This window comes from Ancylobacter sp. FA202, from assembly GCF_000380205.1.
Classification (GTDB): domain Bacteria; phylum Pseudomonadota; class Alphaproteobacteria; order Rhizobiales; family Xanthobacteraceae; genus Ancylobacter.
In genome coordinates this window covers 114,181-170,127 of record NZ_KB904819.1, presented here as the reverse complement: position 1 = coordinate 170,127, position 55,947 = coordinate 114,181, and the positions used below count along the sequence as shown (strand labels likewise).

At 66.6% G+C, this 55,947-nt stretch carries 54 protein-coding genes (2 of these 54 cut by a window edge); 36 read left to right on the top strand and 18 right to left on the bottom strand.

Annotated features, from left to right (window positions below; genetic code table 11):
* A protein-coding gene (locus tag A3M1_RS0124280; protein WP_026221502.1) for an aldo/keto reductase crosses the window boundary here: on the top strand, nt 1–370 show its end. The gene continues 665 nt to the left of window position 1, outside the view; only the last 370 of its 1,035 coding nucleotides appear in the window; the start codon falls outside the window, past its left edge; its stop codon occupies nt 368–370.
* 15 nt (nt 371–385) lie between these two features.
* Nucleotides 386–1,555 (top strand): MFS transporter, encoded by a 1,170-nt coding sequence (locus A3M1_RS0124275; protein WP_018391592.1) that lies wholly within the window; start codon nt 386–388, stop codon nt 1,553–1,555.
* 276 nt (nt 1,556–1,831) lie between these two features.
* Here the strand turns inward: A3M1_RS0124275 and A3M1_RS26805 are convergent, their stop codons facing one another.
* On the bottom strand, nt 1,832–2,068 hold the full coding sequence (locus A3M1_RS26805) for a hypothetical protein (RefSeq protein ID WP_198291197.1): 237 nt from the start codon (nt 2,066–2,068) through the stop codon (nt 1,832–1,834).
* Between A3M1_RS26805 and A3M1_RS0124270 the strand changes: the two genes are divergently transcribed.
* On the top strand, nt 1,971–3,710 hold the full coding sequence (locus tag A3M1_RS0124270) for a sigma 54-interacting transcriptional regulator (RefSeq protein WP_018391591.1): 1,740 nt from the start codon (nt 1,971–1,973) through the stop codon (nt 3,708–3,710). The genes A3M1_RS26805 and A3M1_RS0124270 overlap by 98 nt on opposite strands.
* Here the strand turns inward: A3M1_RS0124270 and A3M1_RS0124265 are convergent.
* Nucleotides 3,693–4,397 carry a phosphoenolpyruvate hydrolase family protein gene (locus A3M1_RS0124265; protein ID WP_018391590.1) on the bottom strand — a complete coding sequence of 235 codons (705 nt, stop codon included), beginning with the start codon at nt 4,395–4,397 and terminating at the stop codon, nt 3,693–3,695. The genes A3M1_RS0124270 and A3M1_RS0124265 overlap by 18 nt on opposite strands.
* A gap of 252 nt (nt 4,398–4,649) precedes the next feature.
* Here A3M1_RS0124265 and A3M1_RS0124260 point away from each other — a divergent pair, with 252 nt between their 5' ends.
* The 9 genes from A3M1_RS0124260 to A3M1_RS27250 all read left to right on the top strand — a co-directional run bounded on the left by A3M1_RS0124260 (nt 4,650) and on the right by A3M1_RS27250 (nt 13,147).
* Complete coding sequence (locus A3M1_RS0124260) at nt 4,650–5,537, top strand: branched-chain amino acid ABC transporter permease (RefSeq protein WP_018391589.1); 888 nt, start codon at nt 4,650–4,652, stop codon at nt 5,535–5,537.
* A complete protein-coding gene (locus A3M1_RS0124255; protein WP_018391588.1) occupies nt 5,534–6,556 on the top strand; it encodes a branched-chain amino acid ABC transporter permease in 1,023 nt (340 codons plus the stop codon). Before A3M1_RS0124260 ends, A3M1_RS0124255 begins: the two co-directional genes overlap by 4 nt.
* 14 nt (nt 6,557–6,570) lie before the next feature.
* Complete coding sequence (locus A3M1_RS0124250) at nt 6,571–7,833, top strand: ABC transporter substrate-binding protein (RefSeq protein WP_018391587.1); 1,263 nt, start codon at nt 6,571–6,573, stop codon at nt 7,831–7,833.
* Nucleotides 7,834–7,838: 5 nt separating this feature from the next.
* Nucleotides 7,839–8,615, top strand: coding sequence for an ABC transporter ATP-binding protein (locus A3M1_RS0124245; RefSeq protein ID WP_026221500.1), 777 nt, complete (start codon nt 7,839–7,841; stop codon nt 8,613–8,615).
* Entirely contained in the window at nt 8,605–9,339 is a 735-nt protein-coding gene (locus A3M1_RS0124240) for an ABC transporter ATP-binding protein (protein WP_018391585.1), read from the top strand. The genes A3M1_RS0124245 and A3M1_RS0124240 overlap by 11 nt, the downstream gene beginning before the upstream one ends.
* A gap of 35 nt (nt 9,340–9,374) precedes the next feature.
* On the top strand, nt 9,375–10,574 hold the full coding sequence (locus A3M1_RS0124235) for a Tm-1-like ATP-binding domain-containing protein (RefSeq protein WP_018391584.1): 1,200 nt from the start codon (nt 9,375–9,377) through the stop codon (nt 10,572–10,574).
* A 15-nt stretch (nt 10,575–10,589) separates the two neighbouring features.
* Complete coding sequence (locus A3M1_RS0124230; RefSeq protein WP_018391583.1) at nt 10,590–11,420, top strand: phosphoenolpyruvate hydrolase family protein; 831 nt, start codon at nt 10,590–10,592, stop codon at nt 11,418–11,420.
* Nucleotides 11,421–11,452: 32 nt separating this feature from the next.
* Entirely contained in the window at nt 11,453–12,379 is a 927-nt protein-coding gene (locus A3M1_RS0124225) for an SRPBCC family protein (RefSeq protein WP_018391582.1), read from the top strand.
* 357 nt (nt 12,380–12,736) lie between these two features.
* Nucleotides 12,737–13,147, top strand: a complete 411-nt coding sequence (locus tag A3M1_RS27250) for a hypothetical protein (protein ID WP_371258795.1) — start codon at nt 12,737–12,739, stop codon at nt 13,145–13,147.
* A 43-nt stretch (nt 13,148–13,190) separates the two neighbouring features.
* On the opposite strand, the gene mazF is transcribed toward A3M1_RS27250, so the two are convergent.
* Nucleotides 13,191–13,523 carry an endoribonuclease MazF gene (gene mazF, locus A3M1_RS26255; protein ID WP_081621876.1) on the bottom strand — a complete coding sequence of 111 codons (333 nt, stop codon included), beginning with the start codon at nt 13,521–13,523 and terminating at the stop codon, nt 13,191–13,193.
* Nucleotide 13,524: 1 nt separating this feature from the next.
* On the bottom strand, nt 13,525–13,767 hold the full coding sequence (locus tag A3M1_RS0124215) for an AbrB/MazE/SpoVT family DNA-binding domain-containing protein (RefSeq protein ID WP_026221499.1): 243 nt from the start codon (nt 13,765–13,767) through the stop codon (nt 13,525–13,527).
* Nucleotides 13,768–14,273: 506 nt separating this feature from the next.
* Here A3M1_RS0124215 and A3M1_RS0124205 point away from each other — a divergent pair.
* From A3M1_RS0124205 to A3M1_RS0124190, 4 genes are all read left to right on the top strand, one after another.
* On the top strand, nt 14,274–15,815 hold the full coding sequence (locus A3M1_RS0124205) for an MFS transporter (protein ID WP_018391578.1): 1,542 nt from the start codon (nt 14,274–14,276) through the stop codon (nt 15,813–15,815).
* The gene (locus A3M1_RS25410) at nt 15,815–17,092 is read left to right on the top strand and encodes a glycosyltransferase (protein WP_018391577.1); all 1,278 of its coding nucleotides are present in this window, start codon (nt 15,815–15,817) and stop codon (nt 17,090–17,092) included. Before A3M1_RS0124205 ends, A3M1_RS25410 begins: the two co-directional genes overlap by 1 nt.
* Before the next feature lie 25 nt (nt 17,093–17,117).
* Nucleotides 17,118–20,588, top strand: coding sequence for a cytochrome P450 (locus A3M1_RS25405; RefSeq protein ID WP_018391576.1), 3,471 nt, complete (start codon nt 17,118–17,120; stop codon nt 20,586–20,588).
* A gap of 271 nt (nt 20,589–20,859) precedes the next feature.
* A complete protein-coding gene (locus tag A3M1_RS0124190) occupies nt 20,860–21,390 on the top strand; it encodes an AAA family ATPase (protein WP_018391575.1) in 531 nt (176 codons plus the stop codon).
* A gap of 295 nt (nt 21,391–21,685) precedes the next feature.
* Here A3M1_RS0124190 and A3M1_RS0124185 read toward each other — a convergent pair whose 3' ends face one another.
* On the bottom strand, nt 21,686–22,573 hold the full coding sequence (locus A3M1_RS0124185) for a LysR family transcriptional regulator (RefSeq protein ID WP_018391574.1): 888 nt from the start codon (nt 22,571–22,573) through the stop codon (nt 21,686–21,688).
* Between the two features lie 108 nt (nt 22,574–22,681).
* Between A3M1_RS0124185 and A3M1_RS0124180 the strand changes: the two genes are divergently transcribed.
* The gene (locus tag A3M1_RS0124180) at nt 22,682–23,020 is read left to right on the top strand and encodes a hypothetical protein (protein ID WP_018391573.1); all 339 of its coding nucleotides are present in this window, start codon (nt 22,682–22,684) and stop codon (nt 23,018–23,020) included.
* The gene (locus A3M1_RS0124175; protein ID WP_018391572.1) at nt 23,017–24,186 is read left to right on the top strand and encodes an MFS transporter; all 1,170 of its coding nucleotides are present in this window, start codon (nt 23,017–23,019) and stop codon (nt 24,184–24,186) included. The genes A3M1_RS0124180 and A3M1_RS0124175 overlap by 4 nt, the downstream gene beginning before the upstream one ends.
* Nucleotides 24,187–24,572: 386 nt before the next feature.
* On the opposite strand, the gene A3M1_RS0124170 is transcribed toward A3M1_RS0124175, so the two are convergent.
* The 3 genes from A3M1_RS0124170 to A3M1_RS0124160 are packed head-to-tail and all read right to left on the bottom strand — an operon-like array spanning nt 24,573 to nt 26,308.
* On the bottom strand, nt 24,573–25,409 hold the full coding sequence (locus tag A3M1_RS0124170; protein ID WP_026221498.1) for an MBL fold metallo-hydrolase: 837 nt from the start codon (nt 25,407–25,409) through the stop codon (nt 24,573–24,575).
* A gap of 21 nt (nt 25,410–25,430) precedes the next feature.
* The gene (locus A3M1_RS0124165) at nt 25,431–25,757 is read right to left on the bottom strand and encodes a hypothetical protein (protein WP_018391570.1); all 327 of its coding nucleotides are present in this window, start codon (nt 25,755–25,757) and stop codon (nt 25,431–25,433) included.
* Nucleotides 25,758–25,762: 5 nt separating this feature from the next.
* Nucleotides 25,763–26,308 (bottom strand): hypothetical protein, encoded by a 546-nt coding sequence (locus A3M1_RS0124160; protein WP_018391569.1) that lies wholly within the window; start codon nt 26,306–26,308, stop codon nt 25,763–25,765.
* Between the two features lie 164 nt (nt 26,309–26,472).
* On the opposite strand from A3M1_RS0124160, the gene A3M1_RS0124155 reads away from it, so the two are divergent.
* The 4 genes from A3M1_RS0124155 (at nt 26,473) to minE (ending at nt 29,539) form a co-directional block, all read left to right on the top strand.
* A complete protein-coding gene (locus tag A3M1_RS0124155; RefSeq protein ID WP_018391568.1) occupies nt 26,473–27,372 on the top strand; it encodes a LysR substrate-binding domain-containing protein in 900 nt (299 codons plus the stop codon).
* A 371-nt stretch (nt 27,373–27,743) separates the two neighbouring features.
* Nucleotides 27,744–28,442: a septum site-determining protein MinC gene (minC, locus tag A3M1_RS0124150; protein ID WP_018391567.1), complete on the top strand. Its 699-nt coding sequence runs from the start codon at nt 27,744–27,746 to the stop codon at nt 28,440–28,442.
* Between the two features lie 15 nt (nt 28,443–28,457).
* Nucleotides 28,458–29,270, top strand: coding sequence for a septum site-determining protein MinD (gene minD, locus A3M1_RS0124145; protein WP_018391566.1), 813 nt, complete (start codon nt 28,458–28,460; stop codon nt 29,268–29,270).
* Nucleotides 29,267–29,539, top strand: coding sequence for a cell division topological specificity factor MinE (gene minE / locus A3M1_RS25400; protein WP_018391565.1), 273 nt, complete (start codon nt 29,267–29,269; stop codon nt 29,537–29,539). Before minD ends, minE begins: the two co-directional genes overlap by 4 nt.
* Nucleotides 29,540–29,734: 195 nt before the next feature.
* Here the strand turns inward: minE and A3M1_RS0124135 are convergent, their stop codons facing one another.
* The 4 genes from A3M1_RS0124135 to A3M1_RS25390 form a co-directional block, all read right to left on the bottom strand.
* Nucleotides 29,735–33,301, bottom strand: coding sequence for a TonB-dependent receptor domain-containing protein (locus A3M1_RS0124135; protein WP_018391564.1), 3,567 nt, complete (start codon nt 33,299–33,301; stop codon nt 29,735–29,737).
* A gap of 122 nt (nt 33,302–33,423) precedes the next feature.
* On the bottom strand, nt 33,424–34,458 hold the full coding sequence (locus tag A3M1_RS25395) for a FecR family protein (RefSeq protein WP_157626334.1): 1,035 nt from the start codon (nt 34,456–34,458) through the stop codon (nt 33,424–33,426).
* Nucleotides 34,425–34,955: an RNA polymerase sigma factor gene (locus A3M1_RS0124125; RefSeq protein WP_018391562.1), complete on the bottom strand. Its 531-nt coding sequence runs from the start codon at nt 34,953–34,955 to the stop codon at nt 34,425–34,427. Before A3M1_RS0124125 ends, A3M1_RS25395 begins: the two co-directional genes overlap by 34 nt.
* Before the next feature lie 271 nt (nt 34,956–35,226).
* The gene (locus A3M1_RS25390) at nt 35,227–36,111 is read right to left on the bottom strand and encodes a MurR/RpiR family transcriptional regulator (RefSeq protein WP_018391561.1); all 885 of its coding nucleotides are present in this window, start codon (nt 36,109–36,111) and stop codon (nt 35,227–35,229) included.
* A 181-nt stretch (nt 36,112–36,292) separates the two neighbouring features.
* Between A3M1_RS25390 and A3M1_RS0124115 the strand changes: the two genes are divergently transcribed.
* Nucleotides 36,293–37,585, top strand: a complete 1,293-nt coding sequence (locus tag A3M1_RS0124115) for a glutamine synthetase family protein (protein WP_018391560.1) — start codon at nt 36,293–36,295, stop codon at nt 37,583–37,585.
* A gap of 39 nt (nt 37,586–37,624) precedes the next feature.
* Here A3M1_RS0124115 and A3M1_RS0124110 read toward each other — a convergent pair whose 3' ends face one another.
* Genes A3M1_RS0124110 through A3M1_RS0124095 form a run of 4 tightly spaced genes read right to left on the bottom strand, consistent with a single transcriptional unit; the run spans nt 37,625 to nt 41,346 of the window.
* The gene (locus A3M1_RS0124110; protein ID WP_018391559.1) at nt 37,625–38,959 is read right to left on the bottom strand and encodes an aspartate aminotransferase family protein; all 1,335 of its coding nucleotides are present in this window, start codon (nt 38,957–38,959) and stop codon (nt 37,625–37,627) included.
* Nucleotides 38,960–39,005: 46 nt separating this feature from the next.
* Nucleotides 39,006–39,791 carry an N-formylglutamate amidohydrolase gene (locus tag A3M1_RS0124105; RefSeq protein WP_018391558.1) on the bottom strand — a complete coding sequence of 262 codons (786 nt, stop codon included), beginning with the start codon at nt 39,789–39,791 and terminating at the stop codon, nt 39,006–39,008.
* Nucleotides 39,788–40,444 (bottom strand): cysteine hydrolase family protein, encoded by a 657-nt coding sequence (locus tag A3M1_RS0124100; protein ID WP_018391557.1) that lies wholly within the window; start codon nt 40,442–40,444, stop codon nt 39,788–39,790. The genes A3M1_RS0124105 and A3M1_RS0124100 overlap by 4 nt, the downstream gene beginning before the upstream one ends.
* 17 nt (nt 40,445–40,461) lie before the next feature.
* Nucleotides 40,462–41,346, bottom strand: a complete 885-nt coding sequence (locus A3M1_RS0124095) for a MurR/RpiR family transcriptional regulator (protein ID WP_018391556.1) — start codon at nt 41,344–41,346, stop codon at nt 40,462–40,464.
* 147 nt (nt 41,347–41,493) lie between these two features.
* On the opposite strand from A3M1_RS0124095, the gene A3M1_RS0124090 reads away from it, so the two are divergent.
* From A3M1_RS0124090 to A3M1_RS0124070, 5 genes are read left to right on the top strand one after another with little or no spacing between them, the layout of a single operon-like run.
* Complete coding sequence (locus tag A3M1_RS0124090; RefSeq protein ID WP_157626333.1) at nt 41,494–43,380, top strand: ATP-binding cassette domain-containing protein; 1,887 nt, start codon at nt 41,494–41,496, stop codon at nt 43,378–43,380.
* A complete protein-coding gene (locus tag A3M1_RS0124085; RefSeq protein WP_018391554.1) occupies nt 43,373–44,548 on the top strand; it encodes an ABC transporter substrate-binding protein in 1,176 nt (391 codons plus the stop codon). Before A3M1_RS0124090 ends, A3M1_RS0124085 begins: the two co-directional genes overlap by 8 nt.
* Before the next feature lie 4 nt (nt 44,549–44,552).
* Nucleotides 44,553–45,257 (top strand): ABC transporter ATP-binding protein, encoded by a 705-nt coding sequence (locus A3M1_RS0124080; RefSeq protein WP_018391553.1) that lies wholly within the window; start codon nt 44,553–44,555, stop codon nt 45,255–45,257.
* A gap of 36 nt (nt 45,258–45,293) precedes the next feature.
* Nucleotides 45,294–46,175 (top strand): branched-chain amino acid ABC transporter permease, encoded by an 882-nt coding sequence (locus tag A3M1_RS0124075; protein WP_018391552.1) that lies wholly within the window; start codon nt 45,294–45,296, stop codon nt 46,173–46,175.
* 19 nt (nt 46,176–46,194) lie between these two features.
* A complete protein-coding gene (locus A3M1_RS0124070) occupies nt 46,195–46,827 on the top strand; it encodes an FMN-binding negative transcriptional regulator (RefSeq protein WP_018391551.1) in 633 nt (210 codons plus the stop codon).
* Nucleotides 46,828–46,913: 86 nt separating this feature from the next.
* Here A3M1_RS0124070 and A3M1_RS0124065 read toward each other — a convergent pair whose 3' ends face one another.
* The gene (locus A3M1_RS0124065) at nt 46,914–48,038 is read right to left on the bottom strand and encodes an ornithine cyclodeaminase (RefSeq protein WP_018391550.1); all 1,125 of its coding nucleotides are present in this window, start codon (nt 48,036–48,038) and stop codon (nt 46,914–46,916) included.
* 1 nt (nt 48,039) lies between these two features.
* A complete protein-coding gene (gene rocF, locus A3M1_RS0124060) occupies nt 48,040–48,957 on the bottom strand; it encodes an arginase (protein ID WP_026221495.1) in 918 nt (305 codons plus the stop codon).
* A 128-nt stretch (nt 48,958–49,085) separates the two neighbouring features.
* On the opposite strand from rocF, the gene A3M1_RS0124055 reads away from it, so the two are divergent.
* From A3M1_RS0124055 to A3M1_RS0124020, 8 genes are all read left to right on the top strand, one after another.
* Nucleotides 49,086–49,529: an Lrp/AsnC family transcriptional regulator gene (locus A3M1_RS0124055; protein WP_018391548.1), complete on the top strand. Its 444-nt coding sequence runs from the start codon at nt 49,086–49,088 to the stop codon at nt 49,527–49,529.
* 515 nt (nt 49,530–50,044) lie between these two features.
* Complete coding sequence (locus tag A3M1_RS0124050; RefSeq protein WP_018391547.1) at nt 50,045–50,680, top strand: response regulator transcription factor; 636 nt, start codon at nt 50,045–50,047, stop codon at nt 50,678–50,680.
* Entirely contained in the window at nt 50,680–52,002 is a 1,323-nt protein-coding gene (locus A3M1_RS0124045) for a histidine kinase (RefSeq protein ID WP_018391546.1), read from the top strand. Before A3M1_RS0124050 ends, A3M1_RS0124045 begins: the two co-directional genes overlap by 1 nt.
* A gap of 104 nt (nt 52,003–52,106) precedes the next feature.
* Complete coding sequence (locus A3M1_RS0124040) at nt 52,107–53,057, top strand: MoxR family ATPase (protein ID WP_018391545.1); 951 nt, start codon at nt 52,107–52,109, stop codon at nt 53,055–53,057.
* A gap of 140 nt (nt 53,058–53,197) precedes the next feature.
* A complete protein-coding gene (locus tag A3M1_RS0124035; protein WP_018391544.1) occupies nt 53,198–53,890 on the top strand; it encodes a DUF58 domain-containing protein in 693 nt (230 codons plus the stop codon).
* Entirely contained in the window at nt 53,877–54,218 is a 342-nt protein-coding gene (locus tag A3M1_RS0124030) for a hypothetical protein (RefSeq protein ID WP_018391543.1), read from the top strand. Before A3M1_RS0124035 ends, A3M1_RS0124030 begins: the two co-directional genes overlap by 14 nt.
* Entirely contained in the window at nt 54,215–55,156 is a 942-nt protein-coding gene (locus A3M1_RS0124025) for a VWA domain-containing protein (protein WP_018391542.1), read from the top strand. The genes A3M1_RS0124030 and A3M1_RS0124025 overlap by 4 nt, the downstream gene beginning before the upstream one ends.
* Nucleotides 55,153–55,947, top strand: partial view of a vWA domain-containing protein gene (locus A3M1_RS0124020; RefSeq protein WP_018391541.1) — the 5' portion only. 90 nt of this gene lie beyond the right edge of the window; the window shows 795 of its 885 coding nt (coding positions 1–795); its start codon is at nt 55,153–55,155; the stop codon falls past the right edge of the window. The genes A3M1_RS0124025 and A3M1_RS0124020 overlap by 4 nt, the downstream gene beginning before the upstream one ends.

Genomic DNA, 55,947 nt, shown 5'->3' with positions numbered 1-55,947 from the left:
CAAGATCCGCCGCGATGTGCCGATTCCCGACGGCAGCCGCCTGCACGAGACCGCCGCCTTTGCCCCGCCGGTGGAGGACGCACATCTCTACCGCGTCGTCGATGCGCTGGAGGCAATCGCCGGGGAAACCGGAAAGACCGTGCCACAGATCGCGATCAACTGGCTGCTGCAACGCCCGACGGTCGCCTCCGTCATCATCGGCGCGCGCAACGAGGAGCAATTGCGCCAGAACCTCGGCGCGGTCGGCTGGTCGCTCACGCCGGCGCAGATGGCCGCGCTGGATGCCGCCAGCGATGTGCTGCCGCCCTATCCCCACACGCCCTATCGCCAGCAGGAAGGGTTCGCCCGCCTGAACCCGCCGCTCGTCTGAACCGGAATCCGCGTCATGAAACTGAATCCTCCGCTTCTCGCGCTGGCCGCCGGCGCCTTCGGCATCGGCGTGACCGAGTTCGCGCCCATGGGGCTGCTGCCGGTGATCGCCAGCGATCTCGGCGTCTCCATCCCGAGCGCCGGCCTGCTGATCAGCGCCTATGCGATCGGCGTCATGCTGGGGGCGCCGCTGATGACGCTCACCACCGGCCGGGTGCCGCGCCGCACCCTGCTGATCGGCCTTATGGCGATCTTCACCCTCGGCAACCTCATGGCGGCGCTGTCGAACAGCTATGAGATGCTGCTCGTGGCGCGGCTGATCACCTCGCTCAACCATGGCGCCTTCTTCGGTGTCGGCTCCATCGTCGCGGCGAGCCTGGTGCCGGCAAACCGGCGCGCCGGGGCGGTGGCCGCGATGTTCATGGGCCTCACCATCGCCAATGTCGTCGGCGTGCCGCTGGCGACCTGGGCCGGCGACCTCATCGGCTGGCGCTCCGCCTTCTGGGGCATTGCGGGGCTCGGTCTCGTCGCCATGACGTCGCTGCGCCTGACGCTGCCCGATATGCCCGCCGAGGCCGGCGGCGACATGGTTTCCGAGCTGAAGGTGCTTGGCCGCGCCCCGGTGCTGCTGGCGCTCGCGCTCACCGTGCTGAGTTCCACCGCCATGTTCACCGTCTTCACCTATATCGCGCCGATCCTGCAGCAGGAGACGCAGGCTTCCATCGGCTTCGTCACCGCGATGCTGGTGACCTATGGCGTCGGCCTCACCGTCGGCAACTGGCTGGGCGGCCGGTTCGCCGACCGCTCGGTGGACCGGACGCTGATCGTCACACTGGCCTCGCTGACCGTGCTGCTGGTGGCCTTCGCGGCGGTGATGCCCCTGGCGGTGCCGACCGTGGTGGTGATCTTCCTGTGGGGCGTGGCGAGCTTCGCGCTGGTGCCGCCGCTGCAGATGCGGGTGATGGAAGCCGCCTCGGATGCGCCGAACCTCGCCTCATCGGTGAATATTGGGGCGTTCAACCTGGGCAACGCCATCGGCGCGGCGCTGGGGGGCGCGGCGATCAGTGGCGGGCTGGGCTATCCGGCGGTCTCGCTCGCCGGCGCCGCGGCGGCCGCTTCCGGTCTCGCACTGATACTGCTGATGGTCTGGCGCCGCCCACCGGTCATCGTCTGCGGCCTGCGCTGAGCAGAACGGTGCGATCAGGGCAACGAGCCGGTGGTGACGCGGATCGAGGGGCTTCTCAAACGCCTCGTTAAGGCAGGCAACCGCGCCGGCATCCTCACCGCGTCGGGTCAGATGCCGGCCTGCTGGCGCGGAGAGCCTCGACTTCGTCCTGCTTGCGGTTCACGCTATACGCGCAGGCCCATCGATTTGCGGGCACGTCAGGCCGGCAAGAAACCGCAGAAGAGTCCTGCTACCAAATGTTGGCAGATGCGGCTTAAGCTCTGGCATCTCCCTTGTTTAAAGAGCTGCCATCGTGCGATCGCCCTCATCCAATACGCGGCTCTCCTCAGCACCTGGTGCCGCCGGCTGGCTTGCAGCGAACGACGGCAAATCCGGAAGCAAGCCTTTTCTCATCGGGGCGGCCATCGGCACCGGCATGATTGCCAAAGCCGCGGAACGTGGAGGCGCCGATTTTCTCCTCGCGCTGAACGCCGGCAGGGTGCGGGTCATGGGAGCGCCGTCGATCACCTGCATGCTGCCGATCCACGATGCCAACGAGATGGTGCGTGCCTTCGCCACCGCCGAGATCCTGGACAAGGTTGCCATTCCCGTGGTGTTCGGCGCATCGGCCTTCGATCCGCGGACGGATCTTGTCGGGCTCGTGGAGCGCGTGGCGGAGGATGGCTTTGCCGGCATGGCCAATTTTCCAACCGCCATCCATCTCGATCCATTGCTCCAGGCAGGTCTCGCCCGGCTCGGCCTCGGCTTCGACCGTGAAGTGGAGATGCTGAGACTGGCAAAAAAAGCCGGGCTCGTCGCGGTGGGCTATGTGCGCTCCGCCGAGCAGGCCGAACTGATGGTGGATGCCGGGGTCGATGTCATCTGCCTCAATTTCGGCTGGAACAGCGGCGGCCGCGAGAGCCTGCCCAGCACGGTCAGTCTCGACGAGGCGGCGGCCGACGCCACAATGATCTTCGAGCGGGTGCGGCGCCGACGCGCGGGCGTGCTTTGCGTTGTCGAGGGCGGGCCGATCGACACGCCGGAAAACGCCGCGACGGTCTGCCAGGCCGGGCAGGCCGACGGCTATATCGGCGGATCGACCATTGACCGGCTGCCGCTGGAAGCGGCGGTCTCGGGGGCGACCTCCGAATATAAATCGGTCAACGTGCTCAGCCGCCGCCTCGAAGCGATCCAGGACGCGGTGCTCGGCCAGGGCCGGCGCTACGGGCTGATCGGCCGCTCGCCACCCTTGCGCGAGGTGGTCCAACTGATCGACCGCTTCGCCGCCACCGACATGACGATCCTCGTCCAGGGGCCGAACGGGGTCGGCAAGGAACTGGTCGCGCAGGCACTGCACGCCGGAAGCCGCAGGGCAGGGCGCCCTATGGTCGCCGTCAACTGCGCAGCGCTGCCACGCGACCTGCTCGAAAGCGAACTCTTCGGCTATGAAAAAGGCGCCTTCACCGGCGCGGTGAAGACCCGCATCGGCCGCTTCGAGGAGGCCGACGGTTCTACGCTGTTTCTCGACGAGATCGGCGATCTCGAACCGCAATTGCAGGCCAAGCTGCTGCGCGTTCTGGAGGCTGGCATGGTCGACCGGCTGGGCTCCAACCAGCCGCGGCGCATCAATGTGCGCATCATCTGCGCCACCAATCGTGACCTGACGGCAATGGTGGCGCAGGGCACCTTCCGCGAGGATCTCTATTACCGGCTCAACAAAATGGAAATCCGCGTGCCCTCGCTGGCCGAGCGCATCGAGGACATTCCGCTGCTGGTCGAGCATTTCCTGCAATCGGTGGTGCCGGCGGTGAACGAGAATGTGCAGTCAGTGGACGGCCCGGCGCTGCGGGCGCTGATGGCCCATGGATGGCCGGGCAATATTCGCGAGCTGAGGAACGTGCTGGAGCGCGCGGCGATATTGTGCGACGGCAACCGGATCGGCATCGCACAGCTTCCGCGCTTTGCGGATGCGGGCCGACCGGCGGAGCCGAGAGACAGGCCCGCGTTCGGTTCGGCGGAGCCGGCCGCATCCCGCGAACCGGGCGTGCAGAGCGAGCGCGAGTGGATTCTCGACGCGCTGCGCCGTCATCGCTTCCGGCGCGGCGCGGCGGCGCAGGAACTCGGCCTTGCCCGCAAGACGCTCTACAACAAGATGCGGCTATACGGTCTCAGCTGACATCGTCGTGCTTCCCCGATGCGAGGCGGGAACGGCCCAGTCCAGCACATCCTCAACCTGCCCGGCGACCGGCGCCAACCGCTCGCCGAAGCCGGGATGCCGGTACAGGATCAGGCGCGGAGCCTGCGGCATCGCCGCGATACGTCCGATCGTGGCGACGAGGCCCTCGACGAGCCGCAGGTCGAGCGCCGCCTCCCCGGTCGGCGTGCCGGGATGGAACAGCAGCGTGGTGACGCCCGCCTCGACCGCCCGCGCCGCCTGATCGTAGGAGGCGACGGTCGCCATCACCTCCAGCCCCGCCTGCCGGGCTTCGCCCAGCGCCGTTAGCTCGGCGCCGGGATCGATGCCGGCCGCGGCGAGCGCCTGCCGGTAGACGCCGGGCGGGATGAGGTTGGTCGTCGGCAGGTTCACGACGCCATTTACACCATGGGCATGCAGGCGCTCGAACAGCCGACGCCCCCGCAGGAACGGGTCGCAGAGGAACACAGCGGCAACCAGCTTTCGCGGTGGCCGGGGCGGCAGCGGGGACAGGGCCGCAAGCAATTGCTCGTTCACCGATCCGATCGGCATCATGCCGACAATGTCTGCCGCCTCGGGCGAAAGGCCGGCCAGATACGGCGCGAGCACGACCAGATGGGCGCTCGCGGCGGCCGCGGCGGCCAGATCGGCGACGATCACACCCTGCATGGTCAGCTCCCGGGTCAAATTGGGTAGATCGAAGACCGCAGGAACATAATTACTCGTTTTTACTCAGGACGCGAGTCAGAAACCGCCCGAAATCGCAGCAATTGCCTGCGTGCCGGGCTGGCACGCCTCTTGCGATCCCTGAACGCCAAGCGAGCGCCCACCTCAAGGGCGCCGCATATCAGGGAGTAAGCCCATGGATCGCGGGACGCGCGTCGCGCCCGGCCGACCCTCCGTGCGCGGATGGTCGTGCCGATGATCGACCTTCTGGCCGGCTTCAATTTGAGGCTGTTTCTCACCGTCACCCTGAACGGGCTGACGCTGGCAGCGCTGTATTTCATCGTCGCCAGCGGCTTCAGCCTGATCTTCGGCCTGATGCGGGTGGTGAACATGGCGCATGGCTCGCTGTACCTGCTCGGCGGCTATGTCGGCTATGAGGTGTCGGTGCTCTCCGGCTCCTGGCTGCTGGCTCTGGTCGCCGGCGCCGGTGCGGCGGCACTAGCCGGCGCGCTGCTGCAGAAGGGCATCTTCGGCTGGATGCAGGGACAGGATTTGCGCCAGACGCTGGCCGCCATCGGCGTCTCCATCGTGCTGGCAGACCTGATGCTGGCGCAGTGGGGCGGCACCGCCTACCAGCTCGACCTGCCCGCCATGTTCCGCAGCTTCGTGCCGCTGCCGGTGGTGAACCGCTATCCCGTGCCGCGCCTGATGCTGATCGGCCTCGCCGTGCTGATTGGCATCGGCCTGTGGGCGATGCTCAACCGCACCCGGCTCGGCCTGCTGATCCGCGCGGGCGTCGATGACCGCCGCATGCTGGAGGCGCTCGGCGTCGACGTGCCCCGCGTCTTTCTTGGTGTCTTCGCCATCGGCGCCGGTCTTGCTGGCCTTGCCGGCGTCATCGGCGGCTCGGTGCTGTCGATCTCGCCGGGGGAGGATGCGCGCTACCTGCTCTCCTCGCTGATCGTGGTGATCGTCGGGGGCATGGGCTCGCTGTCCGGCGCCGCCATCGGGGCGCTGCTGGTGGCGCTGGCCGAGACCTATGGGCTCGCCTACACGCCCACCTATGGCGTGGTCTACACCTTCGTCATCATGGTGGCGGTGCTCGCCGTGCGGCCGCAGGGCCTGATGGGGAAGCCGGCATGAGGGCGACACGTCTCCTGCGTGGCGCGCTCCTGCTGGCGCTCATCGCCTTTCCCTTCCTCGCCAACGATTTCTGGGTGCAGCAGATCGGCGGCCGCACGCTGGGGCTCGGCACCGTCGCGCTCAGCCTGGTCTTCCTGGCGGCCTATGGCGGCATGCTCTCGCTCGGCCAGATGGCGCTGGCGGGGGTGGCCGGCTACGCGGTGGCCTATTTCACCGCGCCGGTGGCGGGTGTCGGCATGCTCCTGCCGTGGCCGGCGGCGCTCGCCCTTGCCCTTGGCGCCTCGACGCTGGCCGGCCTGCTGGTCGGGCTGATCGCGGTGCGCACCAGCGGCATCTACACGCTGATGCTCACCCTCGCCATCGCCATGGGCTTCTACTACCTCGCCCTGCAGAACTACGCGCTGTTCAACGGCTTCACCGGCTTCACGCAGGTGGCGGCGCCCGATGTCGCCGGCATGTCCTTCGCCGATCCGCGCGCCTTCTACTGGCTCTGCCTCGGCGCGGCGCTGGGTTGCTACGCGCTGGTGACCTATCTCGCCACCACGCCATTCGGGCTCGCCATGCAGGCCGCGCGCGACAATCCGCGCCGGCTGGCGGCACTCGGCTATCACGTCGCCAGCCTGCGCGTGGCGGCCTTCGGCGTCGCCGGGCTGATCGCCGGCATCGGCGGCGTGCTCAGCCTGTGGCTGAACGGCTCGATCTCGCCCGGCTCCATCGCGCTGGTGCCAACCATCGACGTACTGATGGCCGCCGTGCTCGGCGGTCTCGGCCACCCCGTAGGGGCCTATGTCGGCGCGCTGCTCTTCGTCATCGTACAGAACTTCGCCATCGATTTCATCGACCGCGAACGCTTCAACACCCTCATCGGACTGATCTTTCTCGCAGTCGTGCTGTTCTCGCCCGACGGCGTCATCGGTCTCGTCCGCCGCGCACGCCAGCTTTGTGCGCCAACACCCAAGAAGACCGGACCGGCGATCGAAGCTGGCACCGCGTCCGACGCCAGCAACGATAAAACATGAAACGGAGGAACCTCATGCCGACCCATTTCACCCGCCGCCTCGCCCTTCTGGGCAGCCTTGCCGGCGCACTCACGGCCGCCACCCTGACCCCGACCCTTGCCCAGGAAACCATCCGCATCGGCGGGCTGACCACGCTCGAAGGACCCTTCGCCGAGCCGGGCAAGGACTCGTTCCGCGGCATGGAACTGGCCTTCGAGGAAGTCGGCTACATGGTGGCCGGCAAGAAGATCGAGTTCATCAAGGCCTCGTCCAACGGAAATCCCGACGTCGCGCTACAGTCGGTGCGCCGCCTCGTCGAACAGGACAAGACCCCCATCGTCATTGGCCCGCTCTCGGGCAGCGAGGGCATCCGCCTGCGCGACTATGCCAAGACGGTGCCGAACATCACCTTCTTCAACGGTTCTTCGGCGGCGATCGAAACCACGCTGGTCGACCCGGCGCCGAATTTCTACCGCTTCAACACCGAGGGCGCGCAGTGGACCGCCGCGCTCGGCACCTATGTGAAGAAGGAGAAGGGGTGGAACAAGGTCGTCGTCGTCTCCGAAGACTATTCCTTCCCCTATGCCCAGATCTTCGGCTTCATGGGCACCTATTGCAGCGCCGGCGGCAAGGTTCCCAACAAGTATTTCGTGCCGCTCGGCACCAAGGACTTCTCCTCGGTGATCGCCCAGTTGCCCGCCAAGGGTGAGGTCGACGGCATGTTCGTGGTGCTCGGCGGCGCCGACGCGGTGAACTTCCTCACCCAATATGCCCAGTCCGGCGGCGAGCTGCCGATGATCGGCGGCTCCATCACCGTCGATCAGACCGTGCTCTCGGCCAAGGGCCCGGCCCGCGCCATGCTCCCGGGCGTGCTCTCCTCCGGCCCGATCTCCGACAATGACCCGAGCCCGGCCTGGAAGGCCTTTGTCGCCGCCTACAAGAAGAAGTTCCCGGACGGGCTCCCGTCTCCCTCGCTGTTCGCCTTCAACTACTATGTGAGCACCAAGGCGGCGCTTCTCGGCCTGGAGAAGGTGAAGGGCGATCTCTCCGACGGCGCGGCGGCCTATCGCAAGGTGCTCGACACGCTGAGCTTCGACACCCCGACCGGCCCGGTCTCGATCAACAAGAACCGGCAGGCCAGCGCCACCATCTTCATCAACGAGATCGTCGAGAAGGACGGCATCCTGACCACCGATCCGGTGAAGAGCGTGCCGGGTGTCGACCAGTATCTCGGCCTGTCCGAGGCCGCCTATGCCAAGCTCGGCAGCCCCTCGCGCGACAACCCTTCCTGCCCGTGAGCATGATGAACGCAACAGCTCAAACGGTTGCGGTCACCCCCCACGCCCTCTCAATCGAGGGCGTGGGACGCCGCTTCGGCGCGCTGCACGCCGTGCGCGACGTCACCATCAAGGTGGCGGAGGGTGAAAGGCGTGCCATTCTCGGGGCGAACGGCGCCGGCAAGACCACGCTGTTCAATCTCGTGGCGGGCGACATTCCCCCCTCGCAGGGCCGCATCCTGATGTTCGGCCGCGACGTCACCGGCCTGCCGGTGGAAAGGCGCGTGCGCGACGGGCTGCGCCGCACCTACCAGACCTCGCTGATGTTCGCCGGCCTCACGGTGCGGCAGAGCCTGTTCCTCGCCGTGCGCGGTGTCTGCGGCGGGCGCATGTCGATCGCCCGGCCGGCGAGCCGCCTGGCTGAAATGGCGGCCGGCGAAGGGCTGGCCGAGCGGCTGCGTCTCACCGAGGTACTGGATTCGCCCTGCAGTACGCTGTCGCATGGCGAGCGCCGGCAGCTGGAGCTCGCCATGGCGCTGGCCGGCGAGCCGCGCCTTCTGCTGCTGGACGAGCCGGCGGCCGGCCTCTCGCCGCGCGAGCGCGAGATGCTGCTGAAGCTGCTGCTGGAACTGCCGCGCGCCATCACCCTGGTGATGATCGAGCACGACATGGACATCGCCCTGCGCGCCGTCGACCAGGTGAGCGTGATGCACAATGGCCGGCTGGTCGCCGAGGGCACGCCACGGGAGATCGAGAACGATCGCACCGTGCACGACATCTACATGGGCAAACATGTCTCCTGAACCCGCCATTCCCCTCCTCGACGTCGCCGGCCTCGACGTCTATCTCGGCGCCAGCCATGTGTTGCAGGGCGTCTCGCTCACCCTGCCGGCCGGGCCGCTCTCCATCATCGGGCGCAATGGCATGGGCAAGACCACGCTGTGCCAGGCGATCATGGGGCTGGTGCCCACGCGCGGCGGGCGCATCGCGCTCTCCGGGCAGGATCTCACCAGGCAGCGGCCGGTGCGCATCGCCCGCGCCGGCATCGGCTATGTGCCGCAGGGGCGGCGGGTGTTCCCCTCGCTGTCGGTGCATGAACATCTGGTCCTGACGGCCCCGCGCGGCGACGCGGCGACGCGCGCGGCCTGGACCATCGAGCGGGTCTACGCAACGTTCCCGCGCCTCGCCGAGCGGCGCGGCAATGGTGGCGCCCAGCTTTCCGGCGGCGAGCAGCAGATGCTGGCCATCGCCCGCGCCCTGCTGCTGAACCCGGCCTTGCTGGTGATGGACGAGCCGACCGAAGGTCTCGCCCCGGTCATCGTCGACCATGTCGTCGAACTTCTTCACACCATCAACGGCGAAGGGGTCGGGCTTCTCCTCGTCGAACAGAATTTCTCGGTCGCCACCAGTGTCTCGGAGCGCGTGCTGGTGATGGTCAACGGGCGCATCGCGCTGGAAACCAGCGCCGAGGAGATCACCCGCAACGAAGACATGCAGCGCCGCTATCTCGGCGTGAGCGCGCACTGATGGCCGGCACAACACAAAACACTCGGGAGAACGCCATGGGTAAGGTCTATGTCGCGGGAACCTGCGACACGAAGGGCGAGGAACTCGCCTATGTGAAGGCGCTGATCGAGGCCGAAGGCGTCACTGCGACACTCGTCGATCTGTCGACCCATGAGGCCGGCACGGGGGCGGACATCCCGGCCTCGCAAGTGGCGAGCTGGCATCCGGAAGGCCCCGGCGCGGTGTTCACCGGCGACCGCGGCCGCTCGGTCGGCGCCATGGCGCTGGCCTTCGAGCGCTTCATCACGGCGCGCCCGGATATTGCCGGCGTGATTGGCCTCGGCGGTTCGGGTGGGACGGCGCTGGTGGCGCCGGCCATGCGGGCGCTGCCGATCGGCGTGCCCAAGCTCATCGTCTCCACCGTCGCTTCCGGCAATGTCGCGCCCTATGTCGGGCCGAGCGACATCGCCATGATGTATGCGGTGACCGATCTCGCCGGCCTCAACCGCATTTCGCGCACGATTCTCGCCAACGCCGCCCACGCCATGGCCGGCATGGCCCGCACTGCCCCGCCGCAGGCCGCGGACAGCCGGCCGGCGGTCGGGCTTTCCATGTTCGGCGTCACCACGGCGTGCGTGAACCAGGTGTCGGAGCGGCTGGGCGGGGGGATCGACGCGCTGGTGTTCCACGCCACCGGCACTGGCGGGCAGTCGATGGAGAAGCTGGCCGATTCCGGCCTGCTCGCCGGGCTGATCGATGTCACCACGACGGAAGTCTGCGACTTCCTGATGGGCGGGGTATTTCCCTGCACGCCGGACCGCTTCGGCGCGGTCGCCCGCACGAAGCTGCCCTATGTCGGCTCCTGCGGCGCCCTCGACATGGTGAACTTCGGTGCCCGCGAAAGCGTGCCGGCCGCCTATGCCGAACGGCTGTTCTACATCCACAACCCGCAGGTGACGCTGATGCGCACCACGGCGGCCGAGAACGACCGGATGGGCCGCTGGATCGGCGAGCGGCTGAACGCCTGCGACGGAGAGGTGCGCTTCCTCATTCCCGAGGGCGGGGTCTCCGCCATCGACGCACCGGGCGCCCCCTTCCACGACCCGCAGGCAGATGCCGCCCTGTTCGCCGCGCTCGAAGCGACCGTCAAGGCGACCGCGCGCCGGCGCCTCATCCGCCTTCCCCACCACATCAACGACCCGGAATTCGCCGACGCCCTCGTCGCCCATTTCCGGGATGTCGCACCCGGCCTTTGATCTCTGGAGTCCAAAATGGCACGCATCGAACGCTCGACCCTTCTCGCCAAGTTCCAGGACATGGTGGCGCGCGGCCAGCCCATTATCGGCGGCGGCGCCGGCACCGGCCTTTCCGCCAAATGCGAGGAAGCCGGCGGGATCGACCTGATCGTCATCTACAATTCAGGCCGCTACCGCATGGCCGGGCGCGGCTCGCTGGCCGGCATTCTGGCCTATGGCAATGCCAACGAGATCGTCCTCGACATGGCGAGGGAAGTGCTGCCGGTCGTCAAGCGCACGCCCGTCATCGCCGGGGTGAATGGCACCGATCCGTTCTGCCCGTTCGACTACTTCCTCGACCAGATCAAGGCGATGGGCTTTTCCGGCATCCAGAACTTCCCCACCGTCGGGCTGATCGACGGCACCTTCCGCGCCAACCTCGAAGAGACCGGCATGAGCTACGGGCTGGAGGTCGATGTGGTGCGCCTCGCCCATTCCAAGGACATGCTCACCACCCCCTACGTCTTCAACGAGGACGAGGCGCGGGCGATGACGCAGGCCGGCGCCGACATCATCGTCGCGCATATGGGCCTCACCACCGGCGGGGCGATCGGTGCCGAGACCGCCTTCACGCTCGATGATTGCGTCAAGCGCATCGATTCCATCGCGGCGGCCGCGCGCGCGGTGCGAAAGGATGTCATCGTGCTGTGCCATGGCGGGCCGATCGCCGAGCCGGACGACGCGGCCTATGTCCTCGCCAATTGTGAGGAAATCCATGGATTCTATGGCGCCAGCAGCATGGAGCGCCTGCCGACCGAGCAGGCGCTGACCGACCAGACCCGACGCTTCAAGGCCATCTCGCGCTGAATGCAAGACGGCCGATCAGGGAGGAAAAGAAAATGGCAAAAGCCTATGCGAGCCGCATCATCGCCGCGCCTGTCGAGGCGGTCTGGGCCCTGGCGCGTGATTTCAACGGCATGCCGGGCTGGCACCCGGCAATTATGGACAGCGTCATCGAGGACGGGCGCGATGCCGACGTGGTTGGCTGCATCCGTTCGTTTCATCTCGGCGACGGCACGCTGGTGCGCGAGCGCCTGCTGGAACTCGACGATAGCCGCTATTTCTTCGCCTATAATTTCGAGACGCCCGCCTTCCCGGTCGAGAACTACGAGGCCCGCTTCAGCCTTCTGCCCCTGACCACCGGCGAGGAGACGCTGGCGATCTGGGAAGCCACCTTCGACGAAGCGCCGGAGGACGCCGGCAAATATGCGGACATCGTCGCCAATGGCGTCTTCGCCAGCGGGCTGGCGGCGCTGGCGGCGAAGCTGGAGGGTGAGACGCATCTCGCGTCGACGGAGGCGCGCTGGCAGGGGCTCCACCCCGCCAAGGTCTACTGCGCCTCCCGGCTCGGTGCGCCGCTGGCCACCGCCTGGGCGGCGGTGCGCGACTTCGCCGGCATGGCGGACTGGCACCCGGACATCCACGCGATGACGATGCTGGACGATGCCCGCGCCGACAAGGTGGGCGCCGTGCGCGACTTCCTGTTCGGCGAGGGGCGGCTGCACGAGCAGCTGACCTATCTCTCCGACATCGACACCGCGTTCCGCTACAAGATCAATATGAGCCCGATGCCCTGGCTCAACTACCACGCCGGGCTGCGGCTTCACCCTGTCACCGCCGACGACACCACGCTGGCGGTGTGGACCGCCGACTGGGTGGCCGCGCCGCAGGACGACCTGACGCTGATCCCCACCGTGCACGAGCTGGTGTTCCAGCTCGCCTTCGATACGCTGAACGCGCAGTTCGCGGGCACCCGGCACGTGTGAACGGGCAGCTCGCTGCTGGCCACGGATTCCGCCGCCTCACGTGCCGGGTGAAAGGCCTCTGGCCGAAGCCAGCAAAGGCTTCGGCCAGAACGTCGCCAATCCACCGCGCGGTGACCGCGCGGGTGGTGCGGATCGGCAGCCACACGCTCTTCTGCAGCTGAGCTGACATCAGAGAGGAGCCTGCGGGGCAGTTGGCCAGCAACGGGAAGGGCGACGATCCCCCAACACCATGGCCTTGGCCAACGCCGTTCGACATAGAGCTGATAGGGCTGCGCGATCATAGGAAGAGAATCGCGCGCGCGTCATGTCGCGTCCAACCAGAGTTTTGAATCGATCGGACGCGACTGATTCATTCCGATGAAGTCCAGCATGAACTGTATACGCCGGCGTCCGCACACAGCACGCATTCTCGACGTGATATATCGGGCCGGGAGGCCGCGCGGGCTGAAGCAGACAATTCCTCCCGCACCCGCCGATCGCGAGGTGCTGGCCGCCGACCACAGCGATGTGTGGTTCATCAATGGCCAGCCGCCGACCGATGTCGCCGCGCTGATCGCCGATCTGCGCCGGGGGGCGCCGCTGCGCTTCGGCCTCTCCGCCTTCGTAATCGCCCGCGCCGACCGGGTCGGCGCGAACGATGCGCGTGCGTTTCTCGACAAGGCGTTTGGCAAGAAAGCGGCCCGCCTCGATGACGTTCGCGGCGTCCGGATAAATGACAGGGAAAGGCGGAGCCCGACGCCCACCTTGTTCCGTCACGACGGCCGGTGAAAGCGCTGACATAGCGGGATGCCCGTTCTTCGGGCTGCAGCTGTCAGGGTCGACCGATCAACGATCGTGCTTTGGCCCGGACCTGGGCCAGCTCTGAATCGGATATCCGACCTTTGAAGCTGGCTGCTCGTACCCGCCAGTCCAGGGATTTTACCTGATCTGCCAGAACGACGCCTTGTCTCTCGTCCTCAATCGGCACCTCGAACGGGTACCCCTTGCGCTTGGTCGTCAGGGGGCAATACAGCATCAGCCCAAGGCGATTATAGGAGGCGGTAGATAGCACGACGGCAGGGCGATGCCCCGCTTGCTCATGTCCTGCTTGCGGTGAGAATTGAAGCCAGACGATGTCGCCGGCTTCGGGAACATAGGCCACCACCTTAAAGTGCCTCTTTTCCGACGGGCACACAGAAATCGACTTCCTCGTGCATGTTCTCGGGCGTGATAGCGGCGATCAGCTCATCGAGATCATATTCGAGGCTCTTGATCGGCTCGATGATGATGGCGCCAGTGACGGAGCGGATATCAACCGTCTGGTCCAAGCTCAGCCCAGCCTCAGCCAGCAGTGAGGCAGGAATTCTGACCGAGGCACTGTTGCCCCATTTTTTTACAACAGCTCGCATCACGACCCTCCTGTAGCAACAATGTCGATACTGGCGGCGCGGCGGGAGAGTAGCAATAATGTCGCTCCGTTCGGGCCAGATTCCCCAAGGGAGCGGGTGCATGCATCCCGAGCGAGAGAAGTGGCGCGGCGACCAGGGTGAAACCGCGAACGCCTATGTCGTTGAAATTGCCTTGGTTTAAAAGTGCCGGAAAATGGATCGAAGCGGCGTTGCGAAGGCAGGGGGCGCCCGCCCGTACGTCAACAAAGACACCTGCGTGGAGTGTGCTCTCCGGTCGCGGTCGAATCCCGCACGCTCCCCAAAGGCCATTAATCGCCCTACACGGTGTGTCATTGGTGCTGGTTGCCATCCACTACTTGGCACGGAGCCGTCCATGGCGCTGGAGCGACGGTATTATTATGTCGCGGGCATGGACAAGCTCGGGCCGGCCGCAGAAACTCGGCGCCGGATCATGGCCGTGACGCACCGCTGGCGGGTGCTGCCATCGTCGGTGTTCGGGAGCCTGCATGACGACCGCAACCAGCCAGCAGCGATGGTACGCCGTGTTTGCCGGCAGCGGCGCGCTGGGCATGATCATGATCGACGCGACCGGCACGGCGGTGGCGCTTCCCTCCATCCAGCGCGAGCTGATGCTGAGCCACGGCGCCCAGCAATGGATCATCACCCTCTATGCGCTGACCGTGGCGGCCGCGATCGCCACCGGAGGGCGGCTCGCGGATGTCTTTGGCCGCGACCGCGTCTTCCGCGCCGGCGTGGCCCTGTTCGCGGCGGGCTCTCTGCTCAGCGGCCTCTCGCTGAACCTGCCCATGCTGCTGTGCGGCCGCGTGCTTGAGGGGCTGGGCAACATCCTGATGGCCCCGGCCGCCGCGCTGCTGGCCACCGAGGCGTTCGGCCCCGCGCAGCGCGGCCGGGCCATGGGCATCTATAGCGGCCTTGGCGGCCTTGCCCTGGTGTTCGGGCCCATCGTCTGCGGCGCCCTGGTGCAGCTTGGGGGCTGGCGCTGGGCCTTCTTCGTCAACCTGCCGCTCGCCGCCGCCACGCTCCTGATGCTGCGCGCCGCGGGACCCGCCGCAACCGGCCCGCGCGGTGGCACCTTCCGGCCGGCCCACAGCCTGCTGCTGGCGGCGGCGCTGGGGCCGATCGTCCTGGGCCTCCAGCAAAGCCATGTCTGGGGCTGGACGTCGCCGCTGACGCTCGCCCTCGTCGCCATCGGCGCGGCTCTTCTGGGGCTCTTCATCCGCGCGCAGCGCCGCGCCGCCGAGCCGCTGGTGGATATGCGGCTGTTTGCCGACCGGCAATTTGCCGCCGACAGCATCGTGCTGTTCTGCGCCCAATGCGCGCTGGTGGGCCAGTCGGCTTTCGGGGCGATCTATCTTCAGCGGATCCTGCACTTCACGCCGCTGCAATCCGGCCTGGCCATGCTGCTGTTCCTGGTGCCGCTGATGGTCTGCGCACCCGTGGGCGGCCTGCTCTATGACCGCCATGGCGCGAAGCTGCCCGTGGTCGCCGGCCTGAGCCTGGGAACGCTGGGCCTGTTGTGGGAAACGCAGGCCCTGCCACGCGCCGACTTCCTGCTGATGATGCCGGCCCTCGTCGCAACAGGCGCGGGCATGGGCCTCGCTTTGTCGCAGACCTACACGGACGGCACCGCGCGCGCGGCTGAAGACCAGCGCGGCCGTGCCTTCGGCGCGCTCGACACGGTGCGACAGATGGGAGGCGCGATCGGCATGGCGGCGATCGGCACGGTGGTCGCCGGCATGGAGCGCGCGCGCTTCCTCGACATCGCGGCCGGCGCCGCACCGGAGGGCGTGGCGCGCAGGGCGCTCGAAGGCCTCATGGAGCAGGCCGTCTATGGCCGGCCGGAGGCGGTGGAGGCGCTGGTAGCGCAATGGCCAGCGGTCGCGTCCACGCTGCGCCTCAGCGCCGCCCGCAGCATCGGCGACGGCTATTATGTCGGAACCGGCATGGTGGCGCTGGGCCTGCTCGCCGCCGTGCTGCTGATGCGCCGCAAACCCGCCGCGCCGGCCGTCGTCAAGGGGGCGCCGTGATGCGCGCCGTTCTCGCCACGCTGGGATCGTTCGGCGACCTCTATCCCATGCTCGCGATCGGGCAGGCCCTGCGCGCGCAGGGCCATGACCCGATCATCGCGGCGCCGGCGGTCTATGGTCCCCGCGTGGCGGCGCTCGGCCTGCCCTTCCATGCCCTGCGGCCGGATTTCCCGCCCGATGTGCTGATGGAGATCTTCGGCGATCCGGTGCATGGCGGGCGGCGGCTGTTCCTCGACCTCGTCTTTCCCCATGTGCGGGAAACCTATGCGGATCTGCTGGACGCCACCGACGGCGCCGATGTGCTGGTGGCGGGGGAACTCGTCCACGTGGCCCGGCTGGTCGCGGCGCGGCGCGGCCTGCCCTGGGCCAATGCCATGCTGGCACCCTCCACCATGATGTCGGCGCTTGATCCCAGCGTGCTGCCCTGGTTTCCGGCGGGCTATCACCTGCGTCATCTCGGGGCCTGGCCGCAGCGCCTGCTGTTCCGCCTCCTTCGTCGCCAGACGACCCGTTGGGCCGGGCCACTCTTGGCGCTTCAGCGTGAGGTGGGGGTCGGCACCGGCGACATCATGTTCACCGACAAGTTCTCGCCCGATCTGGTGCTGGCGCTGTTTCCGCCGGTCTTCGGCACGCCGCAGCGGGACTGGCCGGCCGCCTCCGTGCAGACTGGCTTTCCCTTCTTCGCGCAGGAGGCGAGCCCCGAGACCGACGCGCGGATCGAAGCCTTCCTCGCGGCCGGCTCCCCGCCCGTGGTCTTCACCCTCGGCACCACGGTGGTCCATCTGGCGCATGATTTCTACCAGATCGCGGCGGATACGGCCCGCACTCTCGGGCGCCGCGCCATTCTTCTGATGGGCCAGAACCCGCCGCCCGACGCGCCAGCCGATCAGGTGCTGGCGCTGGACTACGCGCCGCATTCCCGCCTGTTCCCTCATGCCACCGCCGTGGTGCAGCATGGCGGCGTCGGCGGCTGCGCGGAAGCGCTGCGGGCCGGCGTGCCGGTGCTCACCATTCCCTTCGCCTTCGACCAGCCCGACAATGCGATGCGGATGCGCCGCATCGGCGTGGGGGCGGTGCTCCCGCACACGAAGGTCAACCGGGGCAGCCTCGAACAGAGCCTGCGCGCGGTGCTGGACGATACGGGGCTCGCCGCGCGCGCCCAGTCGGTGGCGCGGGAGATCGACCCCGAGGCGGACATGGCGCGCACCGTGGCGGCGATCGAGACCCTCCATGGCAGCCTGGCGCAGCGCACACCCGCCATGCTGCCGCAACGCTGATCACCTCCGGGCGCCAGGAACCCCCATGTCCGCCAGCAAGACCACCCTCGATGAGACCGCCGCCGATAACGCCCCGCCAGTCCTGAAGACCCTTGAACTCGATCTCGCGACCGGTCCCGTGCGTGTCGGCTGGTTTCCCGGTGCCAGTCCCGAGGCGCTGCGGGAGGCTATCCGCGTCGCCGCCCACCTCCCGGCCGGGGCCCTCTTCCATGTGGAGACGGCGGACGGGATCGTGGTCGCGCTGGACGACAGCGTTCCCGATGGGACGCGGCTGACGCTGGTGACGGCCGGCGGCGATGGCGCCGTGGTGCATGGCAGCGTACCCGGCCCCAAGCCTTACCCTATCGTCGGAAACCTGCCCGAGCTGCACAATGCGGATGGTCTCGTGGGAGCGGTGGCCGATCTCCACGCCCGATATGGCGACTTCTTCGCCTTCAAGGCCCCGGGCGGCCGGGCCTATTTCTGCGCCGATGCCGATATCGTCTCGGAGATGACAGCGGCGCCCGACGTGTTCGCCAAGGTGGTGGAGGGCCGTGGCGGCCTCGGCAACCTCGCGGAAAAGAGCGTCGGCAGCGCGCTGTTCACCGCCAGTGACGATGATCCGCTGTGGCATCGCGCCCACCGCATCCTTGCCCCCGCCTTCGGCTCCACGGCGCTGAAGAACTACTATGGCCGCATCGTCGAGGTGGCGGACGACCTGCTGGCCCATCTCGACCGGCTGGGGCCCGATGAGAGCTTCCTCGCCACCGACCTGATGACCCGGATGACCTTCGAGGCCATCTCCTACGCCGCCTTCAACAAGCGGTACGATGCCATCGACTCCCCGGCGCTGCCGCCCTTCGTGGAGGCGATGAATCTGGTTCTGGTGGATGCCATGCAGGAGCCAAAGCGCCTCCTCCCGGAAGTCTTCTACCACGAGGCCCGCCGCCAGCGCGCCGCCGCCGACAAGATCATGCTGGAGGATGTGAACGCCATCATCCGCGAGCGGCGCACGCTCATGGAGAGCGGGGCCCCCGTGCCCACGGACCTGCTGCAGGTGATGCTCACCACGCCGGACCGGGTGACGGGGTTGAAGCTGCCGGACGACAATATTCGCGGCCAGCTCATCGTCCTGCTGATCGCGGGGCATGAAACCACCAGCGGCATGCTCTCCTATGCGCTGTATCATCTGTGGAAGAACCCGGAAGCGCTGGAGAAGCTGATCGCCGAGGTGGATCAGGTGCTTGGCCGGGACTTCTCCTATGTCCCGACCTATGAAGATTGCGGCCGGCTCGACTACACCCAGCGCGTGCTGAAGGAGACGCTGCGGCTGTGCCCGCCAGTGCCGATGTTCCCCCGTTATGTTACGCGCGACACGACGGTCGGCAACGGGCGCTACGAGGTGAAGGCCGGCGAGCGCATGTTCGTGTCGCTGACGACCTTGCAGACCAATCCGCGCTTCTGGGGGCCGGACGCGCATAGCTTCCGCCCCGACCGCTTCCTGCCGGGCGAGGAGGGCAAGCACCATCGCGATGCCTATCATCCCTTCGGCATGGGCGTGCGCTCCTGCATCGGCTTCCAGTTCGCCCTGCTCGAAGCGCGCATGGTGCTCGCCCGGTTCATCCAGCGATACACGGCCCGCCCGCGCGATCCGCATTACGTGCTGCGCCACAAGCAGGCGCTGACCGTGAAGCCGGACCATCTGGAGATGCTGCTGGAGCGGCGGCCCGAGGTGAAGGGCCGGTTCCCGGCGAGAGCGGACGCGCCGAAGGATCAGCCGGTTCCGGCCGGGGTGGCTGGGGCGGGGCGGCCCATGCGTGTGCTCTACGGCTCCAACATGGGCGGCTGCCGCGACATCGCCCTTGCGCTCGCGCGGGATGCCGCCGGCCGGGGCTTTGCCGCGCGCGTGGCAGAGCTGGACGAGCAGGCGGGCCAACCCTGGCTGACGGACGGGCCGGTGGTGATCGTCACCTCCACCTATAATGGCGCGCCGCCGGACAATGCCGCCGGCTTCGCCCGCTGGCTGGAGACGGCCCCGATGGACGCCTGCGCCGGGCTGCGCTTTGCGGTGCTGGGCTGCGGCAACGCCCAGTGGCGCCAGACCTTCCAGAAATTCCCACGCACCGTTGCCGATGGCCTCGCGGCGCGCGGCGGCACGCCGCTTCTGGACCCCGGCGCGGCCGACGCCGACGCCGACTTCGAGGCGGCGGTGGAAAGCTGGACAGCGGCTCTGTGGCATGCGCTCGACAGTAGCGTTGCCGGACATCCTCAGGATGGGGAGGCGGCGGCAACGCCCACGATCAAGGTGGAGGTGGTGAATTTCGCCGGCGCGGCGACGGGGGCCGCACCCCGCCGCAGCACAGCCCTTGATCAGAACGCCGTGCCGAGCAAGGTGCGCGTCAATCGGGAACTGCAGGCGCCCGGCGCCCCGGGCTCGACCCGCCATATCGAATTGCCCTTACCCTCCGGCACCACCTATGCCGCCGGCGATCATCTCGGCGTCTTTCCCTGCAATCCGCCGGCCCTTGTGGACGCAGCGGTGGCGCGCTGCGGCCTGGCGGCGGAGACAACCGTGCTTCTCTCCGCCCTGGCGCCGGAAGCGGATCAGGAGAGCGGCTTGCCCTTCGGCGTGCCGGTGCGGGTTGGCGAGCTGCTCGCGGACCACCTCGACCTTGCCGGCCCGGTGACGCGGCGCGACCTGCGCGCCTGGGCCAAAGCTGCCCGATGCCCGCCCGATCAGGCGCGGATCGCCCAGTGGCTGGACGATTTTCCGAACGTCGCCGCAGGCAAGCCGCGCGTGATGGATCTCCTCTCGCAACTGCCCTCCGTGACGCTCGATCTTGCCACGCTGCTCAGCGTGCGGCCGGCGCTGAAACCCCGCTACTACTCCATCTCGTCCTCGCCGCTGCTGTCGCCGGACAGCTGCACCCTCACCGTCGGCGGACACCGTTTCAACGGCGCGGATGGAACCGTGCATGACGGGTTGTGCAGCGCCTATCTGGCGAATTGCGCCGAGGGCACGACGCTGCGCGTGGTTGTGAAGGACACGGGTAGCGCCTTTCACCTGCCGGAGGATCCTTTGGCGCCGCTCATCCTTGTGGGCCCAGGCACCGGTATCGCGCCGCTGCGCGGCTTCATCCAGGAGCGGCACGCGCTGAGGGCGAAGGGCGCTGAGGTGGGGCCGGTCCTGCTGTTCTTCGGCTGCCGGAACGAGGGCGATTACCTCTATCGCGAGGAACTGGAGGCGTACCAGGACGAAGGCACGCTGAGCCTGCTCGCGGTCGCCTTCTCGCGCTGCGAGGACACTCCCAAAACCTATGTGCAGGATCTGCTGCGGGCCCATTCCGCCACGGTCAAGGAACTGGTCGCGCGCGGCGCCTCCATCCTGATTTGCGGCAATGCCCGCACTATGGCTCCCGATGTCCGCGCGGCCCTGACCGACATCCTCGGCGCCCCGGCCTTGCCCGAGCTGGAAACCGCACAGCGCTACCTCCAGGACGTTTGGGCCTCCAGCTGACGATGATCATAGCTGTGCGATTGGGCCAGGGCAGGCATTTCAGCGGTCTGCGTTGGGCAGTTCGAAACCCTCAGGCGCCGCAATTGCATGCCACGCCGCGAAATTCTGCGAGATCGCTACTCGATCGCCGTCGGTTGCCACATGGCACCTAACGTGGGCATCGAATGCGACTTCGGCCTGCCAGTGCGGGGCGGCAATCGACCCGAGTTGGACGTTCTCGACCTCGCTGAGGATTCCCGTTAGCGATCGTAGCGAGGAAATCGGAGGTCCTATGCTCATCGCCCTCAGCGGATTGCCCGGCACCGGCAAGACAACGATCGGGAAGGCATTGGCCGCCAAACGATCGGCTGCCTGTGTTCGTGTTGACGAGATCGAGCACGCGCTCAAGCAACATTTTGAATTTGACCAAGAGATCGGCCCCGCCGGCTATGTCGTGGCCTTTGCCATAGCGTCCTCGAACCTCAAGCTCGGCAACGTAGTTGTCGCCGACAGCGTCAATCCCGTCCCCGAAAGTCGGCAAGGCTGGCGCGATGTCGTGCGAGCCGTCGACGGAGCACGTCTTCTTGAGGTCGAGGTGATCTGCAGCGACGAAAACGAACATAGGCGTCGGGTGGAGGGGCGTGTGCCAGACATAGAGGGCTTCACGCTTCCCACGTGGTCGTCGGTGGCGTCACACGATTACATCCCGTGGACCGAGCCTCGCCTCATAGTGGATACCGCTCTTCTCAGCGCTCATGATGCCGTTTCCACGATTGAAAAGCAGCTTGAGTCAATGTCGGAGAATTGCCCTCGCTCGCCATGAGCGGACGGGCCGCAAATCACCAGACCTCCCCGTTCGAATAACGCCAAATAGCGTTGATATATCGAGTCAATTAGATCCGGGATGTATACCGTACGATATTGGAGAGCACTAGCGTAGACGTGGCGCTCATTATCGTCGGGTACGGCCCGCCAAGCCCGACGATTTCACGTCATGACGCGATATTCTGCGCCAGAGCTGCGCAAACGCCGCTGATTTCCGCACCGCGCGTCAAGCCGCCGCGGCTGCGCCCGCCCATGACAGCGGAAACGGGCCGAAATGGCGCGACACCTGTTCTCTATTGTGGCTGCAGATGCTCGGCCATGAAATCGACGAACGCCCTCAGTTTGGGCGTGATCTGGCGGCTGGCCGGCCAGAGGACATTGAACTGATCGGTCTCGGTGACCCACTCGTCCAGGATGGACACGAGACGGCCGTCAGCGATCTCGCGACGGATCGCAAAGGGCGGCAGACAGGCAATTCCCAAGCCTTCGACCGCCAAGTCGATCAGAGGATCGACCGCCGTCGCGCTCATCCGTTCGGGCAAGACAATCTTCCCCTGCCGTTCCGCGCGCGCAAACGGCCAGGGTCGGATCTTGCCGGTGCTGGGAGAGCGTTGGTGAAGACACTGGTGATGCGCCAGATCGTCGGGGGATTCCGGCAGGCCACATCGCGCCAGATAGTCGGGTGAGGCGACGATCTTCAGTTTGAACCGGCCGACATTGCGGCTCATCAACCGGCTGTCCGAGGGCTGCCCGGTGCGAATGACGGCATCGAACCCTTCCTCCACCACGTCCACCAGCCGATCGCTGAAATCCAGGTCGAGTTGCACCTCCGGCCAGGCGCACATGAACTTGGCCATCACCGGCGTCAGCAGCATGCCGACCAGCGGCAGACTGACCCGCAGCCGCCCTCTCGGCGTCCAATTGGATCGGGCAAGCTCGGCTTCCGCCGCCTCGACCTCCTCGAAGATGCGGCGGCAGCGTTCGAGGAACAGCCGCCCCTCTTCGGTCAGGGTCATGTTGCGCGTGTTGCGATGGAATAGGCGCACGTCCAGCCGTTGTTCCAGTCGGGCCACCGCCTTGCCAACCGCGGAGGCGGAAAGGCCGAGCTTGCGGCCAGCCGCCACGAAGTTGCCGGCTTCAGCCGATTGCACGAAGGCGTCGAACGCCGTGAGTTTGTCCATGCCCGGATTGTTATAGGACTATTATTCCGTAGTCACCGGCACAACGGCCCATTTTTCCGCAACAAGGCGACCGCTATCCCTTGGCTTTGCGAAACCAAGGAGACGAACATGATCCCCGCCTTCACGATCCAGCCCGCCCCGACGACTTTCATCGTCAACCTGATTCACGTTCATCCCGACAAGCAGGAGGAAGCCTTTCGGCTGATCCAGGATGTCGTCCACTATGTCGCCGAGCGGAAACCGGGATTTCAGTGGAGCAACCTCGCCAAGAGCACCGATGGGCTGACGGTCGTGAATATCGAGGCGATCTCGGACCCCGGCGACGTAGAGATCTTCTTTTCCGACCCGGTATTCCTCGAGAAGTTCCGCAAGCTCGACACTGTCTCATCGAGCGAGTTTCACACCTACACCGTTGGCGACCTGGTGCTGCCGAAGGCCTCGGCATGACGACGCGGGGCGAACGGCTGCCGGTGGCTGGGCTATGCGCACTGGCGCTCGCCGGTTTCGTCACCATCCTGACGGAGGCCCTCCCGGCCGGTCTGCTTCCACAGATCGGGGGCTCGCTCGATGTGAGCGAGGCCATGGCGGGACAATGGATCAGCATCTATGCGCTGGGATCGCTGCTCGCAGCGATCCCGCTGACGGCAGCAACGCGAAGCTGGCGCAGGCGACCGCTCCTGCTCGTCGCCATCATCGGTTTCGCTATCGCCAATCTGATTACGGCCCTGACGACGAGTTTTATCGTCGCGATGGCGGCACGTTTCGTCGGCGGTGTATCGGCCGGCCTGCTGTGGGCGTTGCTGGCCGGCTATGCTGTTCGCATGGCGCCGCCCAGCCTCGCTGGTCGGGCCATGGCCATTGCGATGGCGGGGACGCCGTTGGCGCTCTCCATCGGCATCCCGGCCGGCACATTTATCGGCAACCTCGCCGGCTGGCGATTGACCTTCGGATTGCTTAGCGTGATCGCGTTGCTGCTCGCTGGATGGATCATCGCCAAGGTGCCGGCTTTTGCCGGAGAGCCTGAAACGCAACGCCCTTCCTTGGCCCAGGTCTTTATGGTTCCGGGCGTACGCCCGGTGCTGGCGGTGACGCTCTGCTTCGTCCTGGCCCATAACATCCTCTACACCTACATCGCGCCACTTCTGGCCGGCCATCGTATGACGGGCCAAATCGACAGTGTCCTTCTGGTTTTCGGGGGGGCCGCACTTGTCAGTATCGGTCTGACGGGAGTTTTGATCGATAAATGGTTGCGACCATTGACCTTCGCCGGCATCGGCCTGTTTCTGGTAGCGATCTTGATACTTGCGGTGACGACCGGAGCACCGTTGGCTATCTGCGGGGCCGCACTTATCTGGGGGCTGGCCTTTGGCGGGTCGGCGACGCTCTTTCAGACCGCATCAGCGCGTGCTGCCGGTTCTGCGGCCGACGTGGCCCAGGCGATGATCGTGACGGCATGGAACATCGCCATTTTTGGCGGGGCAGTCATGGGCGGTGTTATTCTCGAAACCGCAGGAGCAGGCGGGTTGTCGTGGGCAGGTATCGACCTGCTTGTCGGTGCTGCCGGATCATCGCTGTGCATGGGGTGCCGCGCTGGCGCAGAACGCATGATGTGACAAAGCGCGATTCAAGGTGTGGTCCGGATTGTCGCCTTGTGCGGCGTTAGAGTGCTATAGTGGAGACATAGTGCTCATCATCGTCGGGCGCGGCCCGCCAGCCTCCGCCGTTGCACGCTGTGGTGCGACGATCTGAATGATGGCTACTCAGTCGTCACCGATTGCCGCGGGAACTTCAAAAGCAGATTTGGCTGCGATTTGGCCTCCCTGATTTAGTGGTCGCCCTCGACCACTAAATCAGGTCGGGATGTGCCCGGTCCCCCACGGCAGATTATTCAGATGAACTGCCTGCGATGATCGAGGAATTTCCGATGCTCCCGTCGAGATTGGGCCCAGACTGTCAGGGAACGCCTCCATTCGGGACATAAACACGCTTGGTGTCGTGTTCATTTTTCATATGCGACAGCATAGGTATCGCCCGTCCGTTTGATGCGTGCAAAGCCGGGTTCCCCGAGGTGCATGCCGGCGATCAGCAACTGCTCGGCGGCGACGCAGTCCAGCAGCTTCGTTCGTGTTCCGGCGGCGAGATGCGCATCCTGGTCGAACGCGATCGAAACGTCGGGCCGGGGAATCTGGATCTGCGGGAAATGAACGATATCGCCCCAGACCAGCAGGCTCTTGTCGCCTGAATCGAGCCGATATCCGGTGTGCCCAGCTGTATGTCCCGGCAGAGGCATCGCCGTGATGCCGGGCAGCACCTCGCCGTCCTCAAACTTGCGCAGTTTGTCGCGATAGCCGTCGAACGCCTGTCGCGCCAAGAGGAAGTTGCCACGGGCACGCTCGGGCGCGCGGCTGAGATTGCCGTCATCCTGCCAAAACGCGACTTCCCGATGGTGGGCGACAAGCTCGGCATTCGGGAAGACGGCTTCTCCTGCGTCCATCAATCCCCCGACATGATCGGGATGGGCGTGCGTCAGCAGGATCGCGTCAATCTCGCAAGGCTGGATGCCGGCAAGCAGCAGATTGGTTTTCAGGCGGCCGCCCCACTGCTTGAAACCACCGGCTCCGGCATCGATCAGGACGGTGTGACCGCCTCCGCGTACTAGGTAGCCGTTGATATGGATCGAGGTGTGATCCCTTATCCCCGCATCCTCCTGCATCCGGGAAGCTTCAGTTGGATCTATATTCGCGAGAAAGTCGAAACTGACGTGGAGATAGCCATCGCTGACGGCGGTGACTGTTAAGTCACCGACCTTCTGGCTGGGAATTGCAAGTTGAGACATCGGTTTGCTCCAGGCATCAGCTCAGTTTCGTGCGTGGATGCTCGACTGCGCATAGCCAAAGCAACGGATGCGCACGGTGAGGCCAGCGTTGCGCGTTATGGCGTTGTCCAACCCCTCCATGAACCGCTCCATGACCCGCGGCGTCCGAAAAGGCTCAAGGCGATATTGGATTTCCGCGAAGGCCGGGTGGCCCCGGCCGTGCCGGACAGCGACATAGACGATGTGCACATTCGCCAATGCCGCCCGGAGAATGCCCGTGCAGAGATCGGTGCATTGCTCCGTAAGTTCCGCAAGAGCGTCGTCCGGCGGCATTCTGTCTGCCGGAATGTAGATCGTGACATTTGGCATCGGGCCTACCGCTCCTTCTCGGAGGAAGCGTGATCCTCACTCTTCAACTGCGCCGTCATCGGCGCGTAGAGATGGACGTCGCCCGGCAGTTGCTCGATGTCGGGCCCGGCGCCCCGCTCGACCTTGGCGAGCCAGCGGCGTTCGGGAACCTTCTCCATGGCCACCGCCTGCATCGCCGAGGGTGTCAGGCCCAGCCGGATCAGAGGATCGGGGCCTGTGGCGCTCAACGCCAGATATTCGCCCTCTGCAATGGCCGGAGCGCGGTCGATCCCGCCATAGAGGTTCCGGTGCCAGTCGGTGATGTGCTGTTGCCAGCGCGCGAAATTGCCGCCGCCCTTCCGGCGGTATTCTTCCCCCGTCAGGATGTAGAGGCCGTCGATGGAGTGTAGGGCGAGATAGACGGGGCAGCCACGGCTCAATGCCTTGAACCGCTGCGAGGTGTGGAAGCCGCTCACCGATATGAGGGCGGGCAGCTTGTCCAAGCTGTAAAAGTCGTTCCATTCCGCTTCGCTGACTGGGTCGGCAAAGCTGCATTCAACCGTGTAGATCATCGGCCCATCCTCGACTGGTCGCTTGAGGCGACGGGCTTGGCTTTCATTGATGTTTGATCATGATATTCCGCGAAATTCGGCCATATAGCGATAAAAGGTCATCCTTCAGTGACTAAATGTCATTATGAAGGGGCCGCATTTCGGTCATTGCTGCGGAGAGGCTCGTGCGCCGCAAGATTCCCAGTCATTCCGCACTCATGGCATTCGAAGCGGCAGCTCGTCACGGCAGCTTCGCGCGGGCGGCGGACGAGCTGGCACTGACCGAAGGGGCGATCAGCCGCCAGATCGGTCGGCTGGAAGCCTTCCTCGGCGTTACGCTGTTCGAGCGGGTGGGCAATCGCGTCAGGCTCCTGCCGAACGGCGAGCGTTACGCGGTTCAGGTTCGCGAGTCCCTCGACCGGCTGGAGCGTGACAGTCAATATCTGATGGGCCAGCCCAGCGACGGCGCGAGCCTCGACATCGCCACCATCCCGACCTTTGCCACCCGCTGGCTCATTCCGCGGTTGGCGCGGTTTCGTGACATGCGCCCGAACATTATCGTGCACCTTGCCGAACGCATGGAGCCGTTTGTCCTGGCCGGAAGCGGCTTCGACGCCGCCATCCATTTCGAGCATCCCGCCTGGACGGGGATGAGAACACACCGGCTGCTGCACGAGACGCTGGTTCCGGTTTGCCATCCGGCGCTTCTCGGCAAAGGCGAAGGAGCGGTATCGCTAGATGAGCTGCCGCGCCTTCATCGACGCCAGAACCCGGATGCCTGGGAACGCTATGCGCTGGAGACCGGGATTGTGCTGACCAACCCTGCGGCTGGCGCCCGGTACGATCTTCATTCCATGCAAATCGAAGCCGCGCTTGCCGGTCTCGGCGTCGCGCTGGTGCCGCGCCTTTATATAGAAAAGGAGTTGGCGGAGGGGCGCCTGGTCGCGCCTTGGCCGGACGGTCAGTCGATCTCAAAGACCTTCTGCCTCATCCTGCCGGAGCCGATCCGACTGAGTGAGGGGCCGATACAGCTTTTTGCAAATTGGTTGCTGACGGAAGCGCGATCTTCAAGTCCAACGCCTTGAGGTCACCGCAGCCCCAGGCCCGCAGGCGGACAGATTGGAACAACAAATCCCTCCGCCCATTTCGTGAGGCCTTCGTCGCATCCGTGCGTCATAGGGCTATAGCGAACACATAGTTCTCTTCTTGGTCGCTCGCGGCCCGCCATTTCAGTCCCTGCGCGGGCACTGGCTTTGCGTTTTCCCTTGCAGCAGCACCTGATGCGGCTGGGCCTTTGGTCCGGTGAGCGATCCTGGCCGGCGGCGGGGTCAACGCGCGCGCGGCCGCCCCGCCCCCGGGCACAGGCTACTGCGCGGCGGTGGAGAGTGCCGCGCCAGTTAACGAGCCATTAACCAAGATTAACCGAATCTATCCTCCAGAGAGGGAGATTCGCACCGTGAACGCTGTCAGCCAAACCGGCCCGTCGATCCGTTTCCGTGGACGCTCGTTCACGGCGATGACCCTCGTCGCCGATGTCCCGCTCCAGGCATGGCTGGCCGACTTCGACATCTGGCTGCAGCGTTCTCCTGGATTTTTCAACGGCCGTACCGTGGTTCTCGATCTCGCCGACTCAGCGCAGACCAAAGCGGATGTAGAGCGCTGGATCGGCGAACTTGCCAAGCGGGGCATAAGGCTGATCGGCCTGGAGGGCGTGCGGCCCAGCATGGTCGATGCCAGCATGCCGCTTCTCCTGCGCGGCGGACGCGACACCAGCCTCACCATCGCCGATGTGGCGGTTCCCCCAGCGGAACCTCGCAAGCCCGTGGAACCGGTCAATATGCTGGTCGAGCGACGGGTTCGCTCCGGCCAGTCGGTCGTCTGCCTCGAAGGCGATGTGACGATCATCGGTTCGGTCGGTGCCGGGTCGGAGATCATCGCCGGCGGCTCCATCCATGTCTACGGAACCCTCGCGGGCCGCGCGATCGCCGGCGCGACTTTCGGCGCCTCGGCGCAGATTTTCTGCACCCGGCTTGAAGCCGAGCTTCTCGCCGTCGACGGCATCTATCGGACGGCAGAAGACATAGACAACGCCCTCCGGGGCAAGGCGGTACGCGTATCGACCGCAGATGAGACCCTGCAGATCACCGCGCTTTAAGGAGCGAAGCAAGACATGGCTAAGATCATCACAGTCACGTCGGGAAAGGGCGGCGTCGGAAAAACGACGACGACCGCCGCCATCGGCGCCGCCCTGGCCCGCACCGGCGATAAAGTCGTTGTCGTCGACTTCGACGTGGGACTGCGCAACCTCGACCTGATCATGGGAGCGGAGCGCCGTGTCGTCTACGATTTCGTCAACGTCATTCAGGGCGATGCGCGCCTGCCGCAAGCCCTGATCAAGGACAAGCGACTGGATTCGCTGTTCCTGCTTCCGGCCTCCCAGACGCGCGACAAGGATGCGCTGACCGAAGAGGGCGTGGATCGCGTCATCGGCCAGCTGGCGCAGCATTTCGACTGGGTGATCTGCGACAGCCCGGCAGGCATCGAGCGCGGCGCCACGCTCGCAATGCGCCATGCCGAGATCGCCATCGTGGTGACCAACCCGGAAGTGTCGTCGGTACGCGACAGCGACCGCATCGTCGGCATTCTGGACTCGAAGACGCTGAAGGCCGAGCGCGGCGAGACGGTGGACAAGCGCCTGCTGCTGACGCGCTACGACCATGCGCGCGCGGCGCGCGGCGACATGCTGAAGACCGAGGACGTGCTCGACATCCTGTCGCTGCCGCTGCTCGGCATCGTTCCGGAAAGCCCCGATGTGCTCAGGGCATCCAATATGGGCGTCCCGGTCTCGATCCATGATCCCGACAGCGCACCGGCCCGCGCCTATCGCGACGCGGCGCTTCGCCTCAAGGGCGAGAACATCGCCATGGAAGTACCGAGGCAGCGTGGCGGTCTGTTCAGCAAACTCCTGCGGAGGGCGGCATGACCTTATGGAAGCGCCTATTTCCCAGCACCAGCGCCCCCCAGGCGCGGGAACGGCTGCAAATCCTGCTCTCCCATGAGCGTCAGGTCCTGGGAGGCGGCGACCTGCTGGCGCGTCTGCGCGAGGACATTCTGGCCGTCGTCGCCAAGCACGTGCCCTGCGAGCAGGACAATGTGAAGGTCCGCCTTGAGCGGGGGACGCCGATGTCGATCCTCGAAATCGAGGTCGAGGTGCGCGGCGACGTCGGCCTCGCGGCCAGCCGGGCGGCCTGACGGCGCGCCGATCTTCCAGCGCCCCTCCCGGCGTGAGCGTCCCGAACGGGCGCAAGCACGCCGGGAGGGGCGTTGCTGTTTGCGGAAAGCCAAACAGAGGCGAGCCGGCCGCGACCGCCGGCGTTTCGCCGCCGTGCCCTTCCATTCCGGCAATCCCCGGCTCGTGCCCATCCCTGCCGAAGCCGGCGATTCCTGTCAGAACTTGTAGTTCAAACCGATCTTGAGCATGTGCAGGTCGATCTCGTTCGAGGCGCTACGTCCATCGGTAATGGTGGAACTGCCGGGGTGAGTGGTGGTCGTGTAGGTGGGGATTTCGGTCGGCAGGCAGAAGTCGCCGCCGAGAATCTCGCAGAGAAACGGGTCGGGAGGTTCGATCGTCGAGCCTGTCAGCGTGCGGGTCGTGTAGTTCTGCCCGACCCCGGCGCGCGCGTTCGAGAACGCGACGGTATTCGACGAGAGGCGGGTAAAGCTGTAGTCGGCCTTCACCGACCAGCGGTCGCTGAGGGCGAACTCCGCTCCGCCGCCAACCGTCCAGCCATTCCGATCGATTCTCACGCTCTCGATCGAGGTCATCTTGGTCGATGTCCCGTAGGAATCCGAACCCCAGGCGTTGTCCGCGGCATACTGGTCGCGGGTCGTCTTCTCCCTGGCAAAGGCCACGCCGCCGGTCGCGTATAGGAACAAGCCGTTCTCAAAGGCATAGCCGAGGCGGCCACGCAGGCTGGCCATCTGGTCGATGGCGTAATGCGTCTCGGCCTGAAGCGCACCGGTGGCGGCAAGCGACCCCTCCGTCGCCACGGCCTTCTGGGAGCCGGTGAGAGAGGTGTTGCTGAAGTCGGCTTCCATGCCGAAGACCCAACGGTTCGGCAGCTGGTAGTTGAAGCCGCCCTGAACGCCCCAGAGGAAGTTGTCCCGCAGACCCAGATTGGCGGATTCGGTCGCTGCAATGTCGTTTTGCGTGCCGTTCAGCGTCGTCGTTGTGCCATCCACATGGGCGAGCACCCCACCCGCGTGGAAGCCGGCATAAAGCCCGGTCCAATCCACGCCATTCCCGTTGCCTCGGAGCGGCGGCATGAGGGTGGGCATTGGCTGGTCGCCGCCGAAGGTGCCGGTCAGACCGGCATAGAAGGTGCGTCCAGGACCGGGCTGGTTCACCAGGCTCAGCGGATCGACATAATATTCGTCCGTCAGATTCTCGACGCGAATGCTCGCCTTGAGGTTCTCGTTGATCTTATATTCCGCGTACACGTCGACCAGGAAATAGGGATCCCAGTTGATCTGGCTGATGAACTGAGCGGCACCTTGCGCCGTCACCTGGCCGTGCCCGATGGCGCGCGGGCCGATATAGGACACCTGGCCGCCCACTGTGAGCGCATCGTCCAGGAATGTCTGCGACAAAGTGAGGTTCAGCATGTATTCCGGGGGGATCTGGTTGGTGGCGTAGTCGCCATACAACGTCTTGCTGTCGCAATTATAGGATGTGCGGCAATATTCGATGTCGAGATAGTAATTGGCGCCAAAGGCGGCGGTAAATCCCGCGTTCTCGTAGCGGGCGGAAAATTCGAGTCCTGAGAACCTGGCCCGGTCGATATTGTAGACCTGCATGCCGTACCACTCATAGCCATCTCCCTGGAAGGGACGGAACTCCCGGACCACATAGTCCTTCACGTCCCAGTTGAAATAGCTGAACTTCAGCATGGCCTGGTCATTGGCCGCGAACAGGCCATCCCTGACGTAGTTGACGCCGACTTCCCAATTGCTGGAGCGTTCTGGCTTCAGGTCAGGATTGGGAATGATGGTGAAGGCCGATCCCGCCTCGAACAGGCTCGGAAAACGCAGGGCGTTCGAGTAGTTCACATAGAACTGCGCACCGTCGACCGGTTCGACCGTCACTCCGACAGACGGGCTGAACCCGCCTTCGTCGCGCTCCGGCTCCGGGTTCACATAGGCGCTGTTGGAGTTGGTGGAGCGGTCATCCGACCAGTAATGCGAATAGCGCAGGCCGGCATTGAGCGTCAGCCAGTCGAGCGGCTGGTAGGCGACCTTGCTGAAGATCGCCGCCTCTTCGCGCTGGGCATCGCGCAAGTTGAGCCACCCGTCGAGGGCCTGCGAATAGCCGCTCGGGCGCGTATCCTCGCTGAGGTAGGAAACGCCGGTGATCAGGTCCAGCGATCCATATTGGTCAAGGGCGAACGCGGACGTGTTCGCCGCGTCCGCGCCCCACATCACCGTGTCGGACCCGGTGCGGTAGCCGGCCGGCAGCCCAAGCGATTCCGGCGTGGGTATCGTCGAGCCCCGGCGGGGGTTGCGCAGTTCGAGCCGCGTCGTCCAGAGGTTGGACTTGAGGTTGATGAGGTCGTTTTCCTCCGGGTCCCAGCGATAGCGCAGCGTGCCGGTGTCGACCGAGGTGCCGGCCGTCTGTTGCTGCTGAACGGGCTGGCCGCGTTCGCCGGTGAAACGGGAGGCGAGCAGGTCGCCGGCCTCGGCGCGATAGCCGGTATAGCCCGCCTGCAGGCTGTGTCCGTCACCGAACCGCACCGTCGACTTGGCGATCCATGTTTCGGTTTCGAGCTGCGTGTTCAGCACTTCCTCGCCCGGCCGGTAGTTGGTGAGGCCAGTGTTCTCGACATAATCGGGCCACGTCTCGCACCAGGAGCCCGAGCACAGTTCGCGCGGCCCGGTATTGACCGGCTTTGCCCCTGAACCGTGCGTGCCGGCGAAATAGTTCCCCTGATTGCGATAGGCATAGGCGGCAAACAGATCGTAATTCTCCTCCTTCACGCCGGCGGCGAAACTGGCGGAGCCGCTACGCGGGTCGAACAGGCCGGGCCGGTCCATGCCTTGATCGGAGGGCACGGCGACCGGAGGAGAACCGGGGCTTCGCGGCCAGAGATAGCCGCCCTTCGCGCCGGCCTCGGGCTCGGCCGAGTTGGTGCCGAACTCGCCCTTAACACGCACGCCCCAGGTCTCGCCCGGCTTCACGATATCGCCCGCATCGAGGGTGCGCATCGTCACGGTACCGGCGATGCCGCGCGAGGAGGCGTCGGATCCCTTGGTGATCTCGATGCCGGCCAGAAGATCGGGGTCGACATAGGTCCGGTTCGAGACGCCCTGATAGCCCTGATAGACCGTCACCCCGTTCTCGGCGCCGTCAATCGTGGTCGCGACACGCCCGAAACCCTGCATGCCGCGAATGTTGACGTCGATGGCGCCGGCACCGTTGCGCGCCTCGCCCGACATCACGCCCGGGGTGCCGCGGAAGATATCGGCCGGGCTGCTGCCGCGAAACCGCTCGATGGTTTCCTGCGAGATATAGGCAACGGGGGCTGGCGTCTCGAAGGGCCTTTCGACGGGATTGCCGGCGGTGGAGACCGTGACGACATCGAGCGCGATGACATCGTCAGGGACCGGCTCGACACCGACGCCCTGGCCGGGGCTGCTGATCGTCACGGTCGACCCACTGATGTTGTAGGTGAGTTCGGTTCCCTGCAGCAGGGCGTCAAGCGCCTGGTGCGGCGCGTAAAGGCCTGCCACTCCCGACGTGCGCCGGCCGCTCAGGACCTCCGACGAGGCAAGGAACCTCGTGCCGGAGGCGCGCGCCCAGGCGGTCAGGGCCGCGCCGAGACTTCCCGCCGGTATGTTGTAGGAGACCTGCTGCTGCGCCAGCACGGGCGGGGCATAACCCGCTGTTGCCAGCGCCGTCGAGCCGAGAAGGAGCGCAAGCCGCGCCCTTGCGAGAATGCCCCAGTCGCCGCGCCGCATCGTGGTTCCCCTTGCCTTGCCCGTTGCCCCCTCGCGGGGCCTCAACGGGGAAGACGCGGGCCGCGCGGAACCTGACAGTGGAAAGCAAAAGATCGTAACTTTTCTAATTCTCGATGGAATGCTCAGTCAGTCCTCGGGCGGATCAAGGTGAGATAGGGAAGCCGCAAGACACGAACCGGAAGCGTCTGTTCGAGTGCGCTGAAAAAATCATCGACATCTCGGGTCGAGAACATCCCGGTGACAGGAAGCTGCTTCAGTCGTTCGTCCGTGAAGAAGATCGCGCCCCGTCTGTAGCGTCCCATCTCTGCGGTGACGGCGCCGAGCGGCCGACCGTCGAACAGGATTTCGCCCCGGCGCCACGCCGTCACGTTCTCGATATCGACGATATGCGAGGGCCCCAGCCCGGTCGCGGGGTCGTAGTCGACGCCGTGCCCTTGGGTGACATCGACCGGTTCCGCTGGTTTCAGCGACACGCGAACGGCGTGCTCGGTGACGCTGACCGCCGTCTGCGGGCCGTCCCGGCGTATGTTGAAGGCCGTGCCGAGCGCCTGAACCTCTCCCTCCCCGGCTTCGACGATGAAGGGGCGGGCGGCATCGGCGGCCACGGTGACGAATATCTGGCCGTCGAGCAGGCGGATACGGCGTTGCGGGCCGGTGAAATCGACATCGAAACGTGTCTGCGAATCCATCACCACCGACGAGCCATCCTCAAGGGCCACGGTGCGGATTTCGCCCAGTTCCGTGGCCTGGTCCGCGAACCAGCCGGGGAACGACCCGACGGCAAGGACCCCCGCGCCGGCGAAGACCAGGCAGACGGCAAGCGCGCCAGCGGCCCGTCGCACCGCTCGGCGCGGAGGCTTCAAGGCCGGACCGAGACGGCTCCACACATGTTCGGCCCGCGCGGCGGCTTCGGCATGGCTGGAATGAGCCATCTTCCAGTCATGGTAGTCCTGCCAGTCCTGCGCCGTCTCGCCACCTGAATGCAGCTGAACCAGCCAGGAAAGCGCGCGCTCCGTCAGCGGGTCGTTCTTGAGGGGCGCTTGTGTCCGACGCGTCATAGGTCGCCATCCATGCCAATCAAGACGTGCGAGGGTTTCGGCATGACAGTGCGGCGGGGGCTTTTCTAAAAGCCGGCTTCGCCGAGCCGCGCGATGCAATGGCCCAGCGCCCGCGAAATGTATTTGTTGACCATGCTCGGCGAGACACCGAGCCGGAGGGCGATCTGCGCATGGGTGAGACGCTCGACCCGGTTGAGAATCAGCGCGGTTCGCGCCTTGGCGGGCAGTTCGTCGAGTGCCGCGCGCAGTGCCCGATACTCCTGGCGCGCCGAGAGGTGCCGTTCGGCGGACGGCTCGCCGTCGGCGAGCTCATGCGGCGATACCGCATCAAGGGCGAGCATCTGCCCCCGCCGACGCTGGCGACGCCCGAGGTCGAGAATGAGGTTGCTGGCAATCCGCCAGAGGAAGAAGCGGGGCGTCTCGGCCACCGTGTCCGCCCGCTGCACATGCGCGATGTACCGGACGAACGCATCCTGCACGAGATCGGACGCCGCTTCCCTATCGTGCAGCTTGCGATAGGCGAACGTCGCCAGCTCCCGGTGATACTCCCGGAACAGGCCATCCAGATCATCCGACGAGGTCGAGGCAGATCCCATGCCCCGCCTTAGCGCGGAGTCAAAAGTAATGCAAATTCAATAGTTTATATGATTTCTAGACTTGCGGATGGGACCCCACTGCCCGGCGGTAGCCCAAACGTGCGCGTTCGGCGGATTCCATCTTCTGCGATTGTCAGGTGCTGCCCCTTCTGTCTCATCCGCGCTCCAGAATGGCTGCAATCATCAGGAATCCTCCACTCTGGCACACGCGATGCCGCCTGGGACGGGGCATCCACTCCATCACGTCTCGCCGGGAATCAACGAAATGGCGTCAAGAAGCCGAGCCCGCTTTGCCCGGACGGAGGGGAGCGCTCTTGTCGCGCAGGTCGTCGCGCAGCTCATCCCAGGCCTCGAAGCGGGCACGGGAGCTCTCCCATTCATCCTCGCTGATCTTCACCACCAGCGCCTCGATCAAGGCGAGTGAGCCGACCAGCGTGTCCCACGCCGTGCCGACGGCTATCGGTAGTGCGAAAATGCGCTGGGCGAGTTGCGAGATTGGCGACAGCCACTGGTCGGTCACCAGCACGATCTGTGGCCGCGCGGTGCGGGAGGCGGTCTCAGCGAAGCGCAGCAGGCTGGGCTGGTAGCGACGGAAATCCAACAGCACGACCACATCGCGCTTGGTCATCGTCTGGATATAGTCGGGCCACATCTCAGGGTCGGCGGGAATGTGGTGCACGCCCTTTCTTACCAGCCGCAGGTTGGTGGTGAGGAAGCGGGCAAGGGAATCGCTCACGCGCCCACCCATCACATAGACCGAGCGTTTCGGGTCGGCGATCAGTTCGCACACCGCTTCGAAGACATCCTCCGGTATGTCCGCCGCCGTCTGCTCCAGCCGGCTGCTGACCCGCTCGAAATAGGCCGGTAGGAAGCCCCGCCGGGCGCTCATGTCCTGCGTCGCCCGCAAATCGATCGGCGAGCGCGCGCCTTCCTTCAGCTCATCGATCAGCCGACGCTGGAACTCCTGATAGCCGGCACAGCCCAGCTTGGCGACAAAGCGCGTGATCGAGGGTGCGCTGACCTTGGCGCGCTCCGCCAGCTCCTGAATCGAGGCGAGGCCGCCGAACGGATAATCCGCCAGGATCACCGTCGCGATCTTGCGCTCCGCCGCGGTCATTTCCTCGGAAATCGACAGTATCTGCGCTTTGATCGTCATGGTCGCGGTGCACCGTTCGGCAGGCCTGACGGGACTCGCTCCCGCAGGCTTGCGGCTCCAGAGAATGAAAGTGTTCGATCACAGTCAACAAAAATCTTAATGTTTGACATTTCATTTTCAGATGCGAGATCATGTTCCCATAACGGCAAGGCCGAGGGGAATTCAGGTGCGCGATACATTGATGATGGCCTGCGTGGCGGACTTTTCGGGTCGGCTGCGCGGCAAGGGCATTCCCACGCTTGGACGCCATGAGCGCTTCGCCCGGGGCCTCGGCTGGACGCCGACCAATATTCAGATCACCTGCTTTGACAGCATTGCCGAGACCCCCTTCGGATCGTTCGGGGACGTGGTGATGAAGCCGGACGCCGAAACCGAGATCAACGTCGACCTGGGCGAGGCCGTGCCGCGCGAGCATATCGTACTGTCCGACATCCATCAGGGCGACGGCACGGCGTGGCCATTCTGCATCCGCTCCGCCTGCAAGACCGCGCTGGCCGATCTGGAGGCAGAGGCCGGGCTGACGCTATTCTCGACCTTCGAGCATGAATTCATGTTCAAATCCGAGGCAGATGCCAGTTTTTCCTATTCGCTGCGCGGCTTCCGAAAGCGCAAGGCATTTGGCGAGATGTTCGTGGACGCGCTGCGCCAGGCCGGAATGACGCCGGACACGTTCCTGCGCGAATATGGCGACCAACAATATGAGATCACCGTGGAGCCGGAGGTCGGCATCCGCTCGGCCGATCAGGCAACGCTGCTGCGCGAGTTGGCCCATGCCTGTGCGGCCGCCATGGGCGAGCAGGTGACCTTCACCCCGCTGCGATCACTGGCAGGCATTGGTAATGGCGTCCACATCCATCTTTCATTCCGTGACCGGGAAGGCCAGCCGGCGACCTATGATCCCGCGCTCACGGGCAACCTGTCCGCCAAGGCCGGTTCTTTTGTCGCCGGCATCCTGAAATATCTCAACGAGTTCGTGGCGATCGTGGCGCCCAGCGCCATTTCCTACCATCGCCTGACGCCCCATCGCTGGAGTGCGGCCTTCAACAACCTGGGCGACCGTGACCGCGAGGCCGCCGTGCGCATCTGCTCGCTTTCCGCGCCGACAGAGGCCGGCAAGGCCAAGCAGTTCAATGTGGAGTTCCGACCGACCGATGCGGCGGCGAGCCCGCATTTCGCCATAGCGGCGCTGGTCCGCGCCGGACTGCAGGGCATCCGCGAAGGGCTCGCGGCGCCCGAGCCGACGCGCGAGGATCTGAGCCTGCTCTCGCCGGAAGCTCTGGCCGCGCGGGGCATGGCGCGCCTGCCCGGGAGCCTCGGCGAGGCGCTCGACAATCTGGCCGCCAGCGACACCGTGCGCGGCTGGTTCCCGCCCGGCCTGATCGATGTCTATGTCGCCCACAAGCGGGGCGAGCTCGCCGCGCTCGACGGGAAGACCGAGGAAGAGATCTTCGCCGCCTACGCCCACGCCTATTGAGGCGCGCGCGGCCCTGCGCGCAGGGCCGCGTCCGGCCTGCTACCACATCATGAACGGGGCCACGGCCGCGTCGCTGACCCGCCCGGCGGCAACGTCGGCGAGGGCCTGGTCGACGATCGCCACGCCCTCCCGCGCCTCCGCCTCCGTAAGCGTGAGGGGTGGGGTAAATTCCAGGACGTTTCCCTTAAGCCCAACATAGGAAAATGCGGCGCCCAGCTCATAGCCGCGATAGATCACCTTCGCCGTGGTGGTCACGGGAACCGGCGCCCGCGTTGCCCGGTCCGCCACGAGGTCGAGCCCCACGGCAAGGCCGCGGCCACGGACCTCGCCAATGCACGCATGGCGGTCGGCAAGCGCTCGCAGCCCATCGGCGAAAATCAGCCCGACCCGCGCGGCGTGCTCCCACAGCCGCTCCCGCAGGATGGTCTCCACCACCACGCGACCGGCCGCCGTGGCAACCGGGTTGCCGGCCGTGGTCTGCAGCGCGAAAGCCGGCGCGTGGTCCATGATGTCGCGCGGGCCCACGAGCGCGGAGAGCGGCAGCCCGCCGCCGAGCCCCTTGCCGAACACCACCATGTCCGGCAGCACGTCTTCGTGCTCGAAGCAGTGCATCAGGCCGGAACGTCCGAGCCCGACCTTCACCTCGTCGACGACGAGCTTGATGCCGTGCCGCCGGCAGCGCTCCGCCAGCGCCTTCAGGAAACCCGGCGGCGGCACGATCAGCCCGCCATCCGACATCAGCGGCTCGACGAACAGCGCGGCCACCTGTTGGGGCGGGCAGGTCGTCTCGAACTGATAGTCCAGTAGGTCGAGAACCGCTTCCGCCGAGAAGCGCGGGCGGAACGGGTCGGGATAAGGCAGCAGCACCAGGCCCGGCCGGGGCAGAGTGTGGGTCATGGCGGTATGGCCGCTCACACCCATCGAGCCGCTGAGATTGCCGTGATAGGAGCCGATGAACGAGATGAACCGCGTCCGGCCCGTCGCCGCCTGCAGCACCCGGACGGCGCAGTCATTGGCGTCCGACCCCGAATGGCCGAACCACACTTTGCGCCCGGCCTCGCCCGGCGTGGCGGCAAGCAGCGTCTCGGCCAGCGAAACCGCGTTTTCGTTGGGATAGAGCAGCAGGCTGGCGCCCGCCATGTTGCGGGTGGCCTGTGCCACGGCCTCGACGATCGCCGGATGTCCGTAGCCCAACCCCGCCGAGCCGGCGGAGGCGGACAGGTCGAGAATCTCCCGGCCGCCTTCCTCGATCAGCCGGCTTCCACGCCCCCCGGCGAGACTGAGCGGGGAGAATCGCAGCCGGGCGATATCGGCGATCACCTCGGCGTCGCGCTGGCGCAGGGAGTGGGTGTTCGGTGCTGGCTCGGCCGTCATTGCCACTCTCCGGGCAGGGGTTAACGTGGTCGGCACACCATCCCGTTCAGGGTTGCAGCGCCTCGCTCATGCGGCCGATCCATTCGGCTATGCCGGCATCATCCGAGATCAGATCGTTGCGAATTTCGATCAGCACGGCGTCATGGCCGCGATCCTGGCCGTGCACGAGGAGGGCGTAATCCTCCTCGCGGCTCACGACATAGGGTTCGTTTGCCGCGACGAAGAGCGCGCCATCGGCGGCGAGCCGGGTCAAGATGACGTCCGCCAGCGCCCGCGAGCGATCGAACAGCACGCCGGCATGCCATGGCCGAGACTTGCCGAGGAACACCGGGTTGAACGAATGGATCGAGACGATCCGCGTCGGCCTCCCCTCGGCCTCGCGCGTGTCGAGGTCGGCCGCGATCCGGTCATGGAAGGGGCGGAACATCCGCTCCACCCGCAATGCACGCTCGTCCGGCGCAAGCCCGGCATTGCCCGGCACGTCGGTCGCCTCGGAGCGCTCCGGTATCGAACTCCTCGCGTCGAGCGGCCGGTTTAGATCAATCAACAGCCGCGAATAGCCCGCGAGATAGGCGACGGCATCCATCTGCCGGGAAAGCCCGCGCGTCACAGCGGCGGCGCCGATGTCCCATGCGATGTGGCGGGCAAGATCCTCGCGCCCGAGCCCCAGCCCGCGATAGAGCGAGGGCATGTGACGCGAGGCATGCTCGCACACCAGAACCACCGGCGAGGTTCCGCCGGGGTTGAGCACCTCCACCGCCGCCGGCCACTCAGCTTCGGCAAGGGCGGCAGGGGCAGGTCGCTCGGCGGCCGCGCCGTCACACATGGTCATGCCACCACCGTCTCGCGCTTCATCGCCTCGAACCGCCTGGCCACCTCATCGGTGTCGGCGATCCAGCAATAGCCGCCGAAGGCCTTGAGGGCATTGGCGTGGCGCTCGGGCGTGGGAGCCGCGCAGGCATCCGCGACGCAGGTGATCATGAAGCCCCGGTCGGCCCCATCGCGCACCGCCATGTCGACGCACTGATCGGTGACGATGCCTGCCACGACAAGGTAGCGGATGCCGAGATTGCGCAGCAGATAGTCGAGATTGGTGGAGTTGAAGACGCCGGAGGAGGTCTTCGGCAGCAGGATCTCGTCGCCCACCGGGGCCAGCGCGGGCACGGGCAGCCCTTCCGGCGCGCTCTTCGGAACATTGATCGGCGACATTTTGTGGTCGAGCGAGCGGTCCCGGCCGTCCTCGGTCAGGCTCTGGATGATGGTGTGAATGACCTCGACCCCCGCCGCGCGGGCGGCCTTCAGCAGCCGCACCTGGTTGGGAATCGTACGGGTCGCGGTCTCACGGTAGAAATAATGGTCGGGCCCGCGCTCGGGGTGACCATGGTCGAGGCCGGGCTCCAGCCAGATGCGCTGCATGTCGACCAGCAGCAGGGCCGTTTCGCCCGGCCGGAAAGGGGCGTCGCGGCGTATGTCGGATAGGCTCATCTCGCTCTCCTGCGTCCTCAGTTCTTTTCGGTCAGGCCGGGGGCGCCGTCACCGTCGAGGGTCACGGCGTTCTGGTGGCGCACCTGTTCGATGTCCTCGACGCGGCGGCGCAGCGCCGTGCCCTCGGTGGCCAGAAGCTGTGCCACCAGTGCTTCCACCTGGGCAACGGCGGGCACCAGCGTGTCATAGGGAGAGGCCGCCTCGATGGGCGCCACCATTACCACCTCCGCCACCTCCGCGATCGGCGACAGCCAGGCATCAGTGAACAGCAGGATATGCGCCCCCCGCCCGCCCGCCTGCCGGGCGAAGCTCACCACGTCGGCCTGGTAGCGGCGGTAGTCGAACACTACCAGCACATCGCGCTTGTCGAGATCGACGAGAATGTCGAAAGCCTCCGGCCCGAGCCGGGCAAGGTCGCGCACGCCGGGGCGAAACTGCACGAGATAGGCGGCGAGCATGCCGGCGACGTGGCGGCTGAAGCGCCCGCCCAGCACCACCACCTTGCCCTTTGCCTCCATCAGCAGGCGGATCGCCCGCTCGTAATTCTGCGCCGGCATCAGCTCCGCGGTCTGCCCGACCACCCCGCCTATGGCGCCGAGATAGCTTTGCGCCACGCTCTCACCCGCAGAGGCGGGACGCTTTGCCTCCATCATCAGCAGCGGGGAATGCAGCCGCGCCTCGACTTCGGCCAGCAGCGTGGATTGGAAATTGGGAAAGCCCTCGAAGCCCAGCTTGACCACGAACCGCACCACGGTCGGGTCGCTGACGGCGGCCTTCTTGGCGAGGCTGGACACCGTGCCGAGGCCCGACAGCGGGTAGTCCGCGAGCAGCACCTGAACGATCTTGGCTTCCGACGGCGTCAGCGTCAGCCCGCTGTCCGTCAGCATGTCGCGGATCCGCATAGCCTCATCCTCCTGCCAGGCGGCGCCTCGCGTGATTGTTCATCGAATTACAAAACTCGTATATCATGTCAATTATGAAATGGAATTGACATTGGCATTCGCCGGCTTTCTACTGCACCGCACACAGCAGGAAGCGGGACTGGGCGCATGGAAGCCGGCGTGCACGGAGTGGCGGAGAGACGGCTGTCGAAGGCAATGGGCGGCGCGCTGGTGGATGCCCTCGCCATGGCGGCACTGCTGATTGCGGTCGGGCTGGTGCTCACCATGGCCGGGGTGGCGCCGCAGCGCACCGGCACCCATGCCGCCATCATCCTCACCGCCGTTGTCTCGCTGCAGATGTTTTCCGGGAACACCGGCATCGTGTCGTTCGGCCATGCGGGCTTTGTCGGCCTCGGCGCCTATGTGGTGGGGCTGCTCACCATGAGCGCCTCGGTGCAAGCGAGCGCCCTGCGCAATCTGCCGGCCTTTCTTGCCGGCTATGAAATGCCGCTGCTTGCCGCACTCGGCATCGTCGTCGTTCTTGGCATCGTCGTCGGCTTGGTCAGTGGCGCGCCGCTGTTCCGCCTGACGGGGTCGGGCGCGTCCATCGCAACGCTGGCCCTGCTCATCATCGTCTACACCGTGCTGGTTGCCTCCCGCGACATCACCCGCGGCAGCCAGCCTTTCTACGGTGTGCCCCGCGATGTCGGGCTGTGGACGGCGATCCCCGTCGCCGCGCTGGCGCTGGCCTTTGCGCGCATCTTTCGCGAATTGCCGATCGGTCTGTCGGCCCGCGCGGTGGCGGATGACGAGCGCGGCGCGGCGGCCATCGGCATTGACCGCCGCTTCACCACGCTTTTCGCGTGGGCCGCCAGCATCGTGGTGGCGATGGCGGCGGGCGGTCTCATGGCGCAGTTCCTGGGCGCCTTCTCGCCGAAGGATTTCTATTTCGGACTGGCCTTCACCACGCTGGCGATGCTGATCGTCGGGGGGATGACGTCTTCCCTAGGCGCGCTGTCCGGGGTGGCGGTGACGACGGTGGTGATCGAGCTGGTGCGCCGCATTGAGGGCGGCGGCGAGATCGGCGGCATCGTCATCCCGCCCGTCTTCGGTCTCACCGAGGCGGTTCTGGCGCTGTCGATGATCCTCATCATCTGGCGCCGTCCCGAAGGGCTGTGCGGCGGGCGCGAGCTGAACCTGTTGAAGCGCCTGGGCCTTTCCAGCCCGCCGGCCGCCGCCGCCGAGCCCCCGGCGCGCACCGCGCGGCTGACCATCCGGGCGGACGGGCTGACCAAACGCTATGCTGGAATTGTCGCCGTCGACGATGCCAGCGTCGAATTGCCGACCGACTGCATCACCGGCATCATCGGGCCGAACGGGGCCGGCAAGACCACCCTCATCAACATGATCGCCGGTGCCGTCGCGCCCACCTCCGGCACGCTCGCCATTGCCGGTGTGCCGGTCACGCGCTTCGCCGCCAACCGTGTGGCCCGGGCGGGGCTTGGCCGCACCTTCCAGAACATCCGTATCTTCCCGCGCATGACGCTGCTGGAAAACGTACTGGTTGCGTCGCGGCAGGTCGTGCCGGGGCTTGCTGCCGCCGAGCGGGCGGCGATGCGCGAACTAACCCGCGTCGGCCTTTCGGACCTGGCCGAGCAGCCGGCAGGAAGCCTGCCCTATGGCCTGCGGCGGCGTCTTGAAGTGGCGCGCGCCCTCGCGCTCGACCCTGCCTTCCTGGTGCTCGACGAGCCCGCCGCCGGCATGAATCCAGTGGAAACGGAATGGCTGACGACGATGCTGGCCGAGGTGCGCGCCGAGCGCCGCATCGGCGTCGTGCTGATCGAACACGACCTGAAGCTGGTGATGAAGCTGTGCGACCGCATTGTGGTCGTCGACCATGGCCGCATCATCGCCGAGGGAACGCCGGCCGAGGTGCAGGCCAATCCCGACGTCATCGCCGCCTATCTCGGCAGCCGGACCGGCGCCCGCGTGCTGGCGCAGACAGAACAAGAAACCAAACCTTCCAACCCAACAGGGGAATTTTCTCATGCGTGATCGCCGCCGTATCAACCGGCATTTGGCCGGCCTCGTCTCCGCTGCCGCGCTGATGCTCGGTGCCGCCTCGCCCGCCTTCGCCGAGGAGATCATCGTCGGCGTCGCCAGCGCCCAGACCGGCGGTCTGGCGCCGTTCGACCAGCCCTCGCTGGCGGGCCTGAAGATCGCCGTGGACGAGATCAACGCCAAGGGTGGCTTCGGCGGCAAGTATCCGGTGCGACTGATCGTCAAGGACACCCGCTCCGACATGGGTGCGACGGCAACCATCACGCAGGAACTGGTCGATGCCGGCGCCAAGATCCTCATCACACCCTGCGATGCCGATCCCTCGATCGCCGCCGGTCAGGTCACCCAGCCGCTCGGCATTCCGACGCTCACATTCTGCGGCACCGCGCCGATCCTGACCGGAGCTGTGGGCGACGTGATGTTCGGCACCTATCCCGGCGACAATCTTCAGGCGACGGTGCTCGCCAACTACGCCTACGATCAGGGCCTGCGCAAGGTGTACCTGCTGAAGTCGCCGGACTCTACCTACACGATGCGCCTGCCGGAATATTTCGGCGAGGTGTTCACGAAGAAGGGTGGCGCGGTCGTGGGGGAGGGCTCCTTCTCGATGAACCAGTCGGATTTTTCCGCCGAGGTCACCAAGATCAAGAACCTCGCCGACAAGCCGGACCTGATCATGACCGCCGGCTATGAGCCGGATTTCCCAGCCTTCGTGCAGCAGCTGCGCGCGGCGGGTGTCGCCACCCCCGTCTTCGGGGCGGACGCGATCGGCACCGGCACCATTCTCGGCCTGGGCAAGCTGGTCGACGGCACGGTCTACACCGCCGCCGGCTATGCCACGCCCGGCAGCAAGCTGGCGGCCTTCGAGACCAAGTTCAAGGATGTGACGGGCCACGCGCCGGAATCGGCCTATGAGGCCAATGGCTACGATATCGGCCTGATTCTCGACACCGCCGTCACCAAGGCGGATTCCGTGGACCCGAAGGCGATCCGCAATGCGCTTGCCGGCATCGAGAAGCTGGAAGGTGTGACCGGCGAGATCACCTATGCGGGCACGGACCGCATGCCGCTGCGTTCGGTGGCGCTGGTGAAGTACCAGGACGGCGCGCGCGTGTTCATCGGCACGCAGGTGCCGGCCGCCGCCGACGTCCCGGCGCCCTGAGCCGATGCTCTCGGTTCGCTCGCTTCAGGTGCGTTACGGCGAGGTCGAGGCCGTGCGCTGTGTCGATCTCACCGTCGGCCGCGGCGAGATCGTCGCCCTTGTCGGCGCCAATGGCGCCGGCAAGAGCACGACGCTCGCGGCTATCTCCGGCCTTGTCCGCCCGGCCGGCGGAAGCGTGACATTCGAGGGCGAGGAGGTGACCGGTCTCGCCCCCGAGCTGATCGCCCGTCGCGGCGTGGCGCTCACGCCCGAGGGTCGGAGGGTTTTTGCCAGTCTGACCACGGCCGAAAATCTGATGCTGGGCGGCGCGGTTCATCTCGGTCGCGCCGCGCTGAAGGAACGGGAAGCGGAGATGCTCGACCTGTTCCCGATCCTGCGGCGCTATCACCGCATCAAGGCGGGCAATCTCTCGGGCGGCGAGCAGCAGATGCTGGCGATTGCCCGCTCGCTGATGTCGAAGCCGAAGCTTCTGCTGCTCGACGAGCCCTCGCTGGGGCTGGCGCCGCAGATGATCGACAAGGTGTTCGACCTCATCGCCGATCTGCGCAGGAGCGGGCTCACGATCCTGCTCGTTGAGCAGAACGTCGCGCTGGCGTTGGAAATTGCCGACAAGGCGGTGGTCATAGCCAATGGCAATGTCGCGCTTTCCGGCTCCGCCGCCGAACTCGCGACCTCCGACCTTGTCCGACAGGCCTATCTCGGCATCTGAGCGGCTTGCCGACACCTTAGTGGAGATTGAACGGCGATGTTGGTCCAGCAAATCGTCAATGCCATCAGCCTCGGGGGCGTCTATGCGCTGCTGGCGCTCGGCCTCGCCATCGTGTTTTCCATCGTCGGCCTGATCAATTTCGCCCATGGCGAGTTGATGACCATTGCCGGCTATTGTCTCCTCGGTGCGCTCCTGATGGGCGTTCCGCTCGCGGTCGCGGTGGTGGTCGCCGTCGCATCGGCGGCGATTGCCGCGGTGCTGATGGAGCAGATCGCCTTCAAGCCGATGCGCGGCGCCAGCGTGACCAGCCTGCTGATCACCTCGTTCGCTGTGTCGAGCCTGTTGAAGGTGCTGTTCCAGAACGGCATTTCCGCCCGTCCCCAGCCGATCGCCATGCCCTCCTGGATGACCGGCGCCTTCCAATTCGGCCATGTCTCCATCGGCGTGGGGCCGCTTCTGTCGATCGCCGGCTCGGCGCTGGCCCTGATTGCGCTGGAACTCTTCCTGCGCCGCACCGTCATGGGAACCGCGATGCGCGCGGCGGCGGAGGATTTCAACGTCGTGCGGCTGATGGGCATTCCCGCCGGCCGTATCATCGCCACCGCCTTCCTGCTGTCCGGCCTGCTGGCTGGCCTCGCCTCGCTGCTGTGGATCGCCCAGCGCGCGTCGGTGGACCCGCTCATGGGGTTCACGCCAGTGCTGAAGGCCTTCATCGCAACGGTCGTCGGCGGTCTTGGCAGCCTGCCCGGCGCGGTGGTGGGCGGCCTATTGCTGGGCGTGATCGAAGTGGCGTTGCAATCGGCGTTGCCGCCGGATGTCGCCCCTTATCGGGACGCTATCGTGCTCTCCGGCGTCATCCTCGTGCTGCTGTTCCGCCCGGATGGGGTGATCCCCGCCGCGCGCGCCCAGCGCAGCTGAAGCGAGGGAACGCACGGCGATGTACACCAAGCCCGAATTCGCGGCGCCGTCTTCTACCGATATCGCGCAGGTGATCGCCGAGGCCCCGTTCGCGACGCTGGTGACCCATGGGCCGGACGGGCTTGTCGCGACGCATCTCATCATGCTGTTCGAGCCCGATCGCGGCCCGAATGGCACGCTGGTCTCCCACCTCGCGCTCGCAAATCCTCATGCCGCCCTGGTTGCAGAGGGGCGGGAGACGCTGGCGATCTTCTCCGGCCCGCACGGCTATATCTCGTCGTCCTGGTATCCGGCGGAACCGGTGCGCGACAGCGCGCCGACCTGGAACTACGCCGCCGTGCATTGCCGCGGCCGGCCGGTGCCGCTTGACGATCGCGGCACGGCCCGCCATTTGCTGACGCTGGTCGAGCGCATGGAACAGGGCCGCCCGGAGCGCTGGCGCATGCGCGAACTCGGCCCTGGCGGCATGGAGCGGCGGCTGCCGCACATTCTCGGCTTCGACCTGCCGATCGAGCGTCTCGATGCCAAGTTCAAGATGGGGCAGGACGAGCGCCTGCGCGACACCCGGGGTGCCATAACGGCGCTGGAGGCGAGCGATCCCCCGCTCGCGGCGATGATGGCGCGCCACAATGCCGGGCGCGAGACGGACTGAGACGACGATCACCACGCTGACTCCGCTCTGGGCGGGACATGGTTCAGTGTCAATCCGTCCTCGCAGCAACGGACGAACGCGCCTGGCTAGCCACTTGCAGGTCCGCCAGCCTCCTGGTGATTTCGTCGTTCATCAGCCAGGGGCACGTCCGGCTTTGCGGCTGATCGCGTGCCACCATGCCTCAGCAGCATGCCGAACAGGTCGCGCGGCTCGTCGGGGTCAGCCAGCAGGTCCAGCCTGTCATAGAAGTCCGTCGCCCGGATCCTGTCACGGACGTAGCGCAGGGCCGAGAAGTCCTCGATCGCGAAGCCGACAGAGTCGAACACGGTTATCTGCCGCTCGTCTCGGCGCCCGACGGCCGCGCCGGAAATGACCTGCCACAGTTCCGTGACGGGGTGATCGGGCGCCAATTGCTGGATCTCGCCTTCGATACGCGTCTGCGGCGGATACTCCACAAAGATGTCGGAGCGCAGGAGGATGTCGCGGTGCAGCTCTGTCTTGCCGGGACAGTCGCCGCCGACGGCGTTGATATGAACGCCCGCCCCGACCATGTTGTCGGTGAGGATCGTGGCATGCTGCTTGTCCGCCGTGACCGTGGTGATCACCTGCGCGGTCTCGATCGCCTCCTGCGACGAACGACAGATCGTGACGTCGAAACCATGGGCGCGGAGGTTGGCCGCGCATCTGCGCGAGGCGGACGCATCGATGTCGAACAGCCGGAGCGCACTGATGCCGAGCAGGGCCTTGAACGCCATCGCCTGGAATTCCGACTGCGCACCATTGCCGATAATCGCCATGCACGAAGCCCCAGCGGGAGCCAGATGCCGCGCTGCGACCGCAGACATGGCGGCGGTGCGCAGGGCCGTCAGTATGGTCATCTCCGCAAGAAGCATCGGGTAGCCGCTGCCGACATCGGCGAGCACCCCGAACGCGGTCACCGTCTGCCGGCCGCTACGCCTGTTGAGCGGATGGCCGTTGACGTATTTGAAGCCGTAGAGCTTGCCGTCGCTGGTCGGCATCAGCTCGATCACGCCGCTGCTGCTGTGCGAGGCGACGCGCGGTGTCTTGTCGAAGACCGGCCAGCGATGGAAATCCTCTTCGATGTAGCCGGCGAGCTCGACCAGAAAACGCTCAATACCGACATGCACCACGAGGCTCATCATGTGGTCGACGCTGACGAAGGGTACGATGTTCGAGGCGGGGTTCTTCATCTCAATAGCTCCGCGTGGGCCGGTCCATGATCCGGCGACCCATCAGACTCGCGACGAGGTCGACCATCAGGGTCGCCGTCCGCCCACGTTCGTCGAGAAAGGGATTGAGCTCGACCAGATCGAGGCTGGAGACACGTCCGCTGTCATGCAGCATCTCCATGACCAAATGCGCTTCGCGGAAGGTGGCGCCGCCGGGAACGGTGGTGCCGACGGCGGGGGCGATGGAGGGGTCAAGGAAATCTACGTCGAGGCTGACGTGCAGCAGACCGTTCTCCAAGCCAACACGCCCGAGAAAATTGCGCAGCAGCGGGCCGATCCCATGCTCATCTATGGCGCGCATGTCGTGCAAGGTCACGCCGGCCTTCTCTATTGCCGTCCGCTCTGCCGGATCGATGCTGCGGACCCCGAATGCGCAGACGCGGGTCGGCTCCACCCGGTTTTCAAGCGGCGGGAAATGGCCCGCGAACCCCGGCTGCCCGGTCGCGTAGGCCAGTGGCACGCCATGGAGATTGCCGCTCGTCGAGCTGTCGAGCGTATGGAAGTCGGTATGCGCATCCAGCCACAGCACGAATAGCGGCCGCCCGCATTCGGCCGCCCGCCGCGCCATGCCGGCAAGCGTGCCCGCCGAAATGCTGTGGTCGCCGCCGAGGAAGAACGGGAGGGCGTCGTCGCTCGCGCGATAAGCAGCCTCGGCGATCGTGGCCGTCCATCCGGCAATCTCCGGCAGGGATTTCAGGCGAGAATTCGGGTGAAAGGCAGGGATAGGGGTCGACGCCAGCGTCCCGAGATCATCGACGGTGTGCCCAAGCTCGCGCAACGCCTCCACCAGACCTGCGACACGTAGCGCGCTCGGCCCCATCTCGCACCCCTTGCGCCCAGCGCCATCCTCAACAGGGGCTCCCATTATCCTGCAGTGCATTTGATCCCTCCGATCCAGCGGGACCGATGAGAGCGCAATGCCGCGGCACTTCCTACACGCGGGATTGGCAAGTCAGACACAGCAATCTATCATTTCGATAAATGTCATTAATCATATTGGATAGCCTGTTGGACGAATTGGACGAAAGACTGATCACTCTGCTTCGCCACGATGGCCGGCGGAGCATTTCCGATCTTGCGGCGGATCTCGGCGTTTCCCGCGCGACGGTGCGCGTTCGCCTCGAGCGACTGGAGCGCGGCGGCCAGATCGTCGGCTACACGGTCGTCCTGCGTGCGGATGCTGTCGACCAACCCGTGCGCGGCATCACGATGATAGGGATTGAAGGGCGCGTGACCGACCGGGTGATCCACGCCCTCGGAGGCCTGCCGGAAATTTCCGCGATCCACACGACCAGCGGTCGCTGGGACCTCGTCGTGGAACTGGGCACCGCGACCTTGGCCGATCTTGATGCCGCTCTGCGCCGAATCCGCCTGATCCCTGGCGTGAACAACAGCGAAACGAGCCTTCTGCTGGCGACGCCGCGCAGTGCAAGGGCAAAGCTTCTGAGTTGATGACGGCCGGCGAATGGCGACGGCGGCTCGGATGGCGTAGCGAGCTAGGTCTCGAACGCATCGAAAAGCCCGGTATCGAGGGCTGCTTCCGTCAGGACGTCAAGGAGCCCGGTCATCGGCCTGCACTGACCGGTTTCCGATTTGTTGGCTGCCAGCCCTTTTTCGGCCCCATGACGCGCAGCTTTCCGGCCGGCGCTTGCCTTTCGACATAAAGGGACATGCAGGCCATCATGGGGCGCGTAGATCACCGTTCAGATCGCGCAGATTGGTCCCCGCAGCACTGTCCATTCCAGGCGGAAAGCGCCTGCTTTCGCGACCACATCAGCGACCGATCGCCCAGGCGCGTAGAGTGCGCTGGCAAAATGGTGCGGATCGCCCGGACCAAAGCGGGGAAAATCATCTCGGCCGGGAACAGCTTCAGAAAGACTGGACCGGCCTTTAGCGCGGCAAAGGCTTCGGACGGGGTCCGGAGCGTCGCTATTGGTCCACCGAGCTGCCCGCGCTATCGTCTGCCCATGGGCCCCATCCGCATTCTACTGGTCGACGATCATCCCATCGTGCGCGAGGGCTACCGCCGGCTACTCGGACGTCAGCCTGGCCTTTCGGTGGTGGCCGAAGCCGGAGACGGCGAGGCCGCCCTGGCTGCCTTCGCCGAGCACCGGCCCGATATTGTGCTCATGGACCTCTCTATGCCTGGCGGTGGAGGCTTTTCAGCGGTTGAGGCGATCCTCGCCGGTGATCCCCGGGCCCGAATTCTTATCGTGTCGATGCATCAGGGTGCGGTTTTCGCGCAAAAGGCGATGGCCGCCGGGGCACGTGGCTTCGTCTCGAAATCCAGCCCGCCGGACGAACTTGTCCGGGCCATCAGCACGGTGATGGGCGGGCGGCGCGCGCTGTCCACGGATGTGGCTCAGGAATTCGCCCGCACCATGGTCGAGGAAGACCCGACCACCGGCCTCACACCGCGCGAGCGAGACATTCTGCTGCGGTTGATGCGGGGCATGAACGGGCGGGCCATCGCCCTCGATCTCCATCTCTCGTCCAAGACGGTCCAGAACAACCTTTCGCAGATCCGGGCCAAGCTGGGCGCGTCGGGCGATGCCGACCTCGTGCTCAAGGCGCAGCGCGCCGGCCTCGTGCCCACCCTGTGATGCGCGGTCTCCTCCCGCAGCTCGTCATGCGGGTGCTGGCCGCCGGGCTGCTCACCGTCCTCGTCGCCGCCGGCTGGGTGATTTGGGACACGGCGAACGCCGCGCGCCGCGACGCACAGACGACAGCCGCTCTCGTCGCCGACGCCGTCGCCGCCCGCCCCAGCTTCGAGGGACTGGCGTTCGGCGGCGTCGCACCGACGCCGGTTTTCCGGGACTGGCAGCAATTTCCGGCCTGGAGCCTGATTGCGCCAGGGATCTGCGTCGAGCTCGGCCCGCGCGATCAGCCAATTCAGCGGCGCTGCGGGCCCTATCTGGCGGCAGCCGCACCGCCGGATTGGTTCGTCTGGCTGGCGAAACGCCTCGGCCTGGTGCCCGAGCCGGTCGCCGTGCCGGTGCGCACACGCTACGTCTCGAACGTCTATGTGACGGCCATCGCCGATCCCGGCGTCATCGTCACCCGCGCCTGGTCCCGCACCGGCGACCTGATGCGGGTCGCCGTGGGGATGGCGGTCGGCGGCGCGCTGCTCACCGGCCTTCTCATGATCCGCCTGCTCGCGCCGTTCGGCATCCTGTTGCGTGGCATCGAGCGGCTGCAGCGAGGCGATTTCGCCTCCCGCCTGCCGCGCCTGCGGGTCGCGGAGTTCGACCGGCTGAGCACGGCGGTGAACGACACGGCGGCCACATTGCAGGAGGCGCAGGCCCAGCGGGCCGAGCTCACTCGACGCCTGTTCACGGTGCAGGAGAGCGAGCGGCGAGCGCTGGCGCGCGAGCTGCACGACGAGTTCGGCCAGTGCCTCACCGCAACCCGCGCCATGGCGGCCGCGATCGCGCAGTCCGGCGAGACGACCGCGCGCGACGGCGCGCGCATCGCCGAGATCACCGGCCAGATGATGGACAGCCTGCGGGCCGAACTGGCCCGGCTGCGCCCGCCCGATCTCGACGATCTGGGCCTGCGCCCGGCGCTGGAGCGGATGGTGGCCGATTGGCGCGCGCGCGTGCCGGCAGTACGTTTCGAGCTGGAACTTGCCGGCCCCGTCGACGCCGTGCCCGACGATCTCGCGCTCAGCCTCTACCGCATCGCGCAGGAATGCCTGACCAATGCGATCCGGCACGGCGCCCCCACCAACGTCGCCCTTCGCATCGACGTCGGCGATGAGATCACGCTGGCCGCGACCGATAATGGCTCGCCCCGGCATGATGGCGCGATCGGCGACGGCTACGGCCTGCTCGGCATACGCGAGCGGGTCGACGCCCTCGGCGGCAGCTTCGCGTTGACGCCGGTCGAGGGGGGCATGCGCGCCCTTGCTCGCCTGCCGGTCTGACCCGGGCGATCTTCCCGGCTCAGCCGGGAAGGCCTCTCTGGCGCCCTCCTCTGTCCACCCACATCCTTGGAAGGGCCGGAGAATCGGGCAGGGAAGGTCGCCGCATGAACGATATGAGCCATCCCATTGCGCAACTCGGCACGGCGGTCGCGGCTGGATTGATCGGCCATGAGGATTTGGTCGAACGGCTGCTGATCGCCCTTCTCGCCGGAGGCCATGTGCTGATCGAAGGTCCGCCGGGCGTCGCCAAGACGCGGGCGGTGAAGCGGCTCGCCGCCCATCTTCCCGGCAGCCATGCGCGGATCCAATGCACGCCGGACCTGCTGCCCTCGGACCTGACCGGCACGCAGGTGTTCCGCCCCGAGAGCGGCGTTTTCGATTTCGTGCCCGGCCCGCTGTTCCATGCACTGGTGCTGGTGGACGAGATCAACCGCGCCCCGCCCAAAGTGCAGTCGGCGCTGCTGGAGGCCATGGCCGAGAGCCAGGTGACGAGCGCGGGCGTCAGCCGGCCGTTGCCCGATCCCTTCATGGTCGTCGCCACTCAGAACCCGATCGAACACGAGGGCACCTTTCCGCTGCCGGAAGCGCAGATGGATCGGTTTCTGCTCCATCTCTCGCTCGGCCTTCCGCAGGCCGAGCAGGAGCGTGCCATTCTTGATCTGGTTTCCGCCGAGAGGATCGAGGCCCCCGTCTTTCTGGCCAGCCCGCTTACGGCCGAAGCGCTGCATGCGGCGAAGGCCGAGGTGGCACGGGTGCATCTGGCGCCGGCGCTGAAGGATTTCATCGTCCGGCTGGTCATGGCGTCGCGACCTGGCGGTGTGGTCGCGCAATGGGTGGAGCATCCCGTCTCGCCGCGCGGCACGCTGGCGCTGGCGATCGCCGCGCAGGCGCGGGCCTGGCTGAGGGCCCGTGACTATGTGCTGCCGGAAGACGTGATCGCGCTGGCACCCGACGCGCTGGCGCACCGGCTGATACCGAGCTGGTCGGCCATTGGTGAGGGGCGCAGCGGGCGCGCCCTCGTCGGCGACATCTTGCGGCTGGTCGAGCCATGGTGAGCGCCGCGCTAGCTGCGCCCGGAATCCGGCTTCACGCCGGCGAGTTGCTGGCCCTCCGCGAGGGCGTTCTCAAGACGAGGCGATCGCAGCCCGCCTCGCGCCGTCCGGGCGCCGTTCCTGCCAAGCCGCGAGGGGCGGGAATGGATCTGCGCGAGATCCGCGCCTTTGCCGAGGGCGACGACGCCCGCCACATCGACCCTTCCGCCACCGCCCGCACCGGCGCCCCGCATATTCGCACCTTTCACGAGGACCGCGACGACACGCTGCTGCTGGTCGTGGATTTTCGCCCGCCCATGTTGTGGGGCACCGGCGCCGCGCTGCGCTCGGTGCGCGCGGCACGGCTGGCGGCGCGGCAGGGGTGGCAGGCTATCGCACGGGGCGCCACGCTGGCGGCGATCAGCGTTGCCGCCGACGGCATCGGGGTCGTCCCCCTGGGCGGCGGCACGCCACAGATGATCCGCATCAGCCATATGCTCGCCAGCCGGCACGACCAGGCGCTCGGGGGCGGCGGCGGGGCGCCCTCACTGGAGGAGGCGCTCGTCCGCGCCGCGCGGCTCTCTCCGCCCGGTGGCGAGGTGATACTCGCCACCGGCCCGGATGGCCTCGCACCCGAGGACGAGCCAGCGCTGGCCCGGCTGGCCCGCCGGCGCCGGGTGCGGCTCCTGCTGCCGCTCGATCCGCTCGAGACCTCCCCGCCGGCGTGGCCGCTTCCCATCCGGGCCGGCGCGCTCACCCGCCTCGCACGCTTGGCCCCTTTCGACCACGCGCCGCTGGCGCAGCAGCTGCGGGCACTGAAGGTGAGCCTGGAGGTTATCGACCATGACGCAGGCTGAACTCATCATGACCCTGCCGGAAGGTCGCCTGCCGCCGGCGCTGATGCAGATGAACGCCGCCGACCTGCTGCTGCTGTTCGGCGCTGGCCTGCTGATGGCGGCCCTGCTGTCGCTGCTGGCAGCGCCCTTCTTCGCCTACCGTCCATCGCGGCGCGCGCTCCTCCGCGCCACCCGAGGGATGCCGCCGCAGGAGCGGGTGCTGGCGATCGGCCGCCTTCTCGGCCATCTGCCGGAAGAGCTGCGCGCAATGGCCTATGGCAGCGCACCGCCGCTCTCGCCGAAAGCCGTCGAGCGCATCGCACTCAAGGCGAGGCGGGAACGGGAATGACGCTTGCGTTTCCTCTCGCCCTACTGATGCTTCCACTGCCGCTGCTTGCGCGTCTTCTTCTCGCCGGTCGAGCACCGGCGGAGACTGGGCTGCGCGTCCCGCCCGGTGCCTTCGCCGCGGCGCTGCCGGCGCGTGGGGGCGGGGATCGGGCCGGGCAAGCGGTTCTCGTCGCTGCCTGGACCGCGCTGGTGGTGGCGCTGGCTGGCCCGCAGATCGCGGCCACGCGCGAAGTGGTGACCGCCTCGGGCCGGGAGATCCTCCTGGCCCTCGACCTCTCTGGCAGCATGCTCAAGGAGGACTTCGTGCTCGACGGCAAGCCGCTCTCGCGGCTCGATGCCGTGAAGCGCGTCGCCGGCCGCTTCGTCGCGGCGCGGCAGGGCGACCGGATCGGGCTCGTGATCTTCGGCGACAGGGCCTATGTCGCGCAGCCGCCAACCTTCGACGTCGCTTCCGTGGCACGCGCCATCGAGGTCGCCCAAATCGGTATTTCGGGCCGCTCTACCGCCATATCGGACGGGCTGGGACTGGCGACGCGACGGATCATGGGGAGCGACGCCACGTCGAAGGTCGTCGTCCTGCTATCGGACGGCATGGATACGTCGGGCAAGGTTGAGGCGGCGGACGTGGCGCGGCTCGCGGCCGGCTACGGGATGCGGGTTCACACAATCGCGCTGGGCCCGGAGGATCTCGCGGATCAGCCCGCCTCGCGCGATGCCGTGGACGCCGTTGCCCTGCGGGAGATCGCCGCGGTCGGTGGCGGCACCAGCTTCCGGGTGCGCGGCATGGCGGATCTCGAAGCCATGGCCGCGACGCTGGATCAACTTGAGCCGAACCCAATGAAGCGCCCGCCATTGCGCTACTGGCGCCCGCTCTGGATGTGGCCCGGCGGCGCGGCGCTGGCTCTTGTGCTGCTGCTCGCCGCATGGAGGCGGACATGAGCGAACTCATTCTGCTGCGTCCATGGTGGCTCGCAGTGCTGCCGCTCCTCCTTGTCCTGGCGCTGTGGCAATGGCGGCGCGGCCCCGCTACTGGGGGCTGGGAGCGGGTGCTGCCGCCGGCCATGTTCGCGGCGATGCGGGCGCTGGGGCATCTGCAGGGGAGAGCCCCGCGCCAGGGTGTGGCCTTGCTGGCCTCGGCAGCCCTGCTGTGCCTCGGCCTCTGCGGCCCCGCGGTGCCACGCGCGGACGCGCCGCTGCTCGCCGGGACTGGGGCGGTCCTGATCGCCCTCGACATGTCGCCGTCGGTGACGGAGAGCCCGGCGCTCGCCGACGCGCAGGCCGCCGCCGCCACTATATTGACGGCCGCCTCCGGGCGCCCGGTCGGGATGCTGCTCTATTCCGGCGAAGCCTATGAAGTGGCGGCGCCCACGGCCGATCCGGCGACGCTGGAGAGCCAGATCGGCGTGCTCGGCCGCGACACCATGCCGGGCAGCGGAAGCCGTCCCGCCAGTGCGCTGGCGCTGGCCCGACAGATGCTGCAGGGCGATCGGGATGCCGATCTCGTGCTGGTGTCCGACGGCGGCGGCGTCGATGACGCCACGCGCGCGGAGGCCGAGCGTCTTGCCACCGACGGCGTGCGGCTTTCCGTGCTCACCCTGGCCGGCCCGGCGGGCGGCACGGTCGATGCTGCTGCCCTCGAAGCCCTTGCAAGCCTTGCCGCTCCCGCCAGTGCTCCCGCCCCGGTGCTCCGTCGCCTGTCGCGGCAGGGGACGCTGGAGCGGGACCCGGCG

Bases quoted from the DNA above. Each gene is read 5' to 3' on its own strand.
- A3M1_RS0124275 (WP_018391592.1), top strand. From the start codon at position 386: ATGAAACTGAATCCTCCGCTTCTCGCGCTGGCCGCCGGCGCCTTCGGC.
- A3M1_RS0124270 (WP_018391591.1), top strand. From the start codon at position 1,971: ATGATTGCCAAAGCCGCGGAACGTGGAGGCGCCGATTTTCTCCTCGCG.
- A3M1_RS26805 (WP_198291197.1), bottom strand. From the start codon at position 2,068: ATGCAGGTGATCGACGGCGCTCCCATGACCCGCACCCTGCCGGCGTTC.
- A3M1_RS0124265 (WP_018391590.1), bottom strand. From the start codon at position 4,397: ATGCAGGGTGTGATCGTCGCCGATCTGGCCGCCGCGGCCGCCGCGAGC.
- A3M1_RS0124260 (WP_018391589.1), top strand. From the start codon at position 4,650: ATGATCGACCTTCTGGCCGGCTTCAATTTGAGGCTGTTTCTCACCGTC.
- A3M1_RS0124255 (WP_018391588.1), top strand. From the start codon at position 5,534: ATGAGGGCGACACGTCTCCTGCGTGGCGCGCTCCTGCTGGCGCTCATC.
- A3M1_RS0124250 (WP_018391587.1), top strand. From the start codon at position 6,571: ATGCCGACCCATTTCACCCGCCGCCTCGCCCTTCTGGGCAGCCTTGCC.
- A3M1_RS0124245 (WP_026221500.1), top strand. From the start codon at position 7,839: ATGAACGCAACAGCTCAAACGGTTGCGGTCACCCCCCACGCCCTCTCA.
- A3M1_RS0124240 (WP_018391585.1), top strand. From the start codon at position 8,605: ATGTCTCCTGAACCCGCCATTCCCCTCCTCGACGTCGCCGGCCTCGAC.
- A3M1_RS0124235 (WP_018391584.1), top strand. From the start codon at position 9,375: ATGGGTAAGGTCTATGTCGCGGGAACCTGCGACACGAAGGGCGAGGAA.
- A3M1_RS0124230 (WP_018391583.1), top strand. From the start codon at position 10,590: ATGGCACGCATCGAACGCTCGACCCTTCTCGCCAAGTTCCAGGACATG.
- A3M1_RS0124225 (WP_018391582.1), top strand. From the start codon at position 11,453: ATGGCAAAAGCCTATGCGAGCCGCATCATCGCCGCGCCTGTCGAGGCG.
- A3M1_RS27250 (WP_371258795.1), top strand. From the start codon at position 12,737: ATGAAGTCCAGCATGAACTGTATACGCCGGCGTCCGCACACAGCACGC.
- A3M1_RS0124215 (WP_026221499.1), bottom strand. From the start codon at position 13,767: ATGCGAGCTGTTGTAAAAAAATGGGGCAACAGTGCCTCGGTCAGAATT.
- A3M1_RS0124205 (WP_018391578.1), top strand. From the start codon at position 14,274: ATGACGACCGCAACCAGCCAGCAGCGATGGTACGCCGTGTTTGCCGGC.
- A3M1_RS25410 (WP_018391577.1), top strand. From the start codon at position 15,815: ATGCGCGCCGTTCTCGCCACGCTGGGATCGTTCGGCGACCTCTATCCC.
- A3M1_RS25405 (WP_018391576.1), top strand. From the start codon at position 17,118: ATGTCCGCCAGCAAGACCACCCTCGATGAGACCGCCGCCGATAACGCC.
- A3M1_RS0124190 (WP_018391575.1), top strand. From the start codon at position 20,860: ATGCTCATCGCCCTCAGCGGATTGCCCGGCACCGGCAAGACAACGATC.
- A3M1_RS0124185 (WP_018391574.1), bottom strand. From the start codon at position 22,573: ATGGACAAACTCACGGCGTTCGACGCCTTCGTGCAATCGGCTGAAGCC.
- A3M1_RS0124180 (WP_018391573.1), top strand. From the start codon at position 22,682: ATGATCCCCGCCTTCACGATCCAGCCCGCCCCGACGACTTTCATCGTC.
- A3M1_RS0124175 (WP_018391572.1), top strand. From the start codon at position 23,017: ATGACGACGCGGGGCGAACGGCTGCCGGTGGCTGGGCTATGCGCACTG.
- A3M1_RS0124170 (WP_026221498.1), bottom strand. From the start codon at position 25,409: ATGTCTCAACTTGCAATTCCCAGCCAGAAGGTCGGTGACTTAACAGTC.
- A3M1_RS0124165 (WP_018391570.1), bottom strand. From the start codon at position 25,757: ATGCCAAATGTCACGATCTACATTCCGGCAGACAGAATGCCGCCGGAC.
- A3M1_RS0124160 (WP_018391569.1), bottom strand. From the start codon at position 26,308: ATGATCTACACGGTTGAATGCAGCTTTGCCGACCCAGTCAGCGAAGCG.
- minD (WP_018391566.1), top strand. From the start codon at position 28,458: ATGGCTAAGATCATCACAGTCACGTCGGGAAAGGGCGGCGTCGGAAAA.
- minE (WP_018391565.1), top strand. From the start codon at position 29,267: ATGACCTTATGGAAGCGCCTATTTCCCAGCACCAGCGCCCCCCAGGCG.
- A3M1_RS0124135 (WP_018391564.1), bottom strand. From the start codon at position 33,301: ATGCGGCGCGGCGACTGGGGCATTCTCGCAAGGGCGCGGCTTGCGCTC.
- A3M1_RS0124125 (WP_018391562.1), bottom strand. From the start codon at position 34,955: ATGGGATCTGCCTCGACCTCGTCGGATGATCTGGATGGCCTGTTCCGG.
- A3M1_RS25390 (WP_018391561.1), bottom strand. From the start codon at position 36,111: ATGACGATCAAAGCGCAGATACTGTCGATTTCCGAGGAAATGACCGCG.
- A3M1_RS0124115 (WP_018391560.1), top strand. From the start codon at position 36,293: ATGATGGCCTGCGTGGCGGACTTTTCGGGTCGGCTGCGCGGCAAGGGC.
- A3M1_RS0124110 (WP_018391559.1), bottom strand. From the start codon at position 38,959: ATGACGGCCGAGCCAGCACCGAACACCCACTCCCTGCGCCAGCGCGAC.
- A3M1_RS0124105 (WP_018391558.1), bottom strand. From the start codon at position 39,791: ATGACCATGTGTGACGGCGCGGCCGCCGAGCGACCTGCCCCTGCCGCC.
- A3M1_RS0124100 (WP_018391557.1), bottom strand. From the start codon at position 40,444: ATGAGCCTATCCGACATACGCCGCGACGCCCCTTTCCGGCCGGGCGAA.
- A3M1_RS0124095 (WP_018391556.1), bottom strand. From the start codon at position 41,346: ATGCGGATCCGCGACATGCTGACGGACAGCGGGCTGACGCTGACGCCG.
- A3M1_RS0124090 (WP_157626333.1), top strand. From the start codon at position 41,494: ATGGAAGCCGGCGTGCACGGAGTGGCGGAGAGACGGCTGTCGAAGGCA.
- A3M1_RS0124085 (WP_018391554.1), top strand. From the start codon at position 43,373: ATGCGTGATCGCCGCCGTATCAACCGGCATTTGGCCGGCCTCGTCTCC.
- A3M1_RS0124080 (WP_018391553.1), top strand. From the start codon at position 44,553: ATGCTCTCGGTTCGCTCGCTTCAGGTGCGTTACGGCGAGGTCGAGGCC.
- A3M1_RS0124075 (WP_018391552.1), top strand. From the start codon at position 45,294: ATGTTGGTCCAGCAAATCGTCAATGCCATCAGCCTCGGGGGCGTCTAT.
- A3M1_RS0124070 (WP_018391551.1), top strand. From the start codon at position 46,195: ATGTACACCAAGCCCGAATTCGCGGCGCCGTCTTCTACCGATATCGCG.
- A3M1_RS0124065 (WP_018391550.1), bottom strand. From the start codon at position 48,038: ATGAAGAACCCCGCCTCGAACATCGTACCCTTCGTCAGCGTCGACCAC.
- rocF (WP_026221495.1), bottom strand. From the start codon at position 48,957: ATGCACTGCAGGATAATGGGAGCCCCTGTTGAGGATGGCGCTGGGCGC.
- A3M1_RS0124050 (WP_018391547.1), top strand. From the start codon at position 50,045: ATGGGCCCCATCCGCATTCTACTGGTCGACGATCATCCCATCGTGCGC.
- A3M1_RS0124045 (WP_018391546.1), top strand. From the start codon at position 50,680: ATGCGCGGTCTCCTCCCGCAGCTCGTCATGCGGGTGCTGGCCGCCGGG.
- A3M1_RS0124040 (WP_018391545.1), top strand. From the start codon at position 52,107: ATGAACGATATGAGCCATCCCATTGCGCAACTCGGCACGGCGGTCGCG.
- A3M1_RS0124035 (WP_018391544.1), top strand. From the start codon at position 53,198: ATGGATCTGCGCGAGATCCGCGCCTTTGCCGAGGGCGACGACGCCCGC.
- A3M1_RS0124030 (WP_018391543.1), top strand. From the start codon at position 53,877: ATGACGCAGGCTGAACTCATCATGACCCTGCCGGAAGGTCGCCTGCCG.
- A3M1_RS0124025 (WP_018391542.1), top strand. From the start codon at position 54,215: ATGACGCTTGCGTTTCCTCTCGCCCTACTGATGCTTCCACTGCCGCTG.